The following is a 57,671-nucleotide window of genomic DNA, read 5'->3' on the forward strand; positions in this document are numbered from 1 at the left end:
GCGGCCGCTGCGATCGGGCCACCGCAGCGGCCGGGCTCAGTCGTTGTCGACGGGCAGCAGTCCGCGTTCGGCGAAGACCCGCTTCGCTGCGAGGGTGGCGTTGATCGCCCGGGGGAAGCCGCAGTACGCGGCGGCGTGCAGCAGGGCCTCGACGATCTGGCGAGGCGTCAGGCCGACGTTCAGCGCGGCGTTCACGTGGACCTCGATCTCCGGCTCGCAGTCGCCGAGCGCGGTCAGTATGCCGAGAGTGACGAGCTGCCGGTCGCGGGGCTCCAGCGCCGGGCGGGAGTAGATCTCGCCGAACCCCCAGGCGGCGATCTGGTGCGCCAGTTCGGGGGAGACGTCGGACAGCGCCGCCACCATCCGCTCGCCCGCCTCGCCGTCGATCCGCCCGAGGATCTGCATGCCCCGCTCGAAACGCGCACGGCGGTCGTCGTCCGTGGTCACTCCCGCTCCCTGATGGTTCGACGGCCCGGAGGTCCACCGTAGAGCTTGGACCCGGCCGCACCCGAGGGCCGCGCCGACACGCCCCCCGGCCGGCCCAGCGGAAGCCGGCACCAAGACCCCGAGGCGCGTGGCCCGTGGACCGAGACACGAGACTTGCGGTGCCGAGACCCGCGGAACGGAGCCCCCGGAACGGAGCCCCGTGGCGCGTGGCCCGAGGCTCGCGGCCCGGAAAATAATGGTGCGACGCTCGGCGGAGTCTCGCGCTACACTCGCCGCGACACCGTTGGTACGCGATACGCGGGTTCGCGATTCGTGTGAGCAGAGGGACAGAAACGTGGCGGGTGACGACGACATCTCCGGGTGAGATCCGGATCTGACGGCCACCGGGCCGGCGCACAGGAGCGCCGCGCGGAGTGGTCCGTTTCGTCGTCCCCTTTTTCGCCCGTTTCCCTGGGCAGTGGCCTTTCCCTGCCCTTCAGCACCTTCGAGGTCTCTTCACCATGTCCGACGCTGCCGTCGTCTGCTCCAACCTGTCCTTCTCCTGGCCGGACGACACCCCCGTCTTCCACGACCTGTCCTTCACCGTGCCCACCGGCCGCACCGGCCTGGTCGCCCCGAACGGCTCCGGCAAGTCCACCCTGCTCCGCCTGATCGCCGGTCAACTCAAGCCCACCGAAGGCTCGGTGACGATCTCCGGCACCCTCGGCTACCTGCCGCAGACGCTGCCGCTGACCGCCAACCTCACCGTCGCCGAGGTGCTCGGCATCGCCGAGGTGATCCGCGCCCTGGATGCCGTCGAGTCCGGCGACGTCGCCGAGGAACACTTCGCCACCATCGGCGACGACTGGGACATCGAGGAGCGCACCCGCGCCCAACTCGACCGCCTCGGCCTCGGCCACCTCGCCCTGGACCGCCACCTGAGCACGCTCAGCGGCGGCCAGGTGATCTCCCTCGGCCTCGCCGCCCAACTGCTGCGCCGCCCCGACGTGCTGCTGCTCGACGAACCCACCAACAACCTCGACCTGGCGGCCCGTCACCGGCTGTACGACGTGCTGTCCGAGTTCAACGGATGCCTGCTGTTGGTCAGCCACGACCGCGCGCTGCTCGACCGGATGGAGCGGATCGCTGAACTCGGCAACGGCGAAATGCGCCTGTACGGCGGCGACTTCACCACCTACGAGGAGGCCGTCCGGGCCGAGCGGGAAGTCGCCGAACGCAACGTCCGCAACGCCGAGCAGACCCTGAAGCGCGAGAAGCGCGAGGCCCAGCAGGCCCGTGAGCGTGCCGACCGGCGGGCCAGCAACGCCGCGAAGAACCTGAAGAACGCCGGTCTGCCGAAGATCTTCGCCGGAAACATGAAGCGCGGCGCGCAGGAGGCCGCAGGCCGCTCCGGCCAGGTCCACGCCGCCCGGGTCGACGAGGCCAAGGCCCGCCTCGACGAAGCCGGCCGCGCCGTCCGCGAGGAGCAACGCCTCAGCCTGGAGCTGCCCGACACCCAGGTGCCCGCCGGCCGCAACCTGTTCCACGGCACCGGCCTGGAGGTACGGCTCGGCGGCCGCGACGTGTTCGCCCCCGGCGGCCTCGACCTGGTCGTCCGCGGCCCCGAGCGGATCGCACTGACCGGCCCCAACGGGGCCGGAAAGACCACCCTGATGCGGCTGATCACCGGCGCACTCGCCCCGGACAGCGGCGAACTGCGGCGCGGCGAAGGCCGGATCGCCTACCTGTCGCAGCGCCTCGACCTGCTGGACGAGAGCCGCACAGTGGCGGAGAACTTCGCCGAGTTCGCCCCCGAACGCCCGGAGGCCGAGCGGATGAACCTGCTGGCCCGCTTCCTGTTCCGCGGCCCCCGCGCCCACCTCCCGGTCGGGGTCCTCTCCGGCGGCGAGCGGCTGCGCGCCACCCTCGCCTGCGTCCTGTGCGCCGAGCCCGCCCCGCAGCTGCTGCTGCTCGACGAGCCCACCAACAACCTCGACCTGGTCGGCGTCGGCCAGTTGGAGAGCGCCCTGAACGCCTACCGGGGCGCGTTCCTGGTGGTCAGCCACGACGAGCGCTTCCTCACCGAGATCGGCATCACCCGCCGCCTCCTCCTGGCCGACGGCACCCTCACCGAGACGGCAGCCCCGACCAGCTGACCGCCACCGCCCGCCCGGGGGCCGGCCGCCGAATCTCGCAGCTCAACCTGCCGCGTTCGATGGCGAGTTGATCAGCCCGGACGGGCACCCGGCCGCGGGGAGTCACCGACGGGCGGCCACCCGGGACGATGGCGGGCTGCCCAGTGGGCCGGGGTCCCGGTCCCACGGCAGGTCGCCCGGCGACGACCGCAGGTACATCAACCTGTGCTGCCCGCCGACGGGTTGGCCTTCCTGCCTCGGATCCCGGCGCCTGATCCGTGTCGCCGGAGGCGGGCCGCGCGGCGGAGAGACACGCCGGGTGGTCGGCTTGCGGGGGCTCGTCCTCGGGTTGGTCGGTGCGGACTCTTTGGGAGGTGCGCTGTGCGTCGGCGTGCTTCGCCCGCGTTGGGTGGCCAGCTTGCCGTGGCTCGCCCGGTGGGCTGCTCGGGGTCGGACTGTGTGGGTGCGCTGTGCGTGGCGTGCTGCGCCCGCGTCGGGTGGCTGGCTTGCGGAGGCTCGCCCGGTGGGCTGCTCGGGTCGGACTGTGTGGGGGCGCTGTGTGTCGGGGTGCTTGGCCTGCGCCGGATGGCTGGCCTGCGGGGGCACGTCCTCGGGTTGGTCGGTGCGGACTGTTTGGGGGGTGCGCTGTGCGTCGGCGTGCTTCGCCCGCGTCGGGTGGTCGGCTTGCGGGGGCTCGTCCTCGGGTTGGTCGGTGCTGACGGTGTGGGGGGCGTGCGTCGGCGTGCTTGGCCTGCGTCGGGTGGCTGGCTTGCCGTGGCTCGCCCGGTGGGCTGCTCGGGGCCGAGCGTGCGGGGGCCGCCGCGTCTCGGCGCGCTCCGCCCCCGCTGGGTGGGGTGAGCCCGCTTGCTGCCCAGCCGGTGGCCCTGGCCTGCGGCGGCTTGCCCCGGCGAGTGCTCGCCGCTCAACCGTCCATGCCGCAACCAGCCTTGTTCGCCCGGCGAGTTGATCTGCCCGATCCGAGGCCCGGGCCTCGACTGCCCGACCTCGACTGCCCGACCTCGACCGTATTGGAGTTCCACCATGATTCAACCTGCCCTGATCGCCCACGATTTGGTTCGGATCCTGGGCGGCCGCCGGATCCTCGACGGACTGTCGCTGACCGTCGCGCCCGGGCGGCGTCTCGGGCTGATCGGCGAGAACGGCTGCGGCAAGTCCACGCTGCTGCGGGTGCTGGCCGGCGTGGACGAGCCCGACGGGGGGAGTGTCAGCCGGCCCGACGACCTCGGGTACCTGCACCAGGAAATGCCGTTCGACGATGTCGCCACCGTCGCCGACGTGCTGGACGACGCGCTGCGCGAGGCCCGTGCCGACCTCGCCGAACTCGACCGTCTCGGTGCCGAAGTCGCCGGGCTCGCCGAACTCGCCGAGCTCACCGAACCCCCGGACGGAGACTCGCGCCTGCCCGGCCTGCTGGCCGCGTACGGGGCCCGGCTGGAGCAGGCGCAGGACCGGGAGGCATGGGACGCCGACCGCCGCGCCGACCTGCTGCTCGACGGGCTCGGCCTGGGAGCCGTCGCGCCGCAGCGCACTCTCGGCTCGCTGTCCGGCGGCCAGCGCGGCCGGCTCGCCCTCGCCGCCCTGTTGGTGCGTCGGCCCGCGGCCGTCCTGCTCGACGAGCCGACCAACCACCTCGACGACGGCGCCGCCGCGTTCCTGGAGGAACAACTCCGTGCGCTGCCCGGCACGGTGGTGGTCGCCAGCCACGACCGGGCGTTCCTCGATGCGGTCTGCACCGACCTGATCGACCTCGACCCGGCCGTGGACGGTCCGGTCCGATTCGGCGGCGGCTACCGCGCCTACCTGTCCGTCAAGCGGGCTCGTCGACACCAATGGGAGCGTCAATTCGCCGCCGAACAGATCGAGTTGACGGAGCTGAGGCGCGCGGCGGGGGTGACCGCGCATCGGCTCGCGCCGGACCGCGGGCCCACCGACAACGAGAAGATGGGCTACGGCCACCGGGCCGGTCGGGTGCAGCAGCAGATCTCCCGCCGGGTGCGCGACGCGGCCGGCCGGCTCGCCGACCTGGAGCGCCGCCAGGTGCCACAGCCGCCCGCCCCGCTTCGCTTCGCCCCGGACGTCCTCGCCACCGGACCGGCCGAGAGTGACCCCGACCCACTGGTGACGCTGCACCAGGTCCGGGTGCCGGGCCGACTCATGCTGGACGACCTGGACGTGGCCGCGGACGAGCGCCTGCTGATCACCGGCGCCAACGGCACGGGCAAGTCCACCCTGCTCGCCGTCCTGGCAGGCCGGCTCGAAGCGGCCGGGCACGTCCACCGGCGGCCCGATCTGACGGTGGGGCTGCTCACCCAGGACACCGTGTTCGACCGACCCGACCGCAGCGCCCACGACACCTACGCGCTGACCCTCGGCCCCGAACGGGCCGAGCGCGTCCCGCTGTCCTCGCTGGGCCTCTTGGCCGCCGCCGACCTGGACCGCCCCGTCGGGGATCTCTCGGTCGGTCAGCGCCGCCGCCTCGCCCTCGCCCTGCTGGTGGCCCGCCCGCCGCAGCTGTTGCTGCTCGACGAGCCGACCAACCACCTCTCCCCGCTGCTCTGCGACGAGTTGGAGGAGGCCATGGGCGGCAAGGGCCCGGGCGCGATCGTGGTGGCCGGCCACGACCGCTGGCTGCGCCGACGCTGGCAGGGCCGGGAGATCACCCTGAACCCGTGACCCGCAGGAGGACCCGGCCCGGACCTGTGACGGCCCGGACCCGGCCGGACGCGGCCCGGACCCGCGACGGGTCCGGACCCGGTCCGGACGCGGCCCGGACCCGTCGCGGGCCCGGGCCGGTCGGCGCGCCAAGTCGTCCACCGGTCGGCGCACCGAATCACCTACCGTCCGGCGCGCCGAATCGCCTACCGCCCGGAACGCCAATTCGCCGACCGTCCAGGCGCGCCAAGTCGACTACCGGGCACCGCCGTTGACGTACAGCGTCTGCCCGCTCACGTACGACGCGTCCTCGCTCGCCAGGAACGCGACCACCGAGGCGACCTCCTCCGGCAGGCCCACCCGCCGCAGCGGGGTGCGCTGCGAGACCTCCGCCTGGTGTTCCTCCGGCGTCGCCCCGACCCGCTCGGCCGTCGCCGCCGTCATCGACGTCGCGATGTAGCCCGGCGCGACCGCGTTCACATTGACGTTGAACGGGCCCAGCTCGATCGCCAGCGTCGCCGTCAGACCCTGGATGCCGGCCTTCGCCGCCGCGTAGTTCGCCTGGCCACGGTTGCCCAGCGCCGAACGCGAGCTCAACGACACGATCTTGCCGTACTTCTGCTTCACGAAGTACCGCTGCGCGACGTGCGAACAGTTGTAGGCGCTGGTCAGGTTGACCGACAGCACCATGTCCCAGTCGCTCTTCGGCATCTTGAAGAACAGGTTGTCGCGCGTGATCCCGGCGTTGTTCACCAGGATGTGCACCCCGCCCAACTCCTCGACCACGGCGGCGAACACGGCTTCCACCGCCTCGTAGTCGGCCACGTCGCAGCCGAACCCCCGCGCCGTGCCGCCCGCCGCGACGATCTCCTTGACGGTGCCCTCGGCGCGCTCCGCCGTCAGGTCGACGACGGCCACCGCCGCACCCTCCTCGGCCAGCCGCCGTGCCGTCGCCGCCCCGATGCCCTGCGCGGCGCCGGTCACCACCGCCACCTTGCCGTCGAACCTGCCCACAGCCACACCCTCCTGATGCATCGCCATCACCATCGCCATGTCTTTCGACGTCTTCCGATCTCAGTCCCGCTCGACCAGCACCGCGGAGCCCTGGCCGACACCCACGCACATCGTCGCCAGTCCGCGCCGGGCGCCGGTGCGGCGCATCCGGTGCAGCAGCGTGGTGAGGATCCGGGCGCCCGAGCCGCCCAGCGGGTGGCCCAGGGCGATCGCCCCGCCGGACGGGTTCACCAGCTCCGGGTCGATGCCCAACTCGCCGACGGACGCCAGCGCCTGGGCCGCGAACGCCTCGTTGAACTCGGCGGTCTCCACGTCCTGCAACTTCCAGCCGCCGCGCTCCAGCACCCGCCGGGTCGCCGGGACCGGACCGATGCCCATCACGTCCGGGTGCACACCCATCGAAGCGCCCGCCACGTACCGGCCAAGCGGCTCCAAGTCCAGCTCCGCCAGGGCTCGTTCACTGACGAGCAGCAGCGCCGCCGCGCCGTCGTTCATCGGCGAGGCATTGCCCGCGGTGACGGTGCCGCCCGCCCGGAACACCGGCTTCAGCTTGGCCAGCTTCTCCGCCGTGGTGTCGGGGCGGATCGACTCGTCGTGCTCCACCAGGACCCCGTCCGGGCGCTCCACGGCCAGCAGTTCGGCATCGAAGTGGCCCGACTCCCGGGCCTGCGCGGCCAGTCGGTGGCTGCGCAGGGCGAACGCGTCCTGTGCCTCGCGGGTGATGCGGTAGCGGGCCGCGACCTCCTCGGCGGTCTCGCCCATCGACAGCACGCCGTGCAGGTCGCGCATCCGCGGGTTGGTCAGGCGCCAGCCGAGCCGGGTGTCGAAGGTCTCCAACTTGTGCGGCAGCGCCTCGTCCGGGCGGGGCAGTACGAACGGGGCGCGGCTCATCGACTCGCAGCCGCCCGCCACCACCACGTCCGCCTCGCCGGAGCCGATCGCCCGGGCCGCCGTGGTGACGGCCTCCATCCCGGACGCACACAGCCGGTTGACGGTCGCGCCCGGCACCGAATCGGGCAGCCCGGCCAGCAGCACCGCCATCCGGGCCAGGTTGCGGTTGTCCTCGCCGGCCTGGTTGGCGGCGCCCCAGTACACGTCGTCGATCCGCGCCGGGTCCAGCCCCGGCACCTGGTCGAGCAGCCCGCGCAGTACCGCTGCCGACAGGTCGTCGGGCCGGACGGCGGACAGTGCGCCGCGCAGCCGCCCGATCGGGGTGCGGCGGGCGGCGGCGATGAAGACCGGAAGCACTTCGTCGAGCTCCTGTTCCACGATGGTTCCCGAAGAGCCGTCACCTGGTGGGCGAGCGGCTCCGGAAGGAGGCGTCGACCCCGGTAGGGGCCGGTGGGCGTCGACCCCGGAGAGGGCCGGAAAGCGTTTACCCCGTGGGGGTGGAAAGCGTTTACCCGTTGGAGGTCAGAAGGCGTTGACCCCGGTGAGCGAACGCCCGATGAGCAGCTTGTGGATCTGACTGGTGCCTTCGTAGAGCGTCATCACGCGGGCGTCGCGCAGGTACTTGCCGACCGGGTACTCGTCGATGAAGCCGTATCCGCCGAACACCTGCAGCGCATTGTTCGCGGACCGTACCGCCGCCTCGCTGGCGAACAGCTTCGCCACTGAGGACTCGGTGGCGAACGGCAGCCCGCGGTCGATCAGGTCGGCGACCCGCCAGGTCAGCATCCGGGCCGCGTCGACGTCCACCGCGATGTCGGCGAGCAGCTCCTGCACCAACTGGTGGTGGGCGATGGACTTCCCGAACTGCTCGCGCTCGCCGGCGTACCGCACCGCCGCGTCGAGCGAGGCCTGCGCGATGCCGACGCAGCCCGCCGCCACCGACATCCGGCCCTTGGCGAGCGCCGCCATCGCCACCGTGAAGCCCTTGCCCTCGTCGCCGAGCCGCGCCGAGTCCGGCACCCGGACGGCGTCGAAGTGCAGCTCGGCGGTGGCCTGGCCGCGCAGGCCCAGCTTTCCGTGGATCAGCGTGCGGGTGAACCCGGGCGTGTCGGTGGGCACCAGGAAAGCGCTTACCCCCCGGTGTCCGGGCTCACCCGTACGGGCGAACACCAGCGCCACCTCGGCCCAGGTCCCGTTGGTGATGAACATCTTCGAGCCCGAGATCAGCCAGTCCCCGCCGTCCCGCACCGCCCGAGTCGTCAGATTCGCGGCGTCCGAACCGGTACCGGGCTCGGTCAGCGCGAAACACGCCAGCGCCTCGCCCGAACACAGCCGCGGCAGCCACTGCCGCTTCTGCTCCCGCGTGCCGAACGCGTTGATCGACTTGCCGACCAGGCCCAGCGAGACCGACACCACCCCGCGCACCGAGGAGTCGCCGCGCCCGAGTTCCTCCAGGACCAGGCAGTACGCCAGGTGGTCGCCGCCGCTGCCGCCGTACTCCTCCGGCAGCGTCAGCCCGAGGAAGCCCAGAGCGCCGAGCTTCTTGACGATCCCCAGGTCGATCGACTCCGCCCGGTCCCACTCGGCGGCGAACGGCACGACCTCCCGGTCGGTGAACCCGGCCGCCAACTCCCGTGCGGCGGCCTGCTCCTCGGTCAGCTCCAGGTCCACGCGGCGACCCCTCGACAGTCCCAATAAACTAGCGGTGCAAGTTTTACGGCGACTGTAGCCCGCCCCCGCCCCGCGCGGAAGAGGCCGCCTGACACAATGGGCCGGTTCCGCCGGCCCGCGCCCCGAGGAGGCCAAGATCGCCCGACCGCGCACCCCCCTGCTCAGCCGGGACCGGATCGTCGCCGCCGCACTCGCCCTGGTCGACACCGAGGGACTGCCCGCCCTCTCCACCCGCCGCCTGGCCGCCGAACTCTCGGTCAGCGGGCCTTCCCTCTACAACCACTTCGCCACCAAGGACGAACTCCTGGACGCCGTGGTCGACAGTGTGATGGGCGAGGTCGACCTCACCATGTTCGACGCGCCGGACGACTGGCGCACCGCCCTGCGCGACTGGGCCCGCTCCTACCGCGCCGCCCTCACCGCCCACCCCCACCTCGTCCCCGTCCTCGCCCAGGGCCCCGGCCGCCGCCCCCACGCGCTGCGCCTCGCCGACGCCGTCTTCGGCTGCCTGGTCGACGCCGGCTGGCCCCGCGGCCAGGCCACCCGGATCGGCGCCCTGATGCGCTACTTCATCACCGGCTCCGCCCTCGGCTCGTTCGCCGCCGGCTTCCCCGAGGACGCCACCCTCTACACCGCCGACTACCCCCGACTCGCCGACGCCCACCGCCTCGCCGAACACCGGCGCGCCGTCGACGAGGGCGCCTTCGAAACCGGCCTCGAAGCCCTCCTCGACGGGCTCGAACTCCGCTACCAGCGGCTGGGTTGACGCTCGCAGTCCGCCCCGGGTCCGAGCCTCTCCGGACTCGGCACCCCCACGCGGCGGTGGAGCGCCGTGGCCGCCGTCGCCGCGACCTGTGCCACCGCAGCCTGCGTCGCCGCGACCTGCCGGCCGAGCGCCCGCCGAACCTGCCGCACACGCCGTCCGGCCGCGCGTGAGGGTGCGCCGCACAGGCCGTCCGGAGTCGACAGTCTGACGTTCCGCCAGGCACATGCGCCCGGCCTGTCCGCGTCTGTCCGTTTTACCTACGTTTTGCATTAGCCTCTCCGTTTCCGTACGGTTTCATCCGTTCGGAGCAATTCGGCAGGCGGACGCGCCGTGAACACGGCGCTGCGCCGTCCGGCCGACATGCGGTCACTCGAACGGTCGACCAGGGTTGGCCGGACGTGGGCGGCACCGGGTCCGCCTGCCCTGACGGTCAGGAGGACCAGGCGTATGGGTGGAACGAACAGGCGGGCGGTGATCGGCGAGTTCCTCGGGACGCTGCTGCTGGTTCTGCTGGCGGTGGGCGCCGCGGTGCTCGCGGGGGACGCGATCGGCACGGTCGGCATCGCGCTGGCCTTCGGCTTCGTGCTGCTCGCACTGGCGTACGCGCTCGGCCCGATATCCGGCTGCCACGTGAACCCGGCGGTGACACTCGGCTTCCTGCTGGCCCGCCGGATCGACGGACGCACCGCCGTGTCGTACTGGGTCGCGCAGGTGCTCGGCGGCATCGCCGGTGCGGCGCTCGTCCTGCTGCTGGCCAAGCAGGTGCCCGGGCTGGAGACCCACGGCAAGCTCGGCACCAACGGCTGGGGCGACCGCTCCCAGGTGCACATCAACGCCGGCGGGGCGTTCCTGACCGAGGTCGTCCTCACCTTCCTGCTGGTGTACGTCGTGCTGGCGGTCACCCACCGACTGGCCGCGGTCGGCTTCGACGGGCTGCCGATCGGTATCGCCCTGGCAGTCGTCCACCTGGTCGGCATCCCACTCACCGGCACCTCGGTCAACCCGGCGCGCAGCCTCGGCCCGGCGCTGTTCGCGGGCGGCGACGCACTCTCCCAGCTGTGGCTGTTCCTGCTCGCCCCGCTGGTCGGCGGCGCACTGGCGGCGGGCATCCACCTGGTGACCCACCCGCAGCCGAACCTTCCGGTGGCGGAAGCCGTGCTCACCGACGCGCGGGCGTAGCTCCCGCACGACGGCCGAGCGGCGGCCGGGGCCGTCACCACGGTCCCGGCCGCCGCTGTCAGGTGCTGCGCCGCGCCGGCGCCACCCTCGGAGAATCCCCGGTCGGGCTCGAATCCCGCGTCCGCAAAGACGATGTGATCAGGCGTCACAAACCGTTACCGGAAGGCCGGTTGACGTCCTGCGGGAGGCGGAGCACCGTTCCTTCGTGCGGAACCGCCGCGACCGATGGGGGGAATCGGGATGACGGATCACGGGCCGAGCACCGCGGGAATTCTGGCCTCCTTGGCCTTCGTGGCGCTGGGCATCGTCGCGGGCATCGCCAACGCCCGCCAGGTCGACCGAGTGCGGCGCACCTTCGCCGAAGGCCTGGCCGCCGAGGCGGTCGTGCTGGCGACCTACAAGACCGAGAGCACCAGCGGTGTGGGCGACAACCGCAGCACCACCACCACCCACCACACCATCCTCGCGTTCCGCACCCTGGACGGCCGCGAGTTCCGGCTGGACGAGCGGAACGGCCGCCGCCGCGCCGTCGGCGACCGGATCGAGGTCCGCTATCTGCCGGAGCGTCCGGACAGGGCCGTGGCCGTCGATCGCGGCCCCGGCGAGGACATCGCGGGCTGGGTGCTGTGCATACTGCTGATCGCGGGCGGGCTGGTCGGACTGGCCATCAGCCTCAGCCCCAATTCGATCGATGTGCCGAACCCGCGCACCTGGATCCACTGACCCCGCCCGCTGCCGCCCGCTGCCGCCCGCTTCCGGCCGGTTTCCGGTCGCTGCCGCCCGCTGCCGCCCGCGCCCGGCAGCGGCCGGGCCGGGCCGTCAGGCGGCAGGCACAGAGGCGCCGGCTACGGCTCCAGGCCGGCTCCGTCCGGCCCCAAGTCGCTCACTGCGCAGACGCGTTGCGCAGCGCGTGGCGCAGCGAGGCGACCGGGTCGCCCGCGTGGTACGGGCGCTCGCTCGGCTCGATGCCGTCCAGGAACTCCTGGTACCGCAGCGCGTAGTGCAGGTGCATCAGCGGGGCGGCAGGCTTCAGTGCGCGCAGCGGGTCGCTGCCCGGGACGAGGGCCTGCCAGGCGGCGGCCCAACGCTCGCGGACGGTGGCGGCGCGCTCGGGGGAGAGGAACGGGTCGGGGCGCAGGCCGTCCAGAGCGGGGTGGCTCCAGATCGCGTCGGAGAAGTCCAGGACGACGCCGCGCTCGCCGTCCCAGCGCCAGTTACCCGGGTGGCAGTCGCCGTGCACCAGCGTCAACGGCAGCGCGCAGTCGGCGAGTTCGTCGACCAGGGCGGGCAGCCGGTCGGCGAGTTCGAGGGCCTGCCGGTACTCCTCGTCGTCCAGCTCCGGCCGCAGCCGCTCCAGCAGCGCGGGGAACAGCGCCGCCAGCGCCGCGGGCGAACGGTCCGTCAACCCGTCGGGCCCGTCCGCGGCGACGGCCGCCTGGACGGCCGCCCACCGGTCGACCACGCTCAGCATGCCGTCCTCCGGCAGCCCCCAGCAGTCCACGCCCGGCAGGTCCGCCATCAGCATTCGCCGGCCGTCCGCGGCCAGCACCTGCGGCACCAGCTCCGGATCGACCTTTGCCACCCGGGCGATCACCTCGGCCTCGGCCACCGCGAACGGCGGGGTGCTCTTCAGCCAGGCCGCGTCCGCACCGGTCGGGAACCGGGACAGCGCCGACAGGTTCCAGCTGCGCACCTGCTCCACCGGGCCGGTCCGCGGACGGCCGAGGGACGCCAACTCGGCGTCCGCCCACGCCCATTCCGTGGCCAGGCCGTCCGCGGAAGCCCACGGCAGCCGCAGCGGCTGCTCGTCCAGGGCCACGGCCGGCGCCGCGGCGAGCGGCTGCGACGGGCGCTCCAGCGCCTGCGCCAGGTACACCACATCGCCGCTGCTGCCGGTCTCCCCGCCGGCCACCGACAGCATCCGCAGCAGCGCCACCGGTGCCCCGGCCGCCTCCGACGCCGCCCGCACCACCTCCCCGACCTGCGCCCAGTACGGCGAGGAAGCCGTGAAAGGCCCCACCGCGCCGAGAAGTTCACCCTGCCATGCGATGAGGACGGTCGCCGTCCGCTGTTCAGTGTTCTGCACCCGGGCATTCTCCGGACGCGGCGGCCCGCCCGCCAGCGAATTACCGCCGACGGGCGGGCCCGGGCCGGGCGGTCAGTCCGAGGCGTCCAGCATCGGCCGGGACAGCGACAGGCCGAACCGGCCCTCCTCGTCCGTCCACCAGTTGCTCAACCGCAGCCCGGCGGCGAACAGTTCACGCTCCACCCGCTCCCGGCGGAACTTCGCCGACACCTCCGTGTACAGCTCCTCGCCCTCCTCGAAGTGCACCGCGAGACCCAGCTCCGTGACCTTCACGCTCTGCGCCCGCAGCGAGCGCAGCCGCATCTCGATCCACTCCTGCTCCGGGTCCCAGAGCGCGACGTGCGCGAACAGCTCGGGGTCGAAGTCCGCGTCCAGCTCCCGGTTCAGCACGGCCAGCAGGTTCCGGTTGAACGCCGCCGTCACCCCCGCCGCGTCGTCGTACGCGGCGACCAGCACCGCCGGGTCCTTCACCAGGTCGGTGCCCAGCAACAGGGCGTCGCCCGGCAGCAGTTGGGCCCGCAGGCCGGACAGGAAAACCGCCCGCTCGGCCGGCACCAGGTTGCCCAGCGTGCCGCCGAGGAACACCACCAGCCGCGGACCGCCGCCCTCCTCCGGCAGGCCGAGGCCGGTGGTGAAGTCCGAGAGCACCGCGGAGACCTCCAGCCCCGGGTAGTCGGCCATCAGCGCCTTCCCCGCCGCCTCCAGCGCGCTCTCACTGACGTCGACCGGCACATACCGCTCCAGGGTGCCCTGCTCGCGCAGCGCGTCCAGCAGCAGCCGGGTCTTCTCCGAGGAGCCGGAGCCGAGTTCGACCAGGGTGCGGGCACCGGTCGCGGCCGCGATCTCCCCGGCCCGCGCGGTCAGGATCTCCCGCTCCGCCCGGGTCGGGTAGTACTCCGGCAGCCGGGTGATCTCCTCGAACAGCTCGGAGCCCCGGGCGTCGTAGAACCACTTCGGCGGCAGCCGTTTCGGCTCGCCGGTCAGGCCCGCGCGGGCGTCCGCGCGCAGCGCGCGGTGCAGGTGGTCGGCGGGCAGCAGGCGAGTCAGCCGGTATCCGGTCACAGTGGTGCGTCCTCTCGGGTGTGCGGCCCGATCGGGGCCAGCGGGGTCAGCGCGCTGCCGGCCGCATCGGCCACCAGCAGGGAACGATCGGGGACTTCGGACCAGCCCGGCCCGTCGTCGAACGGCTCGGAGGCCACCAGCAGCGAACCGTCCGCGTCGCGGCGCTGGAACAGCGTGTCGCCCCAGGCGGTGGCGGCCAGCTGCCGGCCGTCGGTGGCCAGCAGGTTGATCCGGGCGTCGGCCAACTCGGACGCCGCCAGGCACACTTCGGCGAGCGCCTTGCCCAACTCGACGCCCGAGCGCAGCCGGTTCAGCACCACCGCCCACAGCAGCGCCGAATCGGTGCGTGCCTCCAGCTCCAACAGCTCACCGGTCGGCAGCAGTTCGGCCAGCGGCGCGAACGCGCCCGGCCAGCCCGGCAGCGCCCCGTTGTGGCTGAACAGCCAGCGTCCGGCGGCGAACGGCGCCGCCGCCTGCGGGCCCGGCGCGCAGCCCGGGGTGGCCGACCGGACCGCGCCGAGGATGGCGTGCGAGCGCACCACCCGGGCCAGGTCCGCCAGGTCGCCGTCCGCCCAGATCGGCCCCTCCCGCCGGTAGCGGGCCGGCCGCTCGTCGCCCTCGGCGTACCAGCCCACGCCGTAGCCGTCCACGTTGACGGTGCCGTGGCGCTGCAGGCGCGGCGCCCAGGACTGCCGCAGCGGCCCGAACGGCGGATCCAGCAGCACCGAGCGGATCGCCACTGGCCTTCCCAGATAGGCGAAGTGACGACACATCAGGCCTCACCCGCGCCCTCGGCGTCCCGGGCGGTGCGGAACCCGGAGAAGATCTGCCGACGGATCGGGTAGTCCCAGTTGCGGAAGGTGCCCCGGCAGGCGACCGGCGCGACCGCGAACGAACCGCCGCGCAGCACCTTGTACTCCGGCCCGAAGAACACCTCCGAGTACTCCCGGTACGGCCACGCCCGGAACCCCGGGTAGGCGGTGAAGTCGCTGGCCGTCCACTCCCACACATCACCGATCAACTGCCGTGCCCCGTACGGCGACTCGCCCTGCGGGTAGGCGCCGACCGGGGCCGGGCGCAGGTGGCGCTGGCCCAGGTTGGCGTGCTCCGGGCCGGGCGGCTCGTCGCCCCACGGGAAGCGCCGGGAGCGGCCGGTCGCCGGGTCGTGCCGGGCCGCCTTCTCCCACTCCGCCTCGGTCGGCAGCCGCCGCCCGGCCCACCGCGCGTACGCGTCCGCCTCGTACCAACTGACGTGCAGCACCGGCTCGTTCGGCGGTACCGGCTCGACGTGCCCGAACCGGCGGCGCAGCCACTGCCCGCCCTCGGAGGTCCAGAACAGCGGTGCCGTCAGGTCGGCGGCCGTCCGGTGCTCCCAGCCGGCCGGCGTCCACCAGCGCGGCTCCCGGTAGCCGCCGTCGGCGATGAACGCCTGGTAGGCGGCGTTCGAGACCGGCGCGGTGTCCAGCCAGAACGCCGGCACGTGCACCTGGTGGGCCGGGCGCTCGTTGTCCAGCGACCACGGCTCGGTGTCGGTGCCCATGGTGAACGGCCCGGCGGGGACCAGCACTTCGGGACGCAGCGCGGCGCCGTCGGCGGCCGGCGGGGGAGGGGCGTCCAGCACCGCCGGGCCCTGGCGCAGCTGGTGGGTGATCAGCATCGTCTCGTCGTGCTGCTGCTCGTGCTGCGCGATCATCCCGAACGCGAACCCGGCGTCCAGCAGCGGCGCGCCCTCCAGCGGGGACGCCGCCAGCAGGTCCAGCACCCGGCCGCGCACCTCGTACGCGTAGGCGCGGGCCTCGTCCGGCGGCAGCAGCGGCAGGCGGGGGCGCTCGGAGCGCGGGTGCTCGAACGCGTCGTACAGCGGGTCGATCTCCGGGTGCATCGGGTCACGGCCGCCGACGTTGCGCAGCAGCCACAGCTCCTCCTGGTTGCCGATGTGCGCCAGGTCCCACACCAGCGGGGACATCAACGGCGAGTGCTGGGCGATCAGTTCGGCATCGTCCACGGCCCCCGTGAGCAGTCCGGTGCGCTCCCGGGCGGCCAGCAACTCGGTGGCGATCAGCTCGCGCAGCACGGCGGGGTCGGTACGGTCGGCGTTCAGCACGAGGAGTCCTCCTGCAGCACGGGCGCGGCGCCGGTGCGCAGCGCGGCCAACTGGTCGTCGGCGGGGCAGCGGCCCCTGGCCGGGTAGCGTTCGGCGAACTCCAGCAACGCCGGCCGCAGTTGGCCGTCGCGGCGGGCGAGCGCCCGCTCGGCGGCGGAGAAGCAGGTCAGTGCGGCCCGGCGCAGCTCCGCGTCGGCCATGCCGAGCGCGGCGGCGCGCCGCCACAGGCCCGAGCGGGGCGCGCGCGAACCGGCGTGGCCGAGACGCTCCAGCGCGGCCCGGGCCTCGTCGGCGGCCACCAGGTCGTCCATCAGTGCGGAGACCAGCGCCAGCGGCACCCGCCAGCCCTCGCCGGGCTGGGCGTCGATCATCCGCAGCTCCAGGTGGCCGCGCGGACGCACCGGCGGGAACAGCGTGGTGCGGTGGTAGTCCAGGTCGGCCAGTGCCACGCCGCGCTCGCCGCCGCCGCGCAGCCAGCTGCGGAAGGTCAGCCCGGCCGGGGCGTCCCACGGCAGGCCGTCGGTGCGTTGCACGCACAGCACGGTCGCGTCGAGCACGTACCGGGTCCACGCCTCGCGCGGATCGGTCAGCAGCGGCGGGGCGAGGGTGCGCGAGGGGTCCATCCGCGACCAGACCAGCTGACGGGTCGACTTCCAGCCCGTCGGACGGCCGTCCAGCAGCGGGGAGTTGGCGAACGCGCCGACCAGCACCGGCCCGAGTCGGTGGGCCAGCTGCCAGCGCTCCAGTAAGGTCCGTTCGGTTCCCGCGTCCACGCAGACCTGCACCGAGGCGGTGCCCGTCATCATGATCCGGCCCCATGGGCCGCCGCGGCCGAAGTAACGTTCCATCGCCCGGTAGCGCGGGTGGGTGGCCTGCATTCGGCGCTCGCGATCCAGCGGATCGGTGCCGGTGCCCGTCAACCGCAGGCCCTCGGCGGCCAGCGCCGCCCGCAGCACCGCCTGGTCGGCGCTCAGACCCGCCGCGCAGGCGGCCGGGTCGGGGGCGGGCGGGGAGCTCAGCTCGACCTGCCCGCCAGGTTCGTACGTCAGCCGCGAGCCCGCCGGGAACACCGGGCCGTCGGCCGACTCGGGCAGCACCGCCAACGCGGCCGCCACCCGGGCGGGATCCACCGGGGTGGTCGGACATCGGCCGTCATGGACGAACCATTCCGCCTCCACCCCGACCAGCGCGGGAGGACCGATCTTGAAACAGATGGCGCCCAGGTGTCGTTCGGCCGACGCCTCGGTCAACTCCATCGGTGGTGTAACGCTCTGTGTCGAACCGGCCGGTCGATCGGCCTGTGGTGGGCGTACAGATGTCACCGGACTCACCATCCCTCGGTACGTGACTAGGGCCCGGTTGTTCCTGCTCAGTCTGCCCCGGAGCAAACATTGACGCTGCCCGGTCCACAGTTGTGCAGGTCAAGTGGGTGAGAGCGGTTCGGGGACGATCCGGCGGCAGGGCGAAATCCGGCCGCAGGCGGCCGGAACCGGCCGTGCCGAAGCCGAAACCGATCGCCAGTTCGACTTGACACTGAGTGATCAACTCTCCTTGGCTGTCCGGTGCCGAACCGCCCGGCCGAGCGGGAGCGACACCCCGCCCGCCGGGCCGGGCCCGGCGGCGCCGCCGGCCGGCGGGAGCCGAGACCTTGGGCGTGCGGTCGTCCCGGGCGTCGTGGCGCACCCGGGAACAGGGCCGCAGGCGCGCAGCGCCGTCGTCGGCCCCCTGCTGCGGGCGGGCCGGGCTCAGGCGCTGAGGCGGCGCTCCAGCGGGGTGCGGAAACGCGGGGTGACGCGGGCGTCGGCGAGGACGGTGCGGAGGGCGGCGGCTTCGGCGGTGACCGCCTCGCGGGCCTCGTGGCCGGGGTCCGCGAGGAGGTCGAAGACGACCTCGCCGTCCGCACGTTGGGCCCAGCCGCCGATGATGCGGCCGTGCCACCACACGGTCGGGCCGAGGTTTCCGGAGCGGTCGATCAGGTGCGGGCGGTGCTCGGGGGAGAGGTACCAGTCGCGGTGTTTCATGCTCATCGCGGTCGGGTCCAGAGCCGGAAGCAGCGCTGCCCACGGGGCCGGCTCCGCGACCGGTTCGACATCGTCGGGGAGGACGAACCCGACTGCACCGTCGGTGAGTTCGACCTCCACGGCGCCGCAGCCGGCCAGCGCCGCGCGCACCTCGCGGACGCCCCAGCCGGTCCACCACGTCAGGTCGTCCTCGGTCGCCGGTCCGTAGCAGGAAAGCCAGCGCCGAGCCAACTCCCGCTGTGCGGAGGCTCGTTCGGCGGCGGAGGGGGTCTCGGGGGCCGCCGGACCGAGTGCCCAGCGGTGCTGGCTGCTGGTCCAACTGCCCACCGGGCGACGGCGGACGATGCCGCCCTCCATCCCGAGCAGTCGCAGCAGGCGCATCCCGACCGGCTGCTCGGCCTGGTAGGAGGTGCCCACCCCGTAGTCGATCGTCTCCCGCAACTGCGGCACGGCGGCGCTGAGTTGGGCTCCGGTCAGTTCGGCGGACGGGTCGGCGAGGGCCGCCCGGACGGCGGACTCCACCTGCGCGGTCCAGGCGGCGTCGCGGCCGGACGCGGCGAAGTCCTTGAGCAGGCGGGCGCGTTCGCGGGCCACCACCTTGGCGGTGGTGGAGGTGTACAGGGTCGGTACGAGCGCCACCGGGACCGCGAACAGCGTGCTGCGCATGGCGTGTTGACGTACCACGGTGCGGTCCTGGTAGAGCGCGCGTTCGGTGTCGGCGATGCCGGGTGCGGCGAGTCGGGCCGAGACGGCGAGGAAGACCGTGGCGGGATCGCTGGCGTGCACGGCGACCAGGTCGTCCACCACCTGCTCGGCCCGCTCCGCCCGGGCCGGCGGGGCGAGGCGGTGCCGCCGGGCCAGCCGGGCGCGGCGCTGGTCGTCGTCGAACTGCGGTCGGGTGGGCACGCGTTCCTCCTCGGGCTCCGGCGGCTCCAGGCCGCCCCAGCCTGCCACGCCGCACCACCAGCAACCCGCGGAACCCGCGGAACCCGTGGAGCCGGCACCACCCGCAACCCGCGGAACGCGGCCTCCGCGTCCCGAAATAGGCCCGCAGTGGACCCGCAATAGGCCCGCAGCGCCGACGCCGGAGACCTTCGCAGCCCGCGCCGCGCAACCCCCGTGGCCGGCCACCCCCGCACCACCGGAAACACGCGCCCCCATCCGCTCGGCGCCCCCGTCGCGTGAAAGTTTCACCCGGGTGACCGGCCCGCTCCCGGGGTATGGCTGGAAGGGTGTCGCGGCGGCCTGTACGGCGGTGAACTGGGCGGCCGGGCGCGGACGTTCCACTCCCGTGACGGGAGCGCTCCCACGGTTTCTGTGCAAGTCCTTGACGACACTTGGAGGCCATGGCTTCATATCGGTTGTTCCCAGGCCGAGCCCAAGCCTCCCCGGGTCCAACCTTGGGAGCGCTCCCATTCATTGGGGGTGTTCCCGCAGAGTCCGTCCCCCACCCGAAAGGACTCCCGTCACTGTGTCGGCCAACCTGACGCGCCGTCTTCGGACGGCGGCAGCGGCAGCGGTGCTCAGCGCCGCGACCGTGCTGCCGATTGCCGCGGCGACCCCCGCCGCCCATGCCGCGACGACTGCCCGCGTGGACAACCCGTTCGTCGGCGCCGGTGTCTACGTGAACCCCGAGTGGTCCGCCCACGCCGCCGCCGAAACCGGCGGTTCGGCGGTCTCCAAGCAGCCCACCGCCGTCTGGATGGACCGCATCGCGGCCATCGCCGGCGGCAACGGAGTGATGGGCCTGCGCGACCACCTGAACTCCGCGGTGCAGCAGGCCGCGGGCAAGCCGTTCGTGTTCCAGGTCGTGATCTACGACCTGCCGGGCCGCGACTGCGCCGCCCTGGCCTCGAACGGCGAGCTCGGCCCCACCGACCTGCCGCGCTACAAGAGCGAGTTCATCGACCCGATCGCCGCGATCCTGGCCGACCCGGCCTACGCGAACCTGCGGATCGTCACCACCGTCGAGATCGACTCGCTGCCGAACCTGGTGACCAACGCGGGCGGTACCGCCACCGCCACCCCCGCCTGCGACACCATGAAGTCGAACGGCAACTACGTGAACGGCGTGGGCTACGCGCTGGCCAAGCTCGGCGCGATCCCGAACGTCTACAACTACGTGGACGCCGGCCACCACGGCTGGCTGGGCTGGGACTCCAACCTCCAGCCGGCCATCGACGTCATCAAGCAGGCCGCCACCGCGTCCGGCTCGACCGTCAACAACGTCCAGGGCTTCATCACCAACACCGCCAACTACTCGGCGCTGCACGAGCCGAACTTCACCATCGGCGACTCGGTGAACGGCACCTCGGTGCGCCAGTCGAAGTGGGTGGACTGGAACAACTACGTCGACGAGGCGACCTACGCCAAGGCGTTCAAGACCAAGGCCGTCGCGTCCGGCTTCAACGCCAACATCGGCATGCTGATCGACACCTCGCGCAACGGCTGGGGCGGCGCCAACCGGCCGGCCGGACCGGGCCCGAAGACCTCGGTGGACGCCTACATCGACGGCGGCCGGATCGACCGCCGCTTCCAGGCCGGCAACTGGTGCAACCAGTCCGGTGCGGGCCTCGGCGAACGTCCCAAGGCCGCGCCCGAGGACGGCATCGCCGCGTACGTGTGGGTGAAGCCCCCGGGCGAGTCGGACGGCGCGAGCTCGGCCATCTCGAACGACGAGGGCAAGGGCTTCGACCGGATGTGCGACCCGACGTACACCGGCAACCCGCGCAACAACAACAACATGTCGGGCGCGCTGCCCAACGCCCCGCTGGCCGGCCACTGGTTCTCCGCCCAGTTCCAGGAGCTGCTGAAGAACGCCTACCCGGCGCTCGGCTCGTCCGGCGGCAGTGACACCACCCCGCCGAGCACCCCCACCGGCCTCGCCGGGACGGCCACCGCCAGCAGCGTCGCGCTGACCTGGACCGCCTCCACCGACAACGTCGGCGTCACCGGCTACGACGTGTACCGCGGCGGCGCCCTGGTCGGCTCCACCGCCACCACCTCGTACACCGACACCGGCCTCGCCGCCTCGACCGCGTACTCGTACACCGTCAAGGCGCGCGACGCGGCGGGCAACGTCTCCCCGGCCTCCGCGGCGCTGGTGGTCACCACCCAGGCGTCCGGCGGCGGCGGCACCGGCTCCGGCTGCACCGCCGCCTACAAGGTCAGCAACGACTGGGGCGCCGGCTTCAACGCCGACGTCACCGTCACCGCCGGCAGCTCGGCGATCTCGACCTGGAAGGTCACCTGGAACTTCGGGGGCAACCAGCAGATCACCAACCTGTGGAACGGCCAGCTCGCCCAGTCCGGCCAGGCCGTGACCGTCACCAACCTGGCCTACAACGGAACGGTCGCCGCCGGCGCCAGCACCAGCTTCGGCTTCGGCGCCAACTACTCCGGCACCAACGCCCTGCCCACCCTGACCTGCACCGCCACCAGCTGACGGCGCACTCCGCAACCCGGCCGCCGTCCGCCCGCGCACCCCGCGGGCGGACGGCGGCCGCCTTGCTGCGCCCGGAGGCCGACGAAGCCGCGCGGCCGGCGGCGACCGATACGGCCGGTCGGACGAGGGAGCTTGCCGAGCGGATCGGAAGTGTAGGAAGATCTTTATGTCCTGTTGCCATTTTTCGATCGATTGCCCGCCGGAAGGGGTGCCGTCATGGCGCGTCCGAACTGGGTGCCCGCAGGGACCGACCTCGACAAGCCGAACGCCGCGCGGGTGTACGACTACTACCTCGGGGGTTCGCACAACTTCGAGGTCGACCGGCAGATGGCTCGCAAGGCGATGGAGCTCTGGCCCGACCTGCCGAAGATCATGCGGGCCAACCGCGCGTTCCTGCGCCGCGCCACCCAGTACGTGGCCGCCGACGGCATCAGCCGCTTCCTCGACATCGGCTCCGGCATCCCCACCTTCGGAGCCGTCCACGAAGTCGCCCGCGAGTACCAGCCCGACGCCCGCGTGGTCTACATCGACATGGACCCGGTCGCCGTCGCCCACAGCCGGCTGATCCTCGCCGACGACGAACTGTGCCAGGTCGTCGACGCCGACCTGCGCAACATCGACGACCTGCTCTCCCGCCCCGAGGTCGAGGAGCTGCTCGCCCCCGGCGAGCCCGTCGCCGTCATCCTCAACGCCGTGATGCACTTCGTCACCGACGACGACCAGCCCGAGAAGATCCTCGCCAAGCTCCGCGAAGCCCTGCCCAGCGGCAGCGCCCTGGTCCTCTCGCACGCCTCCCTCGAAGGCCGCCCCGACCAGGCCGGCTCCCACCAGGACCTCTACCGGGCCACCCCCACCCCGCTCACCATGCGCAGCCGGGAACGGATCACCTCCTTCTTCGAAGGCTTCGACCTCGTCGAACCCGGCGTGGTCTACCTGCCCGAGTGGCGCCCCGACGACGCCGACGCGGTCGACCCGCACCCCGAGCGGATGACCGGGATGGCCGGCGTCGGACGCCTGTCATGAACGAGGCGGCCGCCCCGGACAACGGGTTCCGCACCGCCTGGGCGGCCATGCTGCGCACCGGACACGGCGCGGCGGTGCGCCCCGGCGTCCTCAACCCGTTGATCGCGCGGACCGCCGAACTGCTCCACCGCGCCGCCACGGAGCACCCGTTCCGCCCGCAGCTCGCCGGGCAGGTCGGCGCCCTGCTGATCGACAACCACTTCACCGACCCCCAACTGCTGTCGGACGCCGTCCAGTTGATCCAGAGCCGACCCGTCCCCGACGGGCGCGGCCCGGCACTGTCCGGCGCGTTCGCGGCCGGCTGGGCGGCGGCGCTGCGCGAACGCACCCTGCGCGAGCAGGAGGCGATCCGGCTGGCCGCCGACGCCGCCCGCCAGGAGATCGAGCGGGCGCTGCGGGTCTCCGAGGCCCGCTTCCGCGCCCTGTTCGAATCCGCCGCGATCGGCATCGGCCTCGGCGACACCGACGGCAACATCCTGGCCGTCAACCGGGCCCTCGGCGAGATCTTCGGCGGCGGCCCCGAGGACATGCAGGGCGTCCGGGTCAACGACCTGATGCACCCCGAGGACACCCCCGGCGTGTGGGAGGCCTACGAGGAGCTGATCAGCGGCAAACGCGAGTACTTCCAGTTCGACAAGCCGTACTACCGGCGCGACGGCGAAGTGGTCTGGACCCACCTGACGGTCTCGCTGATCCGCGACGACGACGGCTCGCCGCTGTACCAGGTGGCGATGCTGGAGGACGTCACCGACCGCTACCGGCTCCAGGAACGGCTGCGCCACCAGGCCACCCACGACCCGCTGACCGGCCTGCCCAACCGGGCCGCGTTCTTCGAACGGCTGGAGCGGCTGTTCGAGTCGCCGGAGCCCGACGCCCGGTTCGGCCTGTGCTACGTCGACCTGGACGGCTTCAAGGTCGTCAACGACAGCCTCGGCCACGACATGGGCGACCAGCTGCTGACCGTGGTCGCCGGCCGGCTGAAGTCCGCGCTCAGCCCGCTCGGGCACATGGTGGCCCGGCTCGGCGGCGACGAGTTCGTGGTGCTGCTGGAGAACTGCCGCGGCGAACAGGAGGCCGTCGCCGCCGCCAAGACCGTGCTCGCCGCGCTCACCAAGCCCGTGGTGATCGGCGACCACCGGCTCGCCGTCGGCGCCAGCGTCGGCGTGCTCGAACGCCGGATCTCCAGCACCACGCCCGGCGCGGCCGTCCGCGCCGCCGACCTGACGCTGTACCGTGCCAAGGAGGCCGGGCGCGGCCGGTGGACGCTGTTCGACCCGAAGGAGAACGCGCGCGCCGTCAGCCGCTACGCGGTGTCGGTGCGGATGCCCGCCGCGCTGGACCGCGGCGAGTTCTTCATCGACTACCAGCCGATGATCGACCTCGCCACCGGCGTGATGACCGGCGTCGAGGCGCTGGTGCGCTGGCGCGACCCGCAGCTGGGCGTGCTCAGCCCCCAGGAGTTCGTCGGCGTCGCCGAGGAGACCGGGCTGATCATGCCGCTCGGCCGCTGGGTGCTGGAACAGGCCTGCGGGCAGGCCGCCGAGTGGGTTGCCCGGTTCGGCGACCGCGCGCCCAAGCTTAGCGTCAACCTGGCGGTCCGGCAGGCCCGCAACGCCGGACTGGTCGGCGACATCGACCGGATCCTGCGCACCACCGGGCTCGACCCGTCCATGCTGCAGCTGGAGATCACCGAATCGACGGTGGTCGGCCCCGAGGACGAGGCCCTCAAGGCGCTGCACGCCCTGGTCGACATGGGCGTCTCGCTGGCCGTCGACGACTTCGGCACCGGCTGGTCGAACCTGGCCTACCTGCGCGACCTGCCGGTGTCCAACCTGAAGATCGCCGGTTCCTTCGTCGGCGACCTGCACGACCCCGCCAAGGACACCCACCTGGGCTGGCGGATCGTCAGCGGCCTGGTCTCGCTCGCCCACACCCTCGGCCTGTCCGTCACCGCCGAGGGCGTGGAGAGCCGCGCCGACGCCGAACGCCTGCGGCTGATGGGCTGCGACCTCGCCCAGGGCTGGCACTTCGGACGGCCGGTGCGGCCCGCCGAGATCGCCCGCCGGATCGCCGAGGGCGACCCGGAACGCGCCGCCGAGCTCCTCCCCGAGACCGGCCCCGGCGGCATCGACCGCCGCCGCCCGGCAGGCCGACTCCCGGCTCCCGGGCCCGAACTCGCCGGCGAGCCGGACCTCGCCCCGCGGGCCGACGGCGAGCTCTGACGCCCGGCTCCCCCTCCCGCCACGGTCCGAGCCCCTCGCCGGGTGCTTCCGTTCGGCCCACCCGTCCCCGGCTACCCGCCGGTACCCCGGCAAGCTGAGGGGCGTCGGGGGCGGAACCGGAGAGCAGGAAGAGGCGGGACGAGATGGTGAAGGCATTCGGGTTCGTCGCGTACGGCGGGCCGGATCAGCAGCAGTTCCTGGACCGCCCGCTGCCCGAGCCCGGCCCGGGCGGGGTGCGGATCGAGGTCAGGGCGGCCGGCGTCAACCCGGCGGACTGGAAGAAGCGCGAAGGCTGGTTCGGGACGGCCACGGAACCGCCGCTGGTGATGGGCAGCGAAGCCGCGGGCGTGGTGACGGCCGTGGGGGAGGAGGCCGACGGCTTCGCGGTCGGCGACGAGGTGTTCGGCATCGCGCCCGCCGGGGCGTTCGCCGAACAGGTGCTGCTGTCGGCCCGCGCCACCGCCCGCAAACCCGCCGCCGTCGGCTTCGACCAGGCCGCCGCGCTGCCCGTCGCCGCCGCCACCGCCTACGACGCGCTCCAGCAACTCCAACTGCGCGCCGGCGAAACGCTGTTGATCGTCGGCATCGCCGGCGGCGTCGGCAGCGCCGCCACCCAGATCGCCCGGGCCCGCGGCATCACCGTCCTCGGCACCGCCGGGGCCGCCAGCGCCGACCACGTCCGCGCCCTCGGCGGCACACCCGTCCGCTACGGGGACGGCGTCGCCGAGCGGGTGCGCCAGGCCGCCCCCGACGGCGTGGACGCGATCCTCGACCTGGTCGGCGGCACCGCCGTCCGCGACGTCGCCGGGGTGCTGCGCCGGCCCGGGCGGCTGGTGTCCACCGCGGACCGCGCCACCGTCGAGGACCTCGGCGGCGCGTACGTGAAGCGCGACGGCACCGCGACCGTGCTCACCGCCCTCGCCGACCTGGTCGCCGCCGGGAAGCTCGACGCGCAGATCACCGCCCGGTACCCGCTGGAGCGTGCCGCCGAGGCGATCGCCGAGGTCGAGTCCGGACACGCCCGCGGCAAGCTGATCCTGGAGATGAACCGCCCGTGAAGATCACCGACTCCAGGCCCGGAGCGCCGTGCTGGGTCGAACTGTCCAGCAAGGACCCGCTCGCGGCCAGGACCTTCTACCACGAGCTGTTCGGCTGGCGCGCCGAAGTCGTCCCCGACGAGAAGGCGATGGGCTACACCCGGCTCTACCTCGGCGACCAACTCGTCGCCGGGCTCGTCGGGTTGATGCAGCCCGACCAGCCCACCGCATGGAACATCAGCTTCCACAGCCCCGACGTCGACGCCACCGCCGCCGCCGTCACCGAGGCCGGCGGCGCCCTGGTCGTCGGGCCGATGGACGCCCTCGGCTGGGGGCGGTTCGCCGTCGCCCGCGACCCCGGCGGCGCGATCTTCTCCGCCTGGCAGCCCGGCACCCTGCGCGGCTGCGACGTGATCAACGAACCCGGCGCGCTCGGCTGGGTGGAACTCGCCACCCGCGACCCGAACGGCGCCGTCGCGTTCTACCGCCGGGTGTTCGGATGGACCGTCACCACCGGCGAGATGTACACCCAATTCGGCCTGGACGGACGGGACTTCGGCGGCATGATGGACATGGCCGACCAGTTCCCCGCGGAAGTCCCGCCATACTGGATGCCCTACTTCGCGGTCGCCGACGTCGACCTGAGCGCCGAACGCGCCGCCCTGCTCGGCGCCACCGTCACACTGCCGCCCACCGACGTCCCCGACGGCCCGCGCCTCGCCGTGCTGCGCGACGCGCAGGGTGCGGCGTTCGGCATCCACGTCGCTTACGCGGAGAACTAGGCCGGAGAGCAGGGGAGTTCGGGCCGGCACGGACGGAACGGAGTCCGGGCCCGCACGGGCGGCGGGGCGGCTTCGGACCTGTGCGGCAGGGCGGCTTCGGACCTGCGTGGCAGCGCGGTTTCGGACCTGCCTGGCGGGACGGTTCGGCCCCGCGCGGACGGCGGGACGGTTCGGCCCCGCGCGGACGGCAGGGCGGTTCAGACCCGCGCGGACGGCAGGCCGGGCGACGGCTCGGACGGCGTGCCCGGGCGGTGGTGGCGGCGACGGAGCCGGGGCAGCAGTGCCGTCGCCCCGGCCGCCGCCGTCACCGCCAGCGCCGACAGCGGCACCCAGTCGCCCAGCCGGACGTACCACGTCCGAGCCGCCGGGTCGGCCGGCGACAGCCGGACCGTCACCGCGCCGGACTCGCCCGTGGTCAGGTGCACCAGCCGGCGGCCCTGCGCGTCGTACGCCACCGACTCGCCCGTCAGCGCGGCCTGCACCACCGGGCGACCGGTCTCCGCCGCGCGGATCGCGCCCAGCGAGGCGTGCTGCGCCGGCGCCCAGGTGGACTGGAACGTCGAGGTCGCCGACTGGTAGACGATCAGCTCGGCGCCCTGCCGGGACGCGGTGCGCGACATGTCGGGGAACGCCGACTCGAAGCAGATCAGCGCGCCGACCGGCAGCGGGCGGCCGCTCTGGCCCACCACCGGCAGCAGGTGCACCGAACGGCCCGGAGCCCGGTTCTCGCCCGCCGCCGCGCTGACCCCCGCGATCCAGCCGAGCAGCGGACGCAGCGGAATGTACTCGCCGAACGGCACCAGCCGGATCTTGCGGTAACGCGCCACGATGCCCGAGGAGTCCACCAGCACCGCGTCCTTGGAGATCCGGCCGTCCGCCTTCCGGGCGTCCTCGCCGACCAGCAGCGGCGCGCCCGTCGACTGCGACAGGGCGGCCAGCCGGTCCAGGGTGGCGGTGTCCCGGTCGAGGTCGGCCGTGGTCGAGCTCTCGCCCCATACCACCAGGTCCACCGGGCTGCCCGAGAGCCGGCGGGTGATCCGGATGTTCGCCTCCAACCGGGCCCGCTCGTCCGGGGTCTGGCCCGCCTGCACCAGCGCCACCGACGCCGAACCGCGGGTGGCCGGTGCCCGCTGCGCGGCGAACGCCAGCGGACCCGACACCACCGCGACCAGCGCGGTCGCCGCCGCCGCGAGCCGCAGCCACCGGTCGCGGGCCAGCACCAGCACCGTCAATGCAGTGTTGACCGCCACCAGGGCCCAGCTCACCAGCCACACCCCGCCGATCGACGCCAGGCCGAGCACCGCCGGATGCTCCCACTGGGAGGCGCCCAACAGTGCCCACGGCCCGCCCAGCGCATGCCAGGACCGGGCGAACTCGGCGCTCACCCACACCGCCGGGACGACCACCGTCGCCGCCGCCGACCGGCGGAGCGTCAACTCGCCGTGCAGCAGCCACCACACGGCCAGACCCACCGGCGCCTGCAACACCCCGAACACCACCGCCAGCAGCGGCAGCGCCGGACCGATCGACGGGATCAGCCAGTACATCGCCGTCAGGATGAACCCCGCGCCGAACCACCAGCCGCGCACCGCCGCCTCGCGCGCCGAGCCCGCCGCCCGCATCAGCAGCAGCCCCGGCACCAGCGCCGCCCAGGCGAGGACGGCCAGACCGGCGCCGGGGAACGTCAGGACGGGCAACGCGCCCGCGACCAGCGCGCCGTAGCGCGCCGGGCGGGTCAGGGCGGTTCGCAGGTTCATGCGGAAATTGTCCGCCCGGGCGGGCCGGAAGACACCCCTTCACGATCACTCGCACGTCAAGTGTCGTCCGGCGTTCACCCGGGCTCCGGCGTTCACCCGGGCTCCGGCGTTCACCCGGGCTCCGGCGTCACTCGCCCTCAGTCGTCACTCGCCTCCGGGCGTCACTCGTCCTCCAGGTCTCCCTCGGTCTCCAGGAACACCTGCCGCAGCTCCGCCAGCAGCGCCGGGTCCGGCTCCGCCCACAGGCCGCGCTCGGCGGCCTCCAGCAGACGCTCCGAAATGCCGTGCAGCGCCCACGGGTTGGCCTCGGCGAAGAACTCGCGGTTGACCGGGTCGAGGACGTACTCCTCGGTGAGCTTCTGGTACATCCAGTCCGCGACCACGCCGGTGGTGGCGTCGTAGCCGAACAGGTAGTCCACCGTCGCGGCCATCTCGAACGCGCCCTTGTAGCCGTGCCGGCGCATCGCCTCCAGCCAGCGCGGGTTCACCACCCGGGCCCGGAACACCCGCGCCGCCTCCTCGGTGAGCGTGCGGGTGCGCACCGTCTCCGGGCGGGTCGAGTCGCCGATGTACGCCGCCGGGCTGCTGCCCGTCAGCGCACGCACCGTCGCCACCATGCCGCCGTGGTACTGGAAGTAGTCGTCGGAGTCGGCGATGTCGTGCTCGCGCGTGTCGGTGTTCTTCGCCGCCACCGTGATCCGGCGGTAAGCGGTTTCCATCTCCTCCCGGGCCGGCCGCCCGTCCAGGTCCCGGCCGTACGCGTAGCCGCCCCACACCGTGTACACCTCGGCCAGGTCCGCGTCGGTGCGCCAGTCCCGGCTGTCGATCAGCTGAAGCAGACCCGCGCCGTACGTCCCCGGGCGGGAGCCGAACACCCGGACGGTGGCCCGGCGTTCGTCACCGTGCTCGGCCAGGTCCGCCTGGACGTGCGCCCGGACGAAGTTCTGCTCCGCGGGCTCCTCCTGCCGGGCCGCCAGCCGCACCGCGTCGTCCAGCAGCGCCACCACGTGTGGGAACGCGTCCCGGAAGAAGCCGGAGATGCGCAGCGTCACATCGATCCGCGGCCGGCCCAGCTCGGCGAGCGGGATCGCCTCCAGACCCGTCACCCGGCGCGAGGCGTCGTCCCACACCGGACGGACGCCCAGCAGGGCGAGCGCCTCCGCGATGTCGTCGCCCGCGGTGCGCATCGCCGAGGTGCCCCACAGCGACAGGCCCACCGACGGCGGGAACTGCCCGTCGTTGTCGGCCCGATACCGCTCGATCAGGGAAGCGGAAAGCGCTTGCCCGGTCTCCCAGGCGAGCCGGGACGGCACCGCCTTCGGGTCCACCGAGTAGAAGTTCCGGCCGGTCGGCAGCACGTTGACCAGCCCGCGCAGCGGCGAACCCGACGGCCCGGCCGGCACGAACCCGCCCTGCAGGGCGTGCAGCACCGCGTCCAACTCGTCCGTGGTGGACGCCAGTCGCGGCACCACCTGGGCAGCCGCGAAGGACAGTACCTCGGCCACGGCCGCAGGCAGACCCGCAGCGACCTTCGCGACCGCCGCCGGGTCCCAGCCCTCGGCCTCCATCGCCTCCACCAGCGCCCGCGCCTGTGCCTCGGCCGCGTCCGTCGCCCCCAGCGTCAGCGCCGCCTCGTCCAGGCCGAGGGCCTCCCGCAGACCCGGCAGGGCGCTGACGCCGCCCCAGATCTGCCGCGCCCGCAGGATCGCCAGCACGATGTTGACCCGGTCCACGCCGACCGGGGCCTGACCGAGCACATGCAGGCCGTCACGGATCTGCGCGTCCTTGATCTCGCACAGCCAGCCGTCGACGTGCAGCAGGAAGTCGTCGAAGCCGTCGTCCTCCGGCCGCTCGTCCAGCCCCAGGTCGTGGTCCAGCTTGGCGGCCTGGATCAGCGTCCAGATCTGCGCCCGGATCGCCGGCAGCTTCGCCGGGTCCATCGCCGCGATGTTCGAGTGTTCGTCCAGCAGCTGCTCCAGCCGGGCGATGTCGCCGTACGAATCCGCGCGCGCCATCGGCGGCACCAGGTGGTCGACCAGCGTGGCGTGTGCCCGGCGCTTGGCCTGGGTGCCCTCGCCCGGATCGTTCACCAGGAACGGGTACACCAGCGGCAGATCGCCCAGCACCGCGTCCGGGCCGCACTCCGCCGACAGGGCAGCCGTCTTGCCCGGCAGCCACTCCAGGTTGCCGTGCTTGCCCAGGTGCACCACCGCGTGCGCACCGAACCCGCCGTCCGCCTCGGCCGCCGCGATCCACCGGTACGCCGCCAGGTAGTGGTGGCTCGGCGGCAGGTCCGGGTCGTGGTAGATCGCCACCGGGTTCTCGCCGAACCCGCGCGGCGGCTGAATGAGGACCAGCAGATTGCCCGAGCGCAGACCCGCCAGCACGAGGTCGCCGTCCGGGTTCTGCGAACGGTCCACGTACAGCTCGCCCGGCGCCGGACCCCAGTGCTCCTCGACCTGCTCGCGCAGCGCCGCCGGCAGCGTCGCGTACCAGCGGCGGTAGTCGGCGGCCGGGATGCGCACCGGGTTGCGGGCCAGCTGATCCTCCGTCAGCCACGCCTGGTCGTAGCCGCCGGCCTCGATCAGCGCGTGGATCAGCGCATCGCCCTCGTGCTGGTGGTCGGTCGCGGTGTGCAGACCCGGCAGGCTGTCACCCAGGTCCATGCCCTCCGCGCGCAGCCGCTCCAGCAGCCGGATCGCCGACGCCGGAGTGTCCAGACCGACCGCGTTGCCGACCCGGGCATGCTTGGTCGGATAAGCCGACAGAACCAGGGCGAGACGACGCTCGGACGCCGGCGTGTGCCGCAGCCGGGCGTGCCGCACCGCGATGCCCGCCACCCGCGACGCACGCTCCGGGTCCGCCGCGTACACCGTAAGCCCGTCCTGGTCGACCTCCTTGAAGGAGAACGGAACGGTGATCAACCGGCCGTCGAACTCCGGGACGGCGATCTGCGTCGCGGTGTCCAGCGGCGACAGCCCGTCGTCGCTGCCCTCCCACTGCGCCCGCGACCAGGTCAGGCACAGCGCCTGCATGATCGGCCGGTCCAACGCCGCCAACGCCCCGGCGTCCCACGCCTCTTCGTCACCACCGGCCTGCGCATCGGCCGGCCGGGTGCCGCCCGCCGCCAGCACCGTCGTCACGATCACATCGGCCGCGCCCAGCTCCGCCAGCAACTCCGGCTCCGCACCGCGCAGCGACGCGCAGAAATACGCGCGGGCCTGCGCACCCTGCTCCTCGATCGCTCGGCAGAGCGTCTCCACGAACGCCGTGTTGCCGCTCATGTGGTGCGCCCGGTAGTACAGCACCGCGACCCGAGGGCCTTCGTGCGACGCGGGCGTGGCGGGCTCCGCCGAGGCGGACGCGGGATGCTCCGGCGAGGAGGCGCGCTCCGCCGAGGTGCGGGCGGTGCGCTCCAGCGGACCCCAGGACGGGGCCGACGCCGGCGGCGCGAAACCGTGACCGGTCAGCAGCACCGTGTCCGACAGGAACGCGCCCAGCTCCGCCAGGTTCGCCGGACCGCCGTGCGCCAGGTACGCGTGCGCCTCCGCCGCGATGCCCGCCGGCACCGTCGACAACTCCATCAGCTGCGCGTCCGGCGCCTGCTCACCCGTCAGCACCACCACCGGACGCGGCCCCGCGAGCAGCGCGTCCAGCCCCTCCTGCCACGCCCGGCGCCCGCCCAACAGGCGCACCACGACCAGCTCGACACCGTCCAGCAGTTCCGGCAGATCGGCAGGGTCCAGCCGGGCCGGATTGCCCCACCGGAACCGCACCGGACCGCTCGACGCCCGGGCACTCAACAGGTCCGTGTCGGACGTGGACAGCAGCAGGATCATGCGAAAGCCCTCCCGGGCGTCTCGAACAGCGCGGACAACCCGGTCGTGGGAACACAGATGCGGTCGAGGACGCGGAGAGGCCCGACGGGGACAGAGCCCACGGGCACCCGCCAGGATGCGGGCATGCGGCAGCGCATGGCACAGGCCTTCCTCGGGGTCCTCGCCCCGGGCAGTGGAGGACGGCCGGAGTTCCTGGCTCCCACGGCTCACTGAGCCGCGGTCACAGTGGCGGGACCGCACCGGATTCTCACCGGACTTCCTCCGCTGTGCCGTCGCTGGCAGCGGACACCCCGAGAGGTGCCCGCCAGCATCGTACGGGTTGATGGCGCGTCGGGGGAGTGTGACGTGCGCCGCGCACCCGAAACGCCCGCCGCCGTCGCCCGAACCCCGCCCTGAGCTGGGCGTTCGTCCGGCCCACACCCCCGGGCGGCGACGGCCGGGACATCGGCACGACCCGCGGCCATGGGTATGCTCGCCGCCATGCCACCCACACCCGACGCCTTCGCGGCACCCATCGTCGGGCCCGACCGAGGCCGCGCCGACGCCTGCCCCGGCGCGCTCCGCCTGCACCCCGCCGAGGACGGCCACCTCGCCCGACTCCGGCTACCGGGCGGCTACTTGACGTACCGTCAGATGCTTGCGGTGGCCGACGCGGCCGACACGCTCGGCGACGGCGACATCGAGATCACCTCCCGCGGCAACCTCCAGCTGCGCGGCCTGCCCGAGCACTGCGCCGACGACCTCGCCGAACGGCTGCGCACCGTCGGCCTGCTGCCCTCCGACACCCACGAACGCGTCCGCAACATCGTCGCCTCACCGCTGGCCGGCCTCGACGGAAACGGCTGCCCCGACGTCGACCTGCCGCACTGGGTACGAGAGTTGGACGCCTCCCTGTGCGCCGCGCCATGGGCCGCCCGACTCTCCGGCAAATTCCTGTTCGCCCTCGACGACGGCCGCGGCGACACCGCCGCCCTCGACGCCGATGTGACCTTGATCGCAGTCGGCGACGGCCGCGCCCTGCTGCGCCTCGGCCGCGCCCACCGCGCCACCACCGTCGACCACCCCGTGTCCGCCGCGCTGTACGCCGCCCGGCACTTCCTCGACCTGGCCGACGGACGCGCCTGGCACCTGCGCGAAGTCCAGGCCGAACTGCCCGACGGTGACGTTCCGCTGCCGCGATTCGCCGGCGAACGGCCCGCGCTGGGCATGGTCGCGAGCGCTGTTCCGGCCGGGAGCGCCGTTTCTGGGGGGAGCGCCGTTTCCGGGGGGAGTGTCGGCCTCGGGGGGAGCGCTGTCTCGGTCGGGCTGAGGTTCGGGCGGGCGAGCAGTTCGCAGTGGCGGCTGCTGGCCGAGGTGCTCGGGCCGGACGGCGGCGAGAGCGTACGGCTGACGCCGTGGCGCGGCGTCGTCGTGCCCTCGGCCGGGGCTGGATTTGCGGCCGACGCGCTGCCGCGGCTCGCCGAGGCCGGCTTCCGGGTCGAGTCCGGCGGCCCCTGGGAGGGGGTCAGCGCCTGCACCGGCCTGCCCGGCTGCGGGAAAGCGCTTGCCGACGTCCGCGCGCAGGCCACCCGCACCATCGCCACCGTCCCCGCCGAAGGCCTGCCCGTGCACTGGTCCGGCTGCGAACGCCGCTGCGGACACCCCGCCGGACGCTGGGTCGACGTGCTGGCCACCGCCACCGGACACCGCATCGCCGTGGACGGCCGGGTCCGAGAGATCGGCACGGTTCGGGAGACCGGCTCGGACGGCCCGACCGCGAGCGCCGCGACCGCGAGCGACGTGACAACGAGTGACACGACTCCGAGCGCCACGGCCGCCAGCGCCGCGACAGCGAATGCCGCGACAGCGAACGCTGCGACGACGAGCGACGTGACAGCGAACGACGCGACGACGAACGACGCGACGACGAACGACGTGACAACGAACAACCTCGCCGAGGCAGTCGCCGAGGCGCGCAATGCCGAATGGCGGAGGACCGCATGATCGACTACGAGAAGGACGGCGCGGCCATCTACCGCCAGTCCTTCGCCACCATCCGCGCCGAGGCCGACCTCGCCGCGCTGCCCGCCGACGTGGCCCAGGTCGCGGTGCGGATGATCCACGCCTGCGGCATGACCGACCTGGTCGAGGACCTGCTCTGGTCGCCGAACGTGGTCGCCGACGCCCGCCGCGCGCTGCGCGCCGGTGCGCCGATCCTCTGCGACGTCAACATGGTCGCCAGCGGCGTCACCCGAAAGCGGCTGCCCGCCGACAACGAGGTGATCTGCACCCTCACCGACCCGTCGGTGCCCGAACTCGCCCGCACCATGGGCACCACCCGCAGCGCCGCCGCCATGGAACTCTGGCTGCCCCGCCTGGAGGGCGCCGTGGTCGCCGTCGGCAACGCCCCCACCTCGCTGTTCCGCCTGCTGGAGCTGATCGAGGCCGGCGCACCCCGACCCGCCGCCGTGATCGGCGTCCCCGTCGGCTTCATCGGCGCCGCCGAGTCCAAGCAGGCCCTGGCCGAACACCCGGCCGCACTGGAACACCTGGTGGTCCGGGGCCGCCGGGGCGGCAGCGCGATAGCCGCTGCCGCGATCAACGCGATTGCGAGTGAACAGGAATGACGAATCGTCAGGAGCCCGGCCGAGAAGGCCGGGAAAGTCCGGAGACCGGACGGCTGTACGGCGTCGGCGTCGGACCGGGTGACCCGTCGCTGATCACCGTGCGCGCCGCCGAACTCATCGGACAGGCCGACGTCATCGCCTACCACTGCGCCCGGCACGGCCGTTCGCACGCCCGGGCCATCGCGGAACGCTATCTGACGGGCCATCAGCTGGAAGAGCGGCTGATGTACCCCGTCACCGTGGAGACGACCGAGCACCCCGGCGGCTACCGGGGCGCGCTGGACGACTTCTACCAGGAGGCGTCCGAGCGGCTCGCCGCTCACCTCGACGCCGGGCGTACCGTCGTCGTCCTGGCCGAGGGCGACCCGCTGTTCTACGGCTCGTACCAGCACATGCACAAGCGCCTCGCGCACCGCTACCCCACCGAGGTGGTGCCCGGCGTCACCTCGATCAGCGCCGCCGCCGCCCGCCTGGGCACCCCGCTGGTGGAGGCCGAGGAAGTGCTGACGGTCATTCCGGGCACCCTGCCCGAGGAGGAGTTGGCGGCGCGCCTCGCCGCCACCGATTCCGCCGTCGTGATGAAGCTCGGCCGCACCTTCCCCGCGGTGCGCCGTGCGCTGGAACGGGTCGGCCGTCTGGCGGAGGCCCGCTACGTCGAGCGCGCCACCATGGACGGCGAACGCACCGGCCTGCTCGCCGAGATCGACGCCGACAGCGTGCCGTACTTCTCGGTTGCCGTGCTGCCCAGCCGGGTTGCCGCGCTGGACTCCGACGGCCGGCCGTTCGAAGCGCTGGCGGCTCCCGAACTCCCGGACGGTGAACTCCCGGACGGCGAGATCCCGGACGGTGAACTTCCGGGCGGCGAAAGGCCGGTGGGCGAGGTGGTGGTGGTCGGGACCGGGCCGGCCGGGCCGCTGTGGTTGACTCCGGAGGCACGCGGGGCGCTCGCGGGCGCGACCGACCTGGTCGGCTACACCACGTACCTGGACCGGGTGCCGGTCCGCGCCGGGCAGGTGCGGCACGGCTCCGACAACAAGGTGGAGGGCGTACGCGCCGAATTCGCCCTGGAGTTGGCGCGTCGCGGTCGCCGCGTCGCGGTCGTCTCGTCGGGCGACCCGGGCGTGTTCGCGATGGCCACCGCCGTGCTGGAAGCCGCCTGCGAGGACCCGTACCGGGACGTCCCCGTGCGGGTGCTGCCCGGGATGACCGCCGCGCACGCCGCCGCGTCCCGGGCCGGCGCACCGCTCGGTCACGACTACGCGGTGATCTCGCTCTCCGACCGGCTCAAGCCGTGGGAGGTGATCGCCCGCCGGCTGCGCGCCGCCGCCGAAGCCGACCTGGTCCTCGCGCTGTACAACCCCGGCTCCAAGTCACGTACCACGCAGGTGGGTTCGGCGCGTGACCTGCTGCTCGAGTACCGCGACCCGGCGACCCCGGTGGTGCTGGCCCGGGATGTCGGCGGCCCGACCGAGCGGGTCCGGACCGTCGCGCTGGCCGAACTCGACCCCGCCGACGTCGACATGCGCACCCTGCTGCTGATCGGCTCCACCCAGACCCAGTGGGTCCGGCGCGGCGGCGACGGCGCCAACGGCACCGACGTGGTGTGGACGCCGCGCCGCTATCCGGAGAGCTGACGATTCGTCAATTCCTCGTCTGCCTCAGCCAGTCGACTGCCCCGGCGACGTCCGGGGCGGTCGGCACGCCCTGCGGGGCGGCCGGGCGCTGCACGACCACCACGGGCAGGCCGAGTTCGCGGGCGGCGGTCAGCTTGGGGGCGGTGGCGGCGCTGCCACTGTCCTTGGTGACCAGCACGTCGATGCGGTGCGTCCGCAGCAGGTCGCGTTCGCCGTCCAGGGTGAACGGCCCGCGCTCCAGCAGGACTTCGACCGACGCCGGCATCGGGGGAGCCGGCGGTTCCACCGAACGGGCCAGGAACCAGAGGGTGTCGAGGTGGGCGAAGGCGGCGATGCCCTGGCGTCCGGTGGTCAGGAACACCCGGGCGCCGAGTGCGGGCAGCGCGTCCGCCGCGGCGGCCAGGTTCGGCACCGAGTGCCAGCGGTCGCCGTCCTGCGGCAGCCAACTGGGGCGGCGCAGCGCCAGCAGGGGCGTCCCGGTCTCGGCGGCGGCCAGGGCCGCGTTGCGGCTCATGGTCTCGGCGAACGGGTGCGTGGCGTCGATCAGTGCGTCGACCCGGTGGCCGCGCAGCCAGGCAGCGAGCCCGGCGGGGCCGCCGAAGCCGCCGATCCGCACCTCCCCGGCGGGCAGCCGCGGCTGGGCCACCCGCCCGGCCAGCGAACTGGTCACCCGCAGGGCCGGGTCGGCGGCCAGCACGTCCGCCAGCCGGCGGGCCTCGCTGGTGCCGCCGAGGATCAGGACGTGCATGGCGGACTCCCGGGGGCCGGCGCGGTTCGGACGCACCAGCCTAACCGGGGCCGCCGGCCGTTCGGGAAGGGCCCGTTCGGGAAGGGCTCGTTCGGGAAGGGCGGTTCGGGGAGGGCCCGTGCGGGGAGGGGTGGTTCGGTCGGTGGGTCAGTGCATGGTGCCGGCGTAGCGGCGGACGAACCGGGTGCCGGTGGCGGCGGTCACCGTCACGTCGTAACGCCCGCTGTCGAGCGGCCAGTCGACGGAGGTCTGCTTGTTCGCGGCGACCCATACGGTCTGCGGCTGCCCGGCGAAGTCGTTCGGGGAGACGGTGAAGGAGACGTCCGTGCCGCCGTCGTTGTGCAGGTGCAGCACCAGCTTGGTGCGGCCGACGGCGGCCTCGACCAGGGGGACGGGCACGTCGTCCTGGTCGGCGCGGGTGACGGTGCCGGCGAAGCGGCGGACGAATCCGTCGGGGCCGTGCACGGTGAAGTCGTAGCGGCCGTCGGTGGCGGTGGCGTCCCAGGTGTACACCTTGCTCGCGGCGGGGGCCACGGTGAACGGCGTGCCGGTGAACGGCAGGGCGATGTTCGGGTAGACGGTGTACGGGAACGCCGCGGTGCCGGTGTTGGTCATGGTGCAGCGGACCAGGCCGGTGGCCCGGTCGACGGCGACCTCCGCGCCCGGGCCGTACGGCAGTTTGCGGTGCGGCCGCTCGCCGTGCTCCTGCGCGGGCATCGACTGGGCGCCGACGGCGGGGAGTTTGACCGGCGGCAGGCCGGCGTGGGCGTCGGCGACGGCCATCAGGGCGGCGGTGTCGGGAAGTCGAGGGATGGTCAGGTCGGGGCGGGTGAAGTCGAAGCAGCTGGTGAGGTCGCCGCAGACGGCGCGTCGCCACGCCGAGATGTTGGGCTCCCGTACGCCGGTGACCACCTCGAGGAACTGGAGCACCGAAGTGTGGTCGAAGACCTGGGAGTTGACCCAGCCGCCGCGCGACCACGGGGAGATCACCCACAGCGGCACCCGGTTCCCGAGGCCGATGGCGCGGCCCTGGGTGAACTCCTCCGGGGTGCCGGGCTCGGGGGTGGGCGGCACCATGTGGTCGAAGTAGCCGTCGTTCTCGTCGTACATCACCAGGAACACGGTGTGCTGCCACACCTGCGGATTGGCCATCAGCGACTGGAGGGCCTGGTCCACCCAGTGCGCGCCGTACGCGGGCCCGGCGTCCGGGTGCTCGGAGAACAGGTACGGGGCGACCAGCCAGGAGACGGTGGGGAGGGTGCCGGCCCGGCAGTCGGCGTCGAACGCGGCCGGGTCGAACTTCGTCATCGCGTTGATGTAACGCGGGTCGGTGCGCGGGAAGTTGTGGAACTGGCGGAAGTAGGACAGCGCGTTGTCGTCGTAGTCGCCGGTCCGGTCGTCCTTGCTCGGGTTGTGGTACACCCGCCAGCTCACGCCGGCGGTCTCCAGCCGCTCCGCGTAGGTGGTCCAGTCCGCCACCGGGTTGTCGGTGACGGGCGTGTTGTCGATCCACGGGCCGGTGGTGCCGTCGCGGCCCGGGCCGCTGGTGCCCGTCCACAGGTACAGGCGGTTCGGGTCGGTGGGCCCCGCCAGCGAGCAGAAGTAGGCGTCGCAGAGCGTGAACTCGTCGGCGAGCGCGAACTGGTAGGGAATGTCCTCGCGGGTGAAGTGGCCCATGGCGCGTTCGCCCTTGGCGGCGATCCACTTGTTCATCGCGCCGTTGTTGATCGCCTGGTGCCCGGTCGCCCAGTCGTGCGGCAGGCCGCCCGCGTTCTGCGCGTTGTACTTGGTGGTGTCCATCCGGTACGGCAGCATCACGCCGCCGTCGCTGCGGCCCGCGTCGGGCTGACGGAACACGTTCCCGCCGTCCGGGAATTGCAGCGCCTGCTTGTCGTCGAAGCCGCGCACGCCGTTCAGGGTGCCGAAGTAGTGGTCGAAGGAACGGTTCTCCTGCATCAGGATCACCACGTGCCGGACATCCGCGACGGTGCCCGTGGTCCCGGCGGGACGGCCCGCGGCGGCGGACTCGGGACCGGCCGCGAGGCCGGCGACGGTGGCCGCGCCCGCGGCGGCGGTGGCGGAGAGGAACGTGCGTCGGTTCAGCTGGGGAGTCATCGGCCGGTCTCTCGGGAGATGTCGAAAAGGCTTGGGAGGAAAGGAAAGTGATGAAACGTCAGAGAGTGAAAGTGGCGACGGCGGCAGCGGTGTCCGACGGCCATCCGTTGGCGGACGCGTCCGGCTCCGGGCGCGGCCAGCCGGTGGCCAGGGTGTGCGCCTCGACGAGGGTGAGCTTCCCGGCGAAGTGGATCTGGTCGATGCGGTCCTGCGGCTCGGGGCGGTCGCCGCGCCGCTTCCGCGTCACCGACCAGGTCGTGCCGGGCGACGCGGCCGGGTCGGGGTGGGCCAGCCGGTACGCGTCGAACAGTCCGGCGTTCTGCAACGCCACCGTGACCGGCCAGGCCAGCGCCGAGATCCCGCCGTGCGCCGCGGCCGTCGCCGGCGTCCAGTCCAGGTGCGAGGGCGAGGACAGCCCGGCCGCCAGCACCACCGCCCGGCCCGCGCCCGCCTCGGCGGCCAGCAGCGCGGCCAGCGCCCGGGCCTGCCGGCCGCGCACCGAGGCGCTTTCGCCCGCCAGCACCTCGGCGGCGCTGCGGCCGTCCTGGACGGCGTACGGCCCGTAGCCGTTCTCGTCCAGCTGCGCTGCCCAGAACCGGACGGTGCGGCCGCCAGGCAGTTGAACGGTGGCGCCTGCGGCGGGCAACTCGGCGGTGGTGGGCGTGAGTTCGGTCAGCGGGTGGCGGCTGAGGATGCCCACGCCGACGTCGCTCTGGTAGGCGTGCCAGCCGAGCGCGTCGGCCAGCGCCCGCGCACCCGCGGGGCCGGTCTCCTGGAGGGCGACCACGTCCAGGCCCTGCGCGAGGACCACCCGCAGCTGCTTCTCCAACGCGTCCTCGGTGTTCGCGCCGGCCTTCCACAGGTTCAGCGTCGCGACCTTCAACCGGGGCTTGCGCGAGTCGACCGGCACCTGCACGGTCAGCGTGTCGGTGACGCCGGACGGGTCCTTCACCGCCACCGTCAGCACCGCCGGGCGCGGCAGCGTCCCGTTCGGCGCGGTGCCGGTCACCGTGCCGCCCGCGCCGACGGACAGCCAGGCGTCACCGCCGACCTTGCGGAAGGCCGGCGCGCCCGTGCCGTGCATCCACAGGCCGGCCAGCTCGATCCGCGCCTCGCCCTTCGGCGCGACCACGGTCGCCGTCAGCGCGTCCACCGCGCAGTGCGGCCGGGGCGGCAGCGGCCGCGGCCGGAACTCGAACGGCGCGCTCTGCGCCAGGACGCCGTAGCCGTCCTTCGCCAACAGGTAGGCGGTGTACGGGCCGCCGGTCAGCGCCGAGGTGTCCAGCTGGACGTCGCCGGACGCGGCGGCCGTGTACTTCCACAGCAGCGACCCGCCGTTGCCCGGCCTGCGGTCGCCGTCGTAGATGCCGACCCAGTTCTTGGCGTCGGGAACGTCGGTGACCCAGTGGAAGGTGAGCCGGTCACCCTCGACGGGGCCGGCCGTCGAGGTGAGCACGAGGGAGGAGCCGGTCGCCACGAGATGGTCCTGTCCGCCGCAGGGCACGCCCACGGCTGATGGTTGAGTTGGCTGGACAACTCACCCCATTCAGGCGGTGGGCGGCGGACTGCGGATGAACGCGGCATGACGGCCCGTCGGGCGTCCCCGGAACATGCGGTCGCAGGCCCGCCGTCACGCCGAGGGGCCCCCGACCGGCAGGTCGGGGGCCCCTCGGAAGGTCCGGCGGCAGAAGGTCAGCCGGTGACGACGGCCTGCGCGTCGATCTCCACCAGCATGGGCTCCTGCGGGAGTTCGACGAAGATGGTGGTGCGGCACGGCTTCACGCCGCCCGGCTTGACGTTCTCGTCGATGAACTCGGCGTAGACCTCGTTCATCAGCGGGAAGTCGGCGCGCTTGGTGAGGTAGACGCGGAACATCACGACGTCCTCGATGGTCGCGCCGCCGGCCTCGACGATGGCCTTGACGTTCTCCAGGGTGCGGCGGGTCTGCGCCTTCACGTCGCCGTGGTACAGGTACTCGCCGGTGGCCGGGTCCTGCGGGCCCTGGCCGGAGACCTGCAGGATCGGGCCCTTGCGGACGCCCTGCGAGAACATCCACGCCGGGGCGGGCGCGCCGTCGGTGCGGATCTCGGTCTTGTCGCTCATATGCGGTGCTCCAAAGGTGAATTGACGATACGTCAGAAGGTCAGAAGGAAGGTCCGCGGGACGGGAGGCCCGCGTCGGCGGAGATCGCCCGGGTGCAGGCGAGCAGCTGGGGAAGCAGGTCGAGGACCTGCTCGTAGGGGAGGACGACGTCCGGGACGGAGATGGACGCGGCGGCGACCACCCGGCCGGAGGCGTCCCGGATCGGCGCGGCCACGCAGTTGATGAACGCCTCGTGCTCGGCGTGGTCCTGCGCCCAGCCCTGCGCGGCGACCTGCTCCAACTCGGCGAGCAGCGCGGGCCGGCTGGTGATGGTGTTGGGCGTGTGGACGGTGAACTCGACGGTGTCCACCACCCGGCGGCGCTCGGTCGGCGACAGGTCGGCCAGCAGGACCTTCGCCACCGCCGTGTTGTGCAGCGCGGCGCGCAGCCCGATCCGCGAGTACATCCGCACCGGGTGCCGCGAGTCGTACTTGTCGATGTAGACCACCTCGCCGCCCTCGTACGCGGCCAGGTGCACGGTCTGACCGGTCGTCGCGTTCAGCTCCGCCAGGTGCGGGGCAGCGGTGCGCCGGATGCCGCGCTGCTCCAGCGCGAGGCTGGACAGCGCGAACAGGCCCGCGCCCAGGTGGTAGCGGTACTGGGCGTCACGGTAGACGAACCGCTCCTCCTCCAGGCTCTGCAACAGCCGCAGCACGGTGGTCTTGTGCACGCCGATCAGGTCGGCCAGCTGGTCCAGGGAGCGTTCGCCCTCGCCGAGTTCGGCGAGCAGGCGCAGGGCGCGGGTGACGGTCTGGCTCATGGATGTCCCGATGTTCCGAGGGTTTCGAGGGCTTCGGGGAGGCTACGGGTACCTCCGTCCGCGACGACCGGCGGGTTCGTGGCGGTGGCCACGCCCGGCGGGTTCGTGGCGGTGAGCGCGGGGGAGACGATGCCGGACGCCGAGATCCGGGTCGCGGCCCAGTCCTGCTCGTCGGCGGCGAGCAGCGCGGCCACCGTACGGGCGTCCGGGAGGGGGCCGTGGTCGGTCGGCGCGGTCAGGGCGCTGGCCGCCGCCAGGTGGCCGAGGCGCAGCCGGGCGCGCTGGTCGAGCCCGCGCAGGGCGCCGGCCAGGTAGCCGGCCGCGAAGGCGTCGCCCGCGCCGGTGGGCTCGACCACCTCGACGGCGAGCGCCGGCTCGGTGACCGCACCGCCGTTGCGGTCGAGCGCGGTGACGAGGTGTCCGGAGTCCTTGACGACCAGCACCGAGGGAGCGGGAAAGCGCTTTCTGAGTGCGGCCGGGTCGCCGGTGCCGAACGCGTCCTCGGCCTCGTCCGCGCCGAGCAGCAGCACGTCGGCGGCGTTCAGCAGGGCCGGCAGCACCGACGGGTCGCGCCGCCGCCACAGTGCGGGGCGCCAGTTGAGGTCGAAGGAGACCAGCCGGCCCGGGCGGGGGCGGGCCAGCAGGGCGCGGACCAGCTCCAGGCAGTCGTCGGACAGGGCGGGCGTGATGCCCGTCAGGTGCAGCAGCGGGGCGCGGTCCAGCAGCGCGGCCGCCACCGGGTCGTCCAACAGGGCGGGGGAGAGCGCGGAGGCGGCCGAGCCGGTGCGGTAGTAGTGCAGCCGGGAGCGGCCCGCGCCGAGGTCGTGCGGCAGGTCGGAGCCGCCGGTCTCCTTCAGATAGACGCCGGTGGGGCGGTGCGGGTCCACGGCGACGGCCGAGACGTCCACACCCGCCGCGGCCAGGTCGCCGGTGAGGCGGCGACCGAAGCCGTCCGCACCGACCCGGCTGATCCACGCCGTCGGCACGCCGAGCCCCGCGAGCGCCGCGGCGACATTGGACTCGGCACCGCCGACCGAGGGCCGGAACGCGCCGACGGCCTCGAACGGCCCCGGCCGGTCGGGCAGCAGCACCGCCATCGACTCGCCCAGGCACACCGCCCGGGCGGTCGCCGCCCCGCCGTCCTGATCCGCCATCAATCCCGCTCCCTCACCCTCGGGCCCGTACCCCCCAACTCCCCCCGCAACGGCCCGCGCGGCCGTCTCTCGGCGGTGAGCTCCGGCGCTGCGTACCAGGTGGGAGGGTGGACGGGCCGCGTCGCGGTCCGTTGACCGCCGTCCGGCGTGAATGCTAGAACCGTAACACCAACATGCGCAATAGAGGTTGCGCATGTTGCAACATCCCAGCTCGTCGGGCGGGCCGGGACCGGAACGGAGGCACAGCCATGAGCAACACGGCAGCACACCAGCACACCGGACACCGACCGGCCGCAGAGCCCGCCTCCTTCGCGGACCCCGCCCGAGGGCCCGGCATCGACCCCGCCGCCGTCGCCGCCCTCGCCGACGAAACCCTCGACTGGCGCTTCAAAGCCGCCCCCGCCGACGCCTCGGGCCGCACCGTCCGCGACTGGCTCGCCACCGGACCCACCCTCGACAGCCTCGGCACCCCGCTGCTCACCCTCGACGCCGCCGCCCTCGACCACAACCTGCACACCATGGCCGCCTGGTGCCGCGAAACCGGCGTCCTGCTCGCCCCGCACGGCAAGACCACCATGGCCCCCGCCCTCTGGCAGGCCCAACTCGCCGCCGGCGCCCACGCCATCACCCTCGCCAACCTGCCCCAACTGCGCGTCGCCCGTGCCTTCGGCGTCCAGCGCCTGCTGCTCGCCAACACCCTGCTCGACCCCGCCGGCCTCGCCTGGCTCGCCGCCGAACTCGACCGCGACCCCGAATTCGCCTTCACCTCCTGGGTCGACTCCGTCGACAGCGTCCACCAGATGGACGCCGCCCTGCGCGCCGCCGGCGCCACCAGGCCCGTCGAAGTCCTGGTCGAACTCGGCGGCCCCGGCGGCCGCACCGGCGCCCGCGGCATCCCCGCCGCCCTCGACGTCGCCGCCGCCGTGCACGCCGTCCCCACCCTGCGCCTGGCCGGCGTCGGCGGCTACGAAGGCGCCCTCGCCCACGACGCCTCCCACCACGCCCTCGCCGCCGTCCGCGGCTACCTGCGCGACCTCGCCGAACTGCACCGCCGCCTCGCCCCCGACTACCCCACCCCCACCCCCGTCGTCACCGCCGGCGGCAGCGCCTACTTCGACACCGTCGCCGAAGAACTCACCCCCCTCGCCCAGGAGTTCCCCGGCACCACCGTCATCGTCCGGGCCGGCGCCTACCTCGCCCACGACGACGGCTTCTACCGCGGCATCTCCCCCCTCGCCCGCACCACCGGAGCCACCCCCCTGCGCTCCGCCATGCACGGCTGGGCCCGCGTCGTCTCCCACCCCGAACCCCAACTCGCCCTGCTGGACGCCGGAAAGCGCGACCTGCCGTTCGACGAAGGCCTGCCCGAACCGCAACTCGTCCGAGGCACAGGCGAACTGAAGGACGCCGAAGTCACCGCCCTGAACGACCAGCACACCTTCCTGCGCGGCGCCGGCGAGAACGCCCCGATCGGCGCCGTCGTCCGACTCGGCCTCTCCCACCCCTGCACCGCCTTCGACAAATGGAGCCTCATCCCCGTCGTCGACCACGCCGACGCCCGGAACCCGCGCGTGGTCGACCTGGTGAGGACGTACTTCTGATGCCCGACCTGCTGCTGCGCGCCGCCACCGTCATCGACGGCACCGGCGCCGACCGCTACCGCGCCGACGTCACCCTCACCGACGGACACATCGACGAGATCGGCCACGGCCTCACCGCCCGCCGCACCATCGACGCCGACGGCCTCGTCCTCGCCCCCGGCTTCATCGACCTGCACGCCCACTCCGACCTGGCCCTGCTCGTCGAACCCGACCACCCCTCCCGCATCACCCAGGGCGTCACCCTCGACGTCCTCGGCCAGGACGGCCTGTCCTACGCCCCCGCCGACGACACCACCCTCACCGCGCTGCGCCGCCAACTCGCCGGCTGGAACGGCGATCCCGACGGCTTCGACTGGAACTGGCGCACCGTCGGCCAGTACCTCGACCGCCTCGACGGGGCCATCGGCGTCAACGCCTGCTACCTCGCCCCGCACGGCACCGTCCGGATGCTCGCCATGGGCTGGGACAACCGCCCGCCCACCGAACCCGAACTCGACCGGATGCGCGCCCTGTTGGACCAGGCGCTCGCCGACGGCGCGGTCGGCATGTCCACCGGCCTCACCTACACCCCCGGCATGTACGCCGACACCGCCGAACTCGTCGAACTCTGCCGGATCGTCGCCGCCCGCGGCGGCTACCACGCCCCGCACCAACGCTCCTACGGCGCAGGCGCGTTGGAAGGCTACGCGGAAATGGTGGAGATATCCCGACGGTCCGGCTGCCCGCTGCACCTCACCCACGCCACCATGAACTTCGGCGTCAACGAAGGCCGGGCCGGCGAATTCCTCGCCCTGGTCGACAGCGCCCTCGCCGACGGCATCGACGTCACCCTCGACAGCTACCCCTACCTGCCCGGCTCCACCACGCTGGCCGCCCTGCTGCCCAGTTGGTCCACCGAAGGCGGCCCCGAAGCCACCCTGACCCGGCTCGCCGACCCCGCCGCACGGGCCCGGATCCGCGACGACGTCGAAGAACACGGCAGCGACGGCTGCCACGGCGTGGTCACCGACTGGGACACCATCCAGATCTCCGGCGTCCGCAACACCGCGCTCTCCGCCGTCGTCGGCCGCACGGTCTCCGAACTCGCCGCCGAACAGGGCCACACCGGCACCGAAGTGTTCTTCTCACTGCTGCTCGCCGACCAGTTGGGCACCACCATCCTCCAGCACGTCGGCCACGAGGAGAACGTCCGCGCCATCATGCGCCACCCCGCACACGCCGTCGGCAGCGACGGCCTGCTCGTCGGCGCCCGCCCCCACCCCCGCGCCTGGGGCACCTTCCCGCGCTACCTCGCCCACTACGGCCGGGACTTGGGCGTGCTCACCCTGGAACAGGCGATCGCCCGAATGACCGGCCGACCCGCCCGCCGGCTGCGCCTCGACCGGCGCGGACTGATCCGCCCCGGCCACCACGCCGACCTGGTCCTCTTCGACCCGCAGACCGTCCGCGACACCGCCACCTACGACCACCCCCGCCGCCCCGCCGACGGCATCGCCCACGTCCTGGTCGGCGGCGTCGCCGCCCTCACCGACGGCAAACCGACCGGCGACCTCGCGGGACGCGCCCTGCGGCGCGGCGCCGACGGACTGGTCCGGGCAGCGAACTGACGGCAGACCGGCCGCCCACCGGCAGATGTTCTTCAGGAAACAGGAGTTGGGGAGTATGGAGACCGAAGTGACCGACCTGCGTACCGATTTGCGTGCCGACCCGCGTGCCGACCCGCGTACCGACCTGCGTGCCGCGTTGGCCGCCCGGCCCGTGATAGCCGTGGTCCGGGCACCCGAGATCCCCGACGCCGTCGCCCTGTGCGAAGCACTCGCCGAAGGCGGCATCGCCTGGACCGAACTCACCTTCACCACACCGGACGTGACCCGCCACGTCGCCGCCGCCGCGAAGGCCGGCTGCCGGATCGGCGTCGGCACCGTCCTCACCGCCGAGCAGGCCCGCGAAGGCATCGACGCCGGAGCCCAGTTCCTGGTCACCCCCGGCCTGCGCCCCGCCGTCGCCGCCACCGCCCACGACGCCGAAATCCCCGTCGTCATGGGCGCGCTGACCCCCAGCGAGGTCGCCGACGCACTCGACCTCGGCGCCGCCGCCGTCAAGATCTTCCCCGCGAAGGCCTTCGGCCCCGGCTACTTCAAGGACCTGCACGGCCCCTACCCCGGCATCCCCCTGGTCGCCTCCGGCGGCGTCAACGCCACCAACGCCAAAGCCTTCCTCGACCACGGCGCCCTCGCCGTCTGCGCCGGCACCGACGTCGTCCCCCCGCAGGCCGTCGCCGCCGGCGACTGGGCCGAAATCACCCGCCGCGCAAAGGCGTTCATGGCCTCGCTCGACTGACCGGCCCAGCCGCCGCTGTTCCCGCGCCCCCGCGGCCTACCGGCTGCGGGTGGTGGAGTACAGGTGACTGTCGCGGAACTCGGTCGCGGCCAGGGTACGGCCGACGATGATGACGGCGGTCCGGACGACGCCCGCGGCCTTCACCTGGACGGCGATGTCGCCGAGGGTGCCGCGGAGGATCAGCTCGTCCGGGCGGCTGGCCATCGCCACCACCGCGGCCGGGCAGTCAGGTCCGTAGTGGGGGAGGAGTTCCTCGACCACGCTGTCCACGTAGCGGGCGGCCAGGTGCAGCACCAGCAGGGCGCCGCTCCTGCCGAGGACGGCCAGCTCCTCGCCCGGGGGCATCGGGGTGGCCTGCCGAGCGACCCGGGTGAGGATGACGGTCTGGCCGACCGTCGGGACCGTCAACTCCCGCTTCAGGGCCGCCGCGGCCGCCGCGAACGCCGGAACGCCCGGCACCACCTCGTACGGGATGTCCGCCGCATCCAGGCGGCGCATCTGCTCCGCCATCGCCGAGAACACCGACGGGTCGCCCGAGTGCAGCCGCGCCACGTCCCGGCCCTCGCCGTGCGCCCGGACGATCTCCGCCATGATCTGATCGAGGTCGAGGTTCGCGGTGTCCACCAGACGCGCCCCCGGCGGGCAGTCGGCCAGCAACTCCTGCGGCACCAGGCTGCCCGCGTACAGGCACACCCCGCAAGCCGCCAGGGTGCGCTGGCCGCGCACCGTGATCAGATCGGCCGCACCCGGACCGGCACCGATGAAAAAGACCGTCACTTCGCTGCTCCTCCGACTTCCTCGGCCGCACCGGACACCCCGGCGCCGCCCTTCACGACGCTCCACTGCGTGACCGGCATCGCCTGCCGCCACCCCGTGAACCCGCCCACCGGCACCGCGTGCGCGACGCTCAGCTTCACCAACTCCCCGCCGTAGCGCCGGTACCACTGCGTGAGCAGGGCCTCCGACTCCAACGTCACCGTGTTCGCCACCAGGCGCCCGCCCGGGCGCAGCGCCGACCAGCACGCCTCCAGCACGCCGGGCACGGTCAGCCCGCCGCCGACGAACACCGCGTCCGGGACGTCCAGTTCGGCCAGCGCCGCGGGCGCCGCGCCGTGCACCACCCGCAGCCGCGGCACGCCCAGCGCCGCCGCGTTGCGGACGATCCGCTCCACCCGCACCGGGTCGCGCTCCACGCTGACGGCCCGGCAACTGCGGTGCGCGCGCAGCCATTCGATGCCGATCGAGCCCGAGCCGCCGCCGATGTCCCAGAGCAGCTCGCCCGGGGCCGGACCGAGTGCCGCGAGTGTCGCCGCACGAACATGACGCTTCGTCAACTGCCCGTCGGATTCGAAGAGTTCGTCACGCAGGCCGGAAGTCAGCTGCTGGCGCGGCGCGTTCGGGTCGGTCGGGACGCAGTCGATCGCCAGGATGTTCAGCGGATCGCCCGGCGGCAGCGACCAGCCCTCGGCGACGCCCTCGCGCACCGCCTCGGCGGGGCCGCCGAGTTGCTCCAGCACCCGGACCCGGCTCGGGCCGAAGCCGCAGTCCGTCAGCAGCTTCGCCACCAGCGCCGGCGTCGCGGCCGTCGCGCTCAGCACCAGCACCCGGCGGCCCGGGTAGAGCGCCGCGTGCAGCGACTCCGGGGCGCGGCCGACCAGCGTCACCACCTCGGTCTCCTCCACCGGCCAGCCCAGCCGGGCGCACGCCAGCGACACCGACGACGGATGCGGCAGCACCCGCAGCGACTCGGCCGGCACGCCGCACTCGATCAGGGTCCGGCCGATGCCGTGGAACATCGGATCGCCGCTCGCCAGCACCACCAGCCGCCGCCCCGCGAAGCGGGCCAGCAGGCCGGGCACCGACGGCCGCAACGGCGACGGCCACGACACCAGGTCCGCCGTCACCTCGGCCGGCAGCAACGCCAACTGGCGCGTCCCGCCCAGCACCGCCTCGGCCGACGTCAACGCCTCCCGGGCGGCCTGCGACAGGCCCGGCCAGCCGTCCGCACCGACCCCCACCACGGTGATCGCAGACACGCACAGACTCCTCACAGCTCGGGGGACAGGCAGCCCGCAGCCTACCCCCAGCAGGCCGCCGCACCCCCCACGAGCTGCGGAGATCCACCGTGCGACATTGGCCACACCGGTGTGCGCGGAGGCCCTCGGAGCCGGAGCCGTCAGTGTGGTTCGGACACCAGCTGGACGGCGGGTGACGCGGGGGAGACGGGCGCGGCGCCGGTCGGACCGGGGAAGGCGCGGTGGAGGAGCAGCAGGGCGAAGATCTCCTGTTCGATGCCGTCCGGGTGGCGGGAGCGCAGGGTGCGGGCCGGTTGAGGAGGCGTCAGGCGATCGAGCGCCGTCCCGCTGCGGGACTGCTGGGCGTAGCGGGCGGCGAGGTCGGCGGCCGGGGCGGCGGCCGGGTCGAGGAGACTGGTGAGCAGACGGCGGGGCCGGGCGCCCGGGCGGTCGGTGTCGAGCGTGTAGTCGATGACGCGGATCTGTGCGGGGCAGGGGTGTTCGCGTCCCGGGGCGGCCGGAACGATCGGGACGGCCGGGGTGGTCGGGGTGGTCGGGGTGGCCATCAGTGCCGCCAGTGCCGTCAGTGCCGTCAGTGCCGTCGGCGCCGGAGTGGTCGGGATGGTCGGACCGCTCGGGCCGGCGAGGTGGGAGCCGTCCGCCAGCCGTGCGGTGAACGGGAGTCGGACATTGCCGGGCACCTGCCAGAGCAGGTCCGCGCCGCCCGCCCGGGCGGCGTGCCAGGTCGCGGGGTCGGTCGTGCCGCGGTCCGCGAGGACCAGCATGTCGCGGGTCAGCGTCGGATAGATCGCCCCGGCGAGGGCCCGCTCGTGGGTCGAGAGCGGGCCGACGTCGGCGGCGAGCGTGGCGTTGGTGCCGCACTCGACCAGGGCGCTGACCCGGGCCTGCGGGTAGCTGACGGGCTCCTGGAGCGCAGCGTGCTTGGCGCGGGCGGGAGTTCGGGGCGCGGTGCGGCCGGCGCCGCCGAGCGAGCGGCCGAAGTGCGCGGCGTTCGGCGGGGTGTCCGGCACGTCGAGAATGGCGCCGTCCAGGGCCACCAGCCGCCGCCCGAGGAACCAGGCGTCGGCGGTGGTGCGGGCGGCCGGCGGCGGACACGTCCGTTCGAACAGGTGGCGCAGCGGCTCCGGCCCGAGCCGCAGCCTGGCCCGGCCGATCGCGGCGGCGGTGGGCAGCTGCCCGCCGTGCGGCCACCAGGGCTCCCGCGCCAGGTCGGCGGCCAGCAGCCGGGCCACGTCCGGGTAACCGCGCTCGGCGAACAGGCCCATCGCCAGCACGAAGTAGACCACCACGCGGGCCGGCAGCAGGCGGCTGCGCTGCTCGACCCGGCCGCAGTCGAGCAGCACCTGGTCGACCAGGTCGGGCGGGAAGGCGCGAGTCAGCATGCCGAGCGTGGCGCGCTCCGCGAGCGGGGCGTCCGCCGGTGCGGTGAAGGGGCCGTACGCCGGTTCGTAGGTCGGTCGGTACGTTGCTCCACCCGCCGGCGCGATGGGAGGCGCGTTCGTCGGTCCGGCCGTTGGTGCGGTGGCCGGTCCGGTCGTCGACGCGGTGGGCGGTGCGGTGGCGGGTCCGGTCGTTGGCACGGTGGGCGGTGCGGAGGGACGTGCGTTCGTCGGTGCGGTGGGCGGTGCGGACGATTGGGCGGTGGACGGTGATGGTGCAGGGGTCTGCCCTGGTGCTGGCACGATTCGTTCAACGAGCCGCGCACAGCGAAGTCACCACGGCCCGGACGCCGTCGGGCGGTTGTGGGTCGGTGGGTCAGCGGAGGGCGTCGCCGGCGCGGCGCAGGGCGTCGGTGGCGCGGGCCAGGAGCTGGCGCAGCTGGTCGCGCTCGGTGGCGGTGAACTCGTCGTGCAGGGCCTGTTCGACGGCGCTGGCGCGGTCGTCGGCGAGTTCCAGCGTGGCGCGGCCGCGGTCGGTGAGGCGGGTCTCCAGGATGTTGCGATGCCAGCGGTGCGGGGCGCGTTCCACCAGGCCGCGCTCGGTCAGGTGACGGAGCAGCACGGCCATCGCCTGCGGTGTGACCTGGCAGGCCCGGGCGAGTGCGGCACCGCTGATGCCCGAGTTCTCGGCCAGCACGAACAGGGCCGCGTACTGCGGCACCGTCAGCCCGGCGGGCTCGACCGCGATGCGCTTGGCGGCCAACCGCTCCTGGTCGGCGAGGTGCAGATCGATGCCGAGGCGGTCACTGGCAGGCATTCCCATGCGCCGATGCTACAAGGGCTGTTCACTGTATTGGCGTTGACAGTCATCAATGTGTTGATGATGATCGTGGTGCTGAGCATGTGGGCGAGCGGTGCAGTGCACCCGCCGCCGCCGTCCTGCGCATGCGCGCCTTTCCGCCATGCCCGCCCGTCCTGTGATGTTGATTTGTCGATCTATCAGTTCGGCTGACACCTGCGTTCCGGAGGACCGTACACCGATGACCGACCTCTCTTTCCTCTCCGCCCCCGGCATGGCCGCCGGCTTCGCCGCCGAGACCCGCCCGAGGGCCCACGGCGCGGGTGTCGACCTCTACGAATACGACCGGGTCACCGCGCCATTGGAGTCCCTGCTGGCGTGGCCCGACGCCTGCCGCGAGGCCGCACTCCGGCACCGCGCCGCCGCCGGGCAGGCCGCCCGCCGCGGCCGCTCCCGGACGGCCGGCGAACGCCACCGCCTCGCCGCCAGGTGGTTCCACCTCGCGGGCCTGATCCCCGACCCCGACCGGGAGCGCGCGGCCGAACTCGCCGGAGAGGCGGACCGGTCGATGGCACAGTCGCTGGCCCTGCTCGAACCGCAGGCCCGCCGCCTGTCCGGCGACGGCTTCGTGGGATGGCTGCGGACCCCGGCGGGGGCGGGTGCACTCATCGGTGCGGGTGCGGGTGCGGGTGCGGGTGCGGGTGCCGGTGTAGGCGTGGGCGCGGATGGGGACGGGAGCCGGAGCGGGAGCGCGGACGCGGAGGGTAAGCGCTTTCCCGTTGCTGTGGTGTTGTCGGGCATGGATTCCAGCAAGGAGGAGTTCCATGTCGTCGTGGACGCGCTGCTCGCCCGTGGCCTCGCCGTCCTCGCGATCGACGGTCCCGGTCAGGGCGTGCTCGGAGCCACGACGGTGCTGAACGCGGAGTCCCACCGGCAGGCGGCCGCCCGGGCCCTGGATGCGCTCGCCGAGGTCGCCCCCGCCGGCGACGGCGAGTGGGGGCTCGACCTCGGGCGGATCGCCGTGGTCGGCCTCAGCCTGGGCGGGTACCTGGCCGCGTCGATCGCCGCCCACGATCCGCGCGTACGGGCGGCGGTGCTGGTCAGCGGTCCAGCCCGGCTGGATCACGACGAGTTCGTCCCGTTCCTCCACGCCACCCTCGGCCTGCGGTGCGGTGGTCCGGACGCCGCCCGCGACTTCGCCGACCGCCTCGACCTGGCCGCGCTCGCGCCCCGACTGCACGTCCCGCTGCTGCTGGTCGAAGGCGGAGAGGACCGGATCCCCGGCGTCACCAACGCCGAGGTGGTCGCCGCGCAGTTCCCGCACGCCGAGGTGCTGCACGTACCGCACGGCAACCACCTGCTCGGCAACGCCCGGACGGACTGGCTCCCGGACACCGCCGACTGGTTGGCCGAGACACTGCTGACGGCATGACGGCATGACGGCATGACGGCATGACGGGTGCGGCGGGGCCTCCGCCCGGGGCATCATCGACCCGATGAAGCCTCCGCCGCACCCGCACCCGCACCCGCAGCCGCACCCGCACCCGTTGCCCCTGCTCTACCTCGACGTCGACGGCCCGCTGCTCCCGTTCGGCGGCGACCCGGCCCGCCACCGCACCCACCTGACGGCACGCCGCATCCGTGAAGTCACCGGTGAATCGAATCCGCTGCTGGCCCGGCTCGATCCTTCCCTCGGTCCCCAACTCGCCGCACTGCCCTGCCGATTGATCTGGGCCACCACCTGGTTCGACGACGCCAACGCGTGTCTCGCCCCGCTGCTCGGCCTCCGCCCGCTCCCCGTCCTGCCCGACCCGCCCCTCGCTGCGCCCGACCCGCCGCCCGGCGTCCACTGGAAGACCCCCGCCCTCGTTGCGCATGCCGCCGGAACCCCGTTCGCCTGGGTCGACGACGAGATCACCGAACGCGACCGTCGATGGGTCGCCGACCACCACCCCGGCCCCGCGCTCCTGCGCCGAATCGACCCCGAAGTCGGCCTGACCGAAACGGACTTCACCGTCCTCGCCGCCTGGCTGCGCAACCCGGGCTGACGGGGCGGCTGCACCGCGCGGTCGGGCCCGGGGCGGATGGCGTCGACGCGGTCCGGCCTGATGCGAACGGGATCGACACGGTCGGGGCCGACGCGGTCGTGGCCGGCACGGACGGGTCGGTGCGGAGGCGGAGGGCATGTCGAAGGCCGGGCGCTCGGCGATCCCGAGGCCCGGCCTGGTCGGTGGACCGGTCAGCCCGGCAGCACCTTCCACGAGCCGGTGCCCGGCCCGCGGTCGGTGTAGTAACTGGTCGAGACGGCGAACTTGGCGCCCGACTGGGCGGAAGCCCCATTGGTGTCGAGGAAGCCGCCGTCGGCGGAGGCGTAGTCGTTCAGCAGGTGCACGACGTCGTGCAGGCGGACCAGGCCGTCCCTGGGGTCGGACGTCTTGTCGAAGATGTGCCACTTGCTGGTGCCCGGGCCGCGGTCCGGCAGGTCGGTCGTGGACACCCCGTACTTGGCGCCCTGCCGGTTCTCGACGCCGTTGGTGTCGAGGTAGGTGCCGTTGCCGTACTGGTTGACGAGGAAGACGACGTCGCCGCTGACGACATTGGTGCCGTTGGCCTTGCCGGTGGCGGAGACGACCTTCCACTCCGAGGTCTTGTGGCCGCGGCTGTTGGGGGCCTGATTGGTGGACACGTTGTAGACGGCGCCGGGCTGGCCGGACCGGCCGTTGGTGTCCAAGTAGCCGCCATCGCCCTGGTACTGGTTCTGCAGCAGGATGATGCTGCCGTAGGTCAGGTTCGCGTTCGCGGCGGCAGCCGTGGTGGGCGCGGCGAAGGACGCCGCCGTGACGGCGAGCGCCACGGCGGCTCCACATGCCGCCAGACGCTGCCGGATGGTCGTCTGAGCCATGAGTTCTTCCCGATCGCTCGAAGCGGTTTCTTGGCCCCCCACGGGATCGAGCCTGCCCGACGGTGAAAGTAAATGTGCGTCATATCCTGACATTGCCGGACCGATTCACTCCCCCGGGTGGCGGGTCGGTACGGCACCACCGGCCGGCGGGACCGACGAGGAGAGCTGGCAAGCGGGACGGGCGGGACGGGCGTTACCGGCGGGACGCGCGGGACGGGCGTTACCGGCAGGACGGGCGGGACGGGCGCTATCGGCGGGGAGAACCGGCTGGCGGGACCGGCGGGTCGGACCGGACGGCGGGACCGGCGGGTCGGACCGGACGGCAGGGCCGGAAGATCCAGGACGATCAGCGGAGTGGGCCTACGTCCTCCGCCGGTGACGCCGACCGGGCCGCTCCGCCTACCGTCGCGGCCATGGATGTCACTGGGACGCTGGACGAGGCGCTCGATCGCCTGCACCGGTCGGGGCCGGAGAGGCTCGGGCGACTGACCAACCACGCGCCGATGGCCGTGGAGGCCCTCGCCGCCCGCGGCCGGGCGCACGCCGTGCACCGCTGGCTGGACCGGTACGCCCGCAAGCTGGAGGAGTTCCCGTCCGGCGTCGAACGGGTCACGTCGGCCAACTGGCGTGCGGCGCTGGGAGATCCGAGCCGTGCGGCCGACTGGATCGCGTTCTTCGGGCACGAACTCTCGGAGCGCCCCTGGCAGACGGTGCTCGGCGAGTGGTGGACCCGGCTGCTGCCCGGACTGTGCGGAGGCTCCACCCACCCGGTGATCCGGGTCGGCCACGCGGTGCGTACCCTCCGCTCCGGCGCGAGCACCGAACCCCGGCTGGCCGAACTCGCCCACGGGCTGGGCTACTGGGCCGCCCGCCAGCATAGAGTCGCGGCGCTCACGCCGCTGCCCGGCGCCGGCCGTGCCGCTGTCGACCGCGCTGCCGCCGACCGCGCTGCCGCCGCGCTCGACCTGGTGCCGCGGATCGCCGTCCAGGACGGCGGCTTCCCCGCCCGGCTCGAACAGGTCACGGACCTGCCGGTGTGGGCGGCCGACGAGCCGGCGCCGGCCGAGGCGCACCGCCGCCTCGTCGAGCTGGTGCGTGCGGCGACCCACCGCTACGCCACCCACGGCCACGGCGAGGAGACGATGCTCGTCCACGCGGCCACCGCACCCAACGCCGTCCTGCGCATCCTGCCCGTGCTCCCGCCCGCCCTGTGGCCGGCGAGCCTGCGGGCCGCCTGGACGGCCGCCGCGGCGGTGACCTCGATGTATGCGCCGGCCGAGGCGGTCCCGTGCGTGCCGGTCGGCGACCTCACCGCCGAGGAGGTCTTCGAGCGGGCCCTGACGCACGGCGACGAACACGTCATCAAGCTGACGGACACGGCCCTGGACGTCGGCGACGCGGCGGCACTCGCGGCGGCCGTGCGGGCCATGGAGCTGACCCCGCCGGTCGGATGAGTCGGTGCGGGAGGCCGGAGCGGCCGGCTTCCCGCACCCGGGCGCGAAGGGGACGGGCGGCTCAGAAGACGAAGTAGCTCGCCCCGAAGGTGTGCGCGGACCGCCCGGGAGCCACCTCGGCCGTCACCGGCCCCTGGCAGTTGGCGGCGGCGTGGACGAGCACCTGCGAGTCGGTGAAGTTCTCGATGGTCACCGGGGACGTGGTGCTGTAGCAGCCGCGCGGCGGGTTCTCGTGCGCCACCCCGTTCACCACCAGCACACCGGTGGCCGCCTGGGCAGGCACGGCGAGGGCGAGGACGCCGGCGGCGGCCAACAGGCCGACTCCCGTGAGACGACGACGCATGGCTGTTCTCCCTTCCGAAGGCACCCGGCTGGGGGTGGGCGCCTCTCCGGACGGGGGATTCCCCGCCGCGGCCCGTCCGCTGCGGAACGCCACGGCCAATCCCTCGAATCGGCGAGCGTGCAGAGGCGGGCGAGGTGGTGACCGACGACCCGGACTCCCCGACGATTCGGAACTCGGGTGACGGCACTCGAACGGTGCAGTGCCGGAGCCATCGGACCACCGGCGGCGAACCGTTGCCCCGGTGGCTTCCGGAGGTTGCGGAAGAGTTGACGGCGAAGGGAATTGACGAACAGTCAGAGTGCTGCGGGTCGAAAAGGATGCTGGTCGGAGGGATGTTCCGGGCGGGACGGAGCCGGCCGGGCGGTGGCAGACTCGCGGCTGGCTGCACACTCCCCAAGCTGGTGGCGCCGACGCCCAACCGGCCCGTTGCGCACCCCGATCGGGCGCGGCGCGTTCTGCGACGAGCGGCACCACTCTTCCGTCTCGCAGCCACTCCCTCTTCAAAGGTGATCGCATGATGCAAGGCCGTCTGCGCCGCGCCGCGGGTTCCCCGCGCGGGGACGTCTCCACCGCTTCCGACGACGCTGCCTGCGGGCCGATCCGGCCGGGCACGAAGAAGATCCTGGCCGGTCTGGGCGCCGGCACGCTGGTGGCCGCCGGACTCTGGGCGTACCAGGTGAACGGCGCGCCGACCGCGCAGGCCGAGGCCCCCGCTGCCGGGCAGGTGGAGCCGTTCACACCCACCCCCGGCGGGTTGACCGCCAGCATCAACTCCGGCAGCGTCAGCGTGGGCCTGGGCAGTGTCTCCGCCGTCGTCACGTACACCTGCACAGACTCCTCGGCGCCCAGCGGTCTCGCGGCGCTGCGGGTTCAGTTCGACCAGAACAACAACGATGTGAGCGGCGAGGTCGCGGTGCCCTGCGGTCCGGGTGACATCAACAAGACGCAGACCGTGACGGCCACGCAGATCGGCATGAGCGGCAGCCAGGAGATCACCACGTTCGCGGTCCTGGACGACGGCAAGAACGCGGCCTCCACCAGCGACGTCACCCTTGTCGACAGCTCGTTCGTACACCTCAACCCGACGGTGACCTATCCGAGCTCCGGAGCCATCACGCTGTCCGGCACGTACAACTGCGCCAGTAGCGTGCCCACTCCGGCCACCCAGTTCGTCTCCGCCGGACAGGTCAACTCCAGCAACCAGGCCGCCGCCGGAAGCGCCGTGTTCACCATCAACACCTGCAACGGCACCGACCAGAACTGGAGCAGCACGGTCAACAGCATCGGCAATGTCGGCTTCGCCAGTGGAGCGCCCGTCGACGTGACGACCACGCTCGCTGCTGCGGGCGGCGGCGCCGGCCACACGGAGCCCTCGACCACCAACTACAGCGTGATCCTCGGGTAGGACGCCCCCGCCCGACCCGCGACGGCCCGCCGAAGCCACTGCCCCGGCGGGCCGATCGGTCGTCGCGGTTGCGGTCGGCCGTCGTGGTCGGCCGTCGTGTGGTCGGCCGTCGCGGTCAGC

46 protein-coding genes and 1 riboswitch (1 of these 47 cut by a window edge) are annotated in these 57,671 nt (G+C 73.5%); of the genes, 21 read left to right on the top strand and 25 right to left on the bottom strand.

Annotated features, from left to right (window positions below):
- Positions 1-36: 36 nt before the first annotated feature.
- Entirely contained in the window at positions 37-405 is a 369-nt protein-coding gene (locus tag ACIQF6_RS04245) for a carboxymuconolactone decarboxylase family protein (protein ID WP_400890119.1), read from the bottom strand.
- Between the two features lie 542 nt (positions 406-947).
- Here ACIQF6_RS04245 and ACIQF6_RS04250 point away from each other — a divergent pair.
- Together ACIQF6_RS04250 and ACIQF6_RS04255 are read left to right on the top strand one after the other, a co-directional pair.
- Positions 948-2,582, top strand: coding sequence for an ABC-F family ATP-binding cassette domain-containing protein (locus ACIQF6_RS04250; RefSeq protein ID WP_400889892.1), 1,635 nt, complete (start codon positions 948-950; stop codon positions 2,580-2,582).
- A 1,020-nt stretch (positions 2,583-3,602) separates the two neighbouring features.
- Positions 3,603-5,255 carry an ABC-F family ATP-binding cassette domain-containing protein gene (locus ACIQF6_RS04255; RefSeq protein ID WP_400889894.1) on the top strand — a complete coding sequence of 551 codons (1,653 nt, stop codon included), beginning with the start codon at positions 3,603-3,605 and terminating at the stop codon, positions 5,253-5,255.
- 234 nt (positions 5,256-5,489) lie between these two features.
- Here ACIQF6_RS04255 and fabG read toward each other — a convergent pair whose 3' ends face one another.
- From fabG to ACIQF6_RS04270, 3 genes are all read right to left on the bottom strand, one after another.
- Complete coding sequence (fabG, locus tag ACIQF6_RS04260) at positions 5,490-6,248, bottom strand: 3-oxoacyl-ACP reductase FabG (RefSeq protein WP_400889896.1); 759 nt, start codon at positions 6,246-6,248, stop codon at positions 5,490-5,492.
- Positions 6,249-6,308: 60 nt separating this feature from the next.
- A complete protein-coding gene (locus ACIQF6_RS04265) occupies positions 6,309-7,496 on the bottom strand; it encodes a thiolase family protein (protein WP_400890121.1) in 1,188 nt (395 codons plus the stop codon).
- A 165-nt stretch (positions 7,497-7,661) separates the two neighbouring features.
- Positions 7,662-8,810, bottom strand: a complete 1,149-nt coding sequence (locus ACIQF6_RS04270) for an acyl-CoA dehydrogenase family protein (RefSeq protein ID WP_400889898.1) — start codon at positions 8,808-8,810, stop codon at positions 7,662-7,664.
- 136 nt (positions 8,811-8,946) lie between these two features.
- Here ACIQF6_RS04270 and ACIQF6_RS04275 point away from each other — a divergent pair, with 136 nt between their 5' ends.
- From ACIQF6_RS04275 to ACIQF6_RS04285, 3 genes are all read left to right on the top strand, one after another.
- Complete coding sequence (locus tag ACIQF6_RS04275; RefSeq protein ID WP_400890123.1) at positions 8,947-9,576, top strand: TetR/AcrR family transcriptional regulator; 630 nt, start codon at positions 8,947-8,949, stop codon at positions 9,574-9,576.
- A gap of 447 nt (positions 9,577-10,023) precedes the next feature.
- A complete protein-coding gene (locus ACIQF6_RS04280; protein WP_400889900.1) occupies positions 10,024-10,755 on the top strand; it encodes an MIP family channel protein in 732 nt (243 codons plus the stop codon).
- A gap of 240 nt (positions 10,756-10,995) precedes the next feature.
- Positions 10,996-11,478 carry a DUF3592 domain-containing protein gene (locus ACIQF6_RS04285; RefSeq protein WP_400889902.1) on the top strand — a complete coding sequence of 161 codons (483 nt, stop codon included), beginning with the start codon at positions 10,996-10,998 and terminating at the stop codon, positions 11,476-11,478.
- 160 nt (positions 11,479-11,638) lie between these two features.
- Here ACIQF6_RS04285 and ACIQF6_RS04290 read toward each other — a convergent pair whose 3' ends face one another.
- From ACIQF6_RS04290 to ACIQF6_RS04315, 6 genes are all read right to left on the bottom strand, one after another.
- The gene (locus tag ACIQF6_RS04290) at positions 11,639-12,841 is read right to left on the bottom strand and encodes an aminoglycoside phosphotransferase family protein (RefSeq protein WP_400889904.1); all 1,203 of its coding nucleotides are present in this window, start codon (positions 12,839-12,841) and stop codon (positions 11,639-11,641) included.
- A 72-nt stretch (positions 12,842-12,913) separates the two neighbouring features.
- Entirely contained in the window at positions 12,914-13,903 is a 990-nt protein-coding gene (gene egtD / locus ACIQF6_RS04295; protein ID WP_400889906.1) for an L-histidine N(alpha)-methyltransferase, read from the bottom strand.
- Positions 13,900-14,676: an ergothioneine biosynthesis protein EgtC gene (gene egtC / locus ACIQF6_RS04300; RefSeq protein WP_400889908.1), complete on the bottom strand. Its 777-nt coding sequence runs from the start codon at positions 14,674-14,676 to the stop codon at positions 13,900-13,902. The genes egtD and egtC overlap by 4 nt, the downstream gene beginning before the upstream one ends.
- The gene (gene egtB, locus ACIQF6_RS04305) at positions 14,676-16,007 is read right to left on the bottom strand and encodes an ergothioneine biosynthesis protein EgtB (RefSeq protein ID WP_400889910.1); all 1,332 of its coding nucleotides are present in this window, start codon (positions 16,005-16,007) and stop codon (positions 14,676-14,678) included. The genes egtC and egtB overlap by 1 nt, the downstream gene beginning before the upstream one ends.
- Complete coding sequence (egtA, locus tag ACIQF6_RS04310; protein ID WP_400889912.1) at positions 16,001-17,263, bottom strand: ergothioneine biosynthesis glutamate--cysteine ligase EgtA; 1,263 nt, start codon at positions 17,261-17,263, stop codon at positions 16,001-16,003. The genes egtB and egtA overlap by 7 nt, the downstream gene beginning before the upstream one ends.
- Before the next feature lie 489 nt (positions 17,264-17,752).
- Positions 17,753-18,934: a winged helix DNA-binding domain-containing protein gene (locus tag ACIQF6_RS04315; RefSeq protein ID WP_400889915.1), complete on the bottom strand. Its 1,182-nt coding sequence runs from the start codon at positions 18,932-18,934 to the stop codon at positions 17,753-17,755.
- A gap of 613 nt (positions 18,935-19,547) precedes the next feature.
- On the opposite strand from ACIQF6_RS04315, the gene ACIQF6_RS04320 reads away from it, so the two are divergent.
- From ACIQF6_RS04320 to ACIQF6_RS04340, 5 genes are all read left to right on the top strand, one after another.
- Complete coding sequence (locus ACIQF6_RS04320; protein ID WP_400890125.1) at positions 19,548-21,473, top strand: glycoside hydrolase family 6 protein; 1,926 nt, start codon at positions 19,548-19,550, stop codon at positions 21,471-21,473.
- Positions 21,474-21,689: 216 nt separating this feature from the next.
- Entirely contained in the window at positions 21,690-22,496 is an 807-nt protein-coding gene (locus ACIQF6_RS04325) for an SAM-dependent methyltransferase (protein ID WP_400889917.1), read from the top strand.
- Positions 22,493-24,718: a putative bifunctional diguanylate cyclase/phosphodiesterase gene (locus ACIQF6_RS04330; protein WP_400889919.1), complete on the top strand. Its 2,226-nt coding sequence runs from the start codon at positions 22,493-22,495 to the stop codon at positions 24,716-24,718. Before ACIQF6_RS04325 ends, ACIQF6_RS04330 begins: the two co-directional genes overlap by 4 nt.
- 143 nt (positions 24,719-24,861) lie before the next feature.
- Entirely contained in the window at positions 24,862-25,776 is a 915-nt protein-coding gene (locus tag ACIQF6_RS04335; RefSeq protein ID WP_400889921.1) for an NADP-dependent oxidoreductase, read from the top strand.
- Positions 25,773-26,537, top strand: a complete 765-nt coding sequence (locus ACIQF6_RS04340) for a VOC family protein (protein WP_400889923.1) — start codon at positions 25,773-25,775, stop codon at positions 26,535-26,537. The genes ACIQF6_RS04335 and ACIQF6_RS04340 overlap by 4 nt, the downstream gene beginning before the upstream one ends.
- Positions 26,538-26,734: 197 nt before the next feature.
- Here the strand turns inward: ACIQF6_RS04340 and lnt are convergent, their stop codons facing one another.
- Together lnt and cobN are read right to left on the bottom strand one after the other, a co-directional pair.
- Positions 26,735-28,294 carry an apolipoprotein N-acyltransferase gene (gene lnt, locus ACIQF6_RS04345; RefSeq protein WP_400889925.1) on the bottom strand — a complete coding sequence of 520 codons (1,560 nt, stop codon included), beginning with the start codon at positions 28,292-28,294 and terminating at the stop codon, positions 26,735-26,737.
- Positions 28,295-28,455: 161 nt separating this feature from the next.
- Positions 28,456-32,133: a cobaltochelatase subunit CobN gene (gene cobN, locus ACIQF6_RS04350; protein WP_400889927.1), complete on the bottom strand. Its 3,678-nt coding sequence runs from the start codon at positions 32,131-32,133 to the stop codon at positions 28,456-28,458.
- 169 nt (positions 32,134-32,302) lie between these two features.
- A riboswitch (cobalamin riboswitch) is annotated at positions 32,303-32,441 on the bottom strand.
- 172 nt (positions 32,442-32,613) lie between these two features.
- Here cobN and cobG point away from each other — a divergent pair.
- From cobG to ACIQF6_RS04365, 3 genes are read left to right on the top strand one after another with little or no spacing between them, the layout of a single operon-like run.
- Positions 32,614-34,116, top strand: a complete 1,503-nt coding sequence (gene cobG / locus ACIQF6_RS04355; RefSeq protein ID WP_400889929.1) for a precorrin-3B synthase — start codon at positions 32,614-32,616, stop codon at positions 34,114-34,116.
- On the top strand, positions 34,113-34,739 hold the full coding sequence (locus ACIQF6_RS04360) for a precorrin-8X methylmutase (protein WP_400889931.1): 627 nt from the start codon (positions 34,113-34,115) through the stop codon (positions 34,737-34,739). Before cobG ends, ACIQF6_RS04360 begins: the two co-directional genes overlap by 4 nt.
- Complete coding sequence (locus ACIQF6_RS04365; RefSeq protein ID WP_400889933.1) at positions 34,736-36,373, top strand: precorrin-2 C(20)-methyltransferase; 1,638 nt, start codon at positions 34,736-34,738, stop codon at positions 36,371-36,373. Before ACIQF6_RS04360 ends, ACIQF6_RS04365 begins: the two co-directional genes overlap by 4 nt.
- A gap of 7 nt (positions 36,374-36,380) precedes the next feature.
- On the opposite strand, the gene ACIQF6_RS04370 is transcribed toward ACIQF6_RS04365, so the two are convergent.
- From ACIQF6_RS04370 to ACIQF6_RS04395, 6 genes are all read right to left on the bottom strand, one after another.
- Entirely contained in the window at positions 36,381-37,121 is a 741-nt protein-coding gene (locus ACIQF6_RS04370) for a cobalt-precorrin-6A reductase (RefSeq protein ID WP_400889935.1), read from the bottom strand.
- Positions 37,122-37,268: 147 nt separating this feature from the next.
- The gene (locus ACIQF6_RS04375; RefSeq protein ID WP_400889937.1) at positions 37,269-39,236 is read right to left on the bottom strand and encodes a phosphocholine-specific phospholipase C; all 1,968 of its coding nucleotides are present in this window, start codon (positions 39,234-39,236) and stop codon (positions 37,269-37,271) included.
- Between the two features lie 58 nt (positions 39,237-39,294).
- Positions 39,295-40,713 carry an endonuclease/exonuclease/phosphatase family protein gene (locus ACIQF6_RS04380; RefSeq protein WP_400889939.1) on the bottom strand — a complete coding sequence of 473 codons (1,419 nt, stop codon included), beginning with the start codon at positions 40,711-40,713 and terminating at the stop codon, positions 39,295-39,297.
- 215 nt (positions 40,714-40,928) lie between these two features.
- Positions 40,929-41,339 (bottom strand): RidA family protein, encoded by a 411-nt coding sequence (locus ACIQF6_RS04385; protein WP_400889941.1) that lies wholly within the window; start codon positions 41,337-41,339, stop codon positions 40,929-40,931.
- A 40-nt stretch (positions 41,340-41,379) separates the two neighbouring features.
- Positions 41,380-42,138 (bottom strand): IclR family transcriptional regulator, encoded by a 759-nt coding sequence (locus ACIQF6_RS04390; RefSeq protein WP_400889943.1) that lies wholly within the window; start codon positions 42,136-42,138, stop codon positions 41,380-41,382.
- The gene (locus ACIQF6_RS04395) at positions 42,135-43,292 is read right to left on the bottom strand and encodes a sugar kinase (RefSeq protein ID WP_400889945.1); all 1,158 of its coding nucleotides are present in this window, start codon (positions 43,290-43,292) and stop codon (positions 42,135-42,137) included. The genes ACIQF6_RS04390 and ACIQF6_RS04395 overlap by 4 nt, the downstream gene beginning before the upstream one ends.
- A 248-nt stretch (positions 43,293-43,540) precedes the next feature.
- Here ACIQF6_RS04395 and ACIQF6_RS04400 point away from each other — a divergent pair, with 248 nt between their 5' ends.
- Genes ACIQF6_RS04400 through ACIQF6_RS04410 form a run of 3 tightly spaced genes read left to right on the top strand, consistent with a single transcriptional unit; the run spans position 43,541 to position 47,233 of the window.
- Positions 43,541-44,893 (top strand): amino acid deaminase, encoded by a 1,353-nt coding sequence (locus ACIQF6_RS04400; protein WP_400889947.1) that lies wholly within the window; start codon positions 43,541-43,543, stop codon positions 44,891-44,893.
- Positions 44,893-46,500, top strand: a complete 1,608-nt coding sequence (locus tag ACIQF6_RS04405) for an amidohydrolase family protein (RefSeq protein WP_400889949.1) — start codon at positions 44,893-44,895, stop codon at positions 46,498-46,500. The genes ACIQF6_RS04400 and ACIQF6_RS04405 overlap by 1 nt, the downstream gene beginning before the upstream one ends.
- A gap of 55 nt (positions 46,501-46,555) precedes the next feature.
- A complete protein-coding gene (locus tag ACIQF6_RS04410; protein ID WP_400889951.1) occupies positions 46,556-47,233 on the top strand; it encodes a bifunctional 4-hydroxy-2-oxoglutarate aldolase/2-dehydro-3-deoxy-phosphogluconate aldolase in 678 nt (225 codons plus the stop codon).
- Positions 47,234-47,269: 36 nt separating this feature from the next.
- Here ACIQF6_RS04410 and cobM read toward each other — a convergent pair whose 3' ends face one another.
- From cobM to ACIQF6_RS04430, 4 genes are all read right to left on the bottom strand, one after another.
- The gene (gene cobM, locus ACIQF6_RS04415) at positions 47,270-48,010 is read right to left on the bottom strand and encodes a precorrin-4 C(11)-methyltransferase (protein WP_400889953.1); all 741 of its coding nucleotides are present in this window, start codon (positions 48,008-48,010) and stop codon (positions 47,270-47,272) included.
- Positions 48,007-49,269, bottom strand: a complete 1,263-nt coding sequence (cbiE, locus tag ACIQF6_RS04420) for a precorrin-6y C5,15-methyltransferase (decarboxylating) subunit CbiE (RefSeq protein WP_400889955.1) — start codon at positions 49,267-49,269, stop codon at positions 48,007-48,009. Before cbiE ends, cobM begins: the two co-directional genes overlap by 4 nt.
- A gap of 140 nt (positions 49,270-49,409) precedes the next feature.
- Complete coding sequence (locus ACIQF6_RS04425) at positions 49,410-50,651, bottom strand: IS4 family transposase (protein WP_400889957.1); 1,242 nt, start codon at positions 50,649-50,651, stop codon at positions 49,410-49,412.
- A gap of 373 nt (positions 50,652-51,024) precedes the next feature.
- Positions 51,025-51,471, bottom strand: coding sequence for a MarR family winged helix-turn-helix transcriptional regulator (locus tag ACIQF6_RS04430; RefSeq protein WP_400889959.1), 447 nt, complete (start codon positions 51,469-51,471; stop codon positions 51,025-51,027).
- Positions 51,472-51,477: 6 nt separating this feature from the next.
- Here ACIQF6_RS04430 and ACIQF6_RS04435 point away from each other — a divergent pair, with 6 nt between their 5' ends.
- From ACIQF6_RS04435 to ACIQF6_RS04445, 3 genes are all read left to right on the top strand, one after another.
- Entirely contained in the window at positions 51,478-51,660 is a 183-nt protein-coding gene (locus tag ACIQF6_RS04435) for a hypothetical protein (protein ID WP_400889961.1), read from the top strand.
- 28 nt (positions 51,661-51,688) lie between these two features.
- A complete protein-coding gene (locus tag ACIQF6_RS04440; protein WP_400889963.1) occupies positions 51,689-52,879 on the top strand; it encodes an alpha/beta hydrolase family protein in 1,191 nt (396 codons plus the stop codon).
- Positions 52,880-52,943: 64 nt separating this feature from the next.
- Positions 52,944-53,495, top strand: a complete 552-nt coding sequence (locus ACIQF6_RS04445) for a hypothetical protein (RefSeq protein ID WP_400889965.1) — start codon at positions 52,944-52,946, stop codon at positions 53,493-53,495.
- A gap of 191 nt (positions 53,496-53,686) precedes the next feature.
- Here ACIQF6_RS04445 and ACIQF6_RS04450 read toward each other — a convergent pair whose 3' ends face one another.
- Entirely contained in the window at positions 53,687-54,349 is a 663-nt protein-coding gene (locus ACIQF6_RS04450) for a hypothetical protein (protein WP_400889967.1), read from the bottom strand.
- Between the two features lie 413 nt (positions 54,350-54,762).
- Between ACIQF6_RS04450 and ACIQF6_RS04455 the strand changes: the two genes are divergently transcribed.
- Positions 54,763-55,803 (top strand): questin oxidase family protein, encoded by a 1,041-nt coding sequence (locus ACIQF6_RS04455; protein WP_400889969.1) that lies wholly within the window; start codon positions 54,763-54,765, stop codon positions 55,801-55,803.
- A 61-nt stretch (positions 55,804-55,864) separates the two neighbouring features.
- On the opposite strand, the gene ACIQF6_RS04460 is transcribed toward ACIQF6_RS04455, so the two are convergent.
- Complete coding sequence (locus ACIQF6_RS04460; protein ID WP_400889971.1) at positions 55,865-56,146, bottom strand: hypothetical protein; 282 nt, start codon at positions 56,144-56,146, stop codon at positions 55,865-55,867.
- Between the two features lie 514 nt (positions 56,147-56,660).
- Here ACIQF6_RS04460 and ACIQF6_RS04465 point away from each other — a divergent pair.
- Positions 56,661-57,551 carry a hypothetical protein gene (locus ACIQF6_RS04465; protein WP_400889973.1) on the top strand — a complete coding sequence of 297 codons (891 nt, stop codon included), beginning with the start codon at positions 56,661-56,663 and terminating at the stop codon, positions 57,549-57,551.
- A gap of 115 nt (positions 57,552-57,666) precedes the next feature.
- Here ACIQF6_RS04465 and ACIQF6_RS04470 read toward each other — a convergent pair whose 3' ends face one another.
- Positions 57,667-57,671 carry the final stretch of a carboxyl transferase domain-containing protein gene (locus tag ACIQF6_RS04470; protein WP_400889975.1) on the bottom strand. 1,474 nt of this gene lie beyond the right edge of the window, so 5 of the gene's 1,479 nt are visible here — the last part of the coding sequence; the start codon falls outside the window, past its right edge — the gene reads right to left on this strand; its stop codon occupies positions 57,667-57,669.

This window comes from Kitasatospora sp. NPDC092948 (assembly GCF_044754805.1).
In the GTDB taxonomy this organism is placed as follows: Bacteria; Actinomycetota; Actinomycetes; order Streptomycetales; family Streptomycetaceae; genus Kitasatospora.

Bases quoted from the DNA above. Each gene is read 5' to 3' on its own strand.
- ACIQF6_RS04450 (WP_400889967.1), bottom strand. From the start codon at position 54,349: ATGGCTCAGACGACCATCCGGCAGCGTCTGGCGGCATGTGGAGCCGCC.
- cobN (WP_400889927.1), bottom strand. From the start codon at position 32,133: ATGATCCTGCTGCTGTCCACGTCCGACACGGACCTGTTGAGTGCCCGG.
- ACIQF6_RS04325 (WP_400889917.1), top strand. From the start codon at position 21,690: ATGGCGCGTCCGAACTGGGTGCCCGCAGGGACCGACCTCGACAAGCCG.
- ACIQF6_RS04395 (WP_400889945.1), bottom strand. From the start codon at position 43,292: ATGGCGGATCAGGACGGCGGGGCGGCGACCGCCCGGGCGGTGTGCCTG.
- ACIQF6_RS04245 (WP_400890119.1), bottom strand. From the start codon at position 405: ATGCAGATCCTCGGGCGGATCGACGGCGAGGCGGGCGAGCGGATGGTG.
- ACIQF6_RS04255 (WP_400889894.1), top strand. From the start codon at position 3,603: ATGATTCAACCTGCCCTGATCGCCCACGATTTGGTTCGGATCCTGGGC.
- ACIQF6_RS04285 (WP_400889902.1), top strand. From the start codon at position 10,996: ATGACGGATCACGGGCCGAGCACCGCGGGAATTCTGGCCTCCTTGGCC.
- ACIQF6_RS04370 (WP_400889935.1), bottom strand. From the start codon at position 37,121: ATGCACGTCCTGATCCTCGGCGGCACCAGCGAGGCCCGCCGGCTGGCG.
- ACIQF6_RS04405 (WP_400889949.1), top strand. From the start codon at position 44,893: ATGCCCGACCTGCTGCTGCGCGCCGCCACCGTCATCGACGGCACCGGC.
- ACIQF6_RS04250 (WP_400889892.1), top strand. From the start codon at position 948: ATGTCCGACGCTGCCGTCGTCTGCTCCAACCTGTCCTTCTCCTGGCCG.
- ACIQF6_RS04460 (WP_400889971.1), bottom strand. From the start codon at position 56,146: ATGCGTCGTCGTCTCACGGGAGTCGGCCTGTTGGCCGCCGCCGGCGTC.
- ACIQF6_RS04375 (WP_400889937.1), bottom strand. From the start codon at position 39,236: ATGACTCCCCAGCTGAACCGACGCACGTTCCTCTCCGCCACCGCCGCC.
- ACIQF6_RS04440 (WP_400889963.1), top strand. From the start codon at position 51,689: ATGACCGACCTCTCTTTCCTCTCCGCCCCCGGCATGGCCGCCGGCTTC.
- ACIQF6_RS04430 (WP_400889959.1), bottom strand. From the start codon at position 51,471: ATGGGAATGCCTGCCAGTGACCGCCTCGGCATCGATCTGCACCTCGCC.
- egtC (WP_400889908.1), bottom strand. From the start codon at position 14,676: ATGTGTCGTCACTTCGCCTATCTGGGAAGGCCAGTGGCGATCCGCTCG.
- ACIQF6_RS04330 (WP_400889919.1), top strand. From the start codon at position 22,493: ATGAACGAGGCGGCCGCCCCGGACAACGGGTTCCGCACCGCCTGGGCG.
- ACIQF6_RS04455 (WP_400889969.1), top strand. From the start codon at position 54,763: ATGGATGTCACTGGGACGCTGGACGAGGCGCTCGATCGCCTGCACCGG.
- ACIQF6_RS04335 (WP_400889921.1), top strand. From the start codon at position 24,862: ATGGTGAAGGCATTCGGGTTCGTCGCGTACGGCGGGCCGGATCAGCAG.
- ACIQF6_RS04280 (WP_400889900.1), top strand. From the start codon at position 10,024: ATGGGTGGAACGAACAGGCGGGCGGTGATCGGCGAGTTCCTCGGGACG.
- ACIQF6_RS04400 (WP_400889947.1), top strand. From the start codon at position 43,541: ATGAGCAACACGGCAGCACACCAGCACACCGGACACCGACCGGCCGCA.
- ACIQF6_RS04390 (WP_400889943.1), bottom strand. From the start codon at position 42,138: ATGAGCCAGACCGTCACCCGCGCCCTGCGCCTGCTCGCCGAACTCGGC.
- ACIQF6_RS04435 (WP_400889961.1), top strand. From the start codon at position 51,478: ATGCTACAAGGGCTGTTCACTGTATTGGCGTTGACAGTCATCAATGTG.
- lnt (WP_400889925.1), bottom strand. From the start codon at position 28,294: ATGAACCTGCGAACCGCCCTGACCCGCCCGGCGCGCTACGGCGCGCTG.
- ACIQF6_RS04445 (WP_400889965.1), top strand. From the start codon at position 52,944: ATGAAGCCTCCGCCGCACCCGCACCCGCACCCGCAGCCGCACCCGCAC.
- ACIQF6_RS04360 (WP_400889931.1), top strand. From the start codon at position 34,113: ATGATCGACTACGAGAAGGACGGCGCGGCCATCTACCGCCAGTCCTTC.
- ACIQF6_RS04385 (WP_400889941.1), bottom strand. From the start codon at position 41,339: ATGAGCGACAAGACCGAGATCCGCACCGACGGCGCGCCCGCCCCGGCG.
- egtA (WP_400889912.1), bottom strand. From the start codon at position 17,263: ATGGAGTTGACCGAGGCGTCGGCCGAACGACACCTGGGCGCCATCTGT.
- cobG (WP_400889929.1), top strand. From the start codon at position 32,614: ATGCCACCCACACCCGACGCCTTCGCGGCACCCATCGTCGGGCCCGAC.
- ACIQF6_RS04365 (WP_400889933.1), top strand. From the start codon at position 34,736: ATGACGAATCGTCAGGAGCCCGGCCGAGAAGGCCGGGAAAGTCCGGAG.
- ACIQF6_RS04465 (WP_400889973.1), top strand. From the start codon at position 56,661: ATGATGCAAGGCCGTCTGCGCCGCGCCGCGGGTTCCCCGCGCGGGGAC.
- ACIQF6_RS04425 (WP_400889957.1), bottom strand. From the start codon at position 50,651: ATGCTGACTCGCGCCTTCCCGCCCGACCTGGTCGACCAGGTGCTGCTC.
- ACIQF6_RS04410 (WP_400889951.1), top strand. From the start codon at position 46,556: ATGGAGACCGAAGTGACCGACCTGCGTACCGATTTGCGTGCCGACCCG.